The sequence below is a fragment of the Sporosarcina sp. JAI121 genome (assembly GCF_013408665.1).
In the GTDB taxonomy this organism is placed as follows: Bacteria; Bacillota; Bacilli; order Bacillales_A; family Planococcaceae; genus Sporosarcina.
The window spans coordinates 287,424-343,662 of record NZ_JACCCL010000002.1; the positions used below are offsets into that span (position 1 = coordinate 287,424).

64 protein-coding genes and 1 riboswitch (2 of these 65 only partly in view) are annotated in these 56,239 nt (G+C 43.7%); of the genes, 40 read left to right on the plus strand and 24 right to left on the minus strand.

The features are described from left to right. From HDC33_RS13020 to HDC33_RS13075, 12 genes are all read left to right on the plus strand, one after another. Positions 1-802, plus strand: partial view of an amidohydrolase gene (locus HDC33_RS13020; RefSeq protein ID WP_179393006.1) — the 3' portion only. The gene continues 794 nt to the left of window position 1, outside the view; 802 of the gene's 1,596 nt are visible here — the last part of the coding sequence; the start codon falls outside the window, past its left edge; the stop codon is at positions 800-802. Between the two features lie 236 nt (positions 803-1,038). After that, positions 1,039-1,644, plus strand: a complete 606-nt coding sequence (locus HDC33_RS13025; protein WP_179393007.1) for a class I SAM-dependent methyltransferase — start codon at positions 1,039-1,041, stop codon at positions 1,642-1,644. A 3-nt stretch (positions 1,645-1,647) separates the two neighbouring features. Continuing rightward, positions 1,648-1,839 (plus strand): YwbE family protein, encoded by a 192-nt coding sequence (locus HDC33_RS13030; protein WP_179393008.1) that lies wholly within the window; start codon positions 1,648-1,650, stop codon positions 1,837-1,839. 276 nt (positions 1,840-2,115) lie between these two features. Further along, positions 2,116-3,273: a PstS family phosphate ABC transporter substrate-binding protein gene (locus HDC33_RS13035; protein ID WP_370457477.1), complete on the plus strand. Its 1,158-nt coding sequence runs from the start codon at positions 2,116-2,118 to the stop codon at positions 3,271-3,273. Positions 3,274-3,286: 13 nt separating this feature from the next. Next, complete coding sequence (locus HDC33_RS13040) at positions 3,287-3,652, plus strand: nitronate monooxygenase (protein WP_179393009.1); 366 nt, start codon at positions 3,287-3,289, stop codon at positions 3,650-3,652. A 61-nt stretch (positions 3,653-3,713) separates the two neighbouring features. Further along, complete coding sequence (locus HDC33_RS13045) at positions 3,714-4,592, plus strand: DMT family transporter (RefSeq protein ID WP_179393010.1); 879 nt, start codon at positions 3,714-3,716, stop codon at positions 4,590-4,592. Between the two features lie 113 nt (positions 4,593-4,705). Beyond that, on the plus strand, positions 4,706-5,125 hold the full coding sequence (locus HDC33_RS13050; RefSeq protein ID WP_179393011.1) for a GyrI-like domain-containing protein: 420 nt from the start codon (positions 4,706-4,708) through the stop codon (positions 5,123-5,125). A 146-nt stretch (positions 5,126-5,271) separates the two neighbouring features. Continuing rightward, positions 5,272-6,078 carry a hypothetical protein gene (locus HDC33_RS13055; protein ID WP_179393012.1) on the plus strand — a complete coding sequence of 269 codons (807 nt, stop codon included), beginning with the start codon at positions 5,272-5,274 and terminating at the stop codon, positions 6,076-6,078. Between the two features lie 75 nt (positions 6,079-6,153). After that, positions 6,154-6,879, plus strand: a complete 726-nt coding sequence (locus HDC33_RS13060) for a MerR family transcriptional regulator (RefSeq protein WP_179393013.1) — start codon at positions 6,154-6,156, stop codon at positions 6,877-6,879. Positions 6,880-7,170: 291 nt separating this feature from the next. Continuing rightward, complete coding sequence (locus tag HDC33_RS13065) at positions 7,171-7,767, plus strand: hypothetical protein (protein WP_255457414.1); 597 nt, start codon at positions 7,171-7,173, stop codon at positions 7,765-7,767. Between the two features lie 186 nt (positions 7,768-7,953). After that, the gene (locus tag HDC33_RS13070; protein ID WP_179393014.1) at positions 7,954-9,150 is read left to right on the plus strand and encodes a class I SAM-dependent rRNA methyltransferase; all 1,197 of its coding nucleotides are present in this window, start codon (positions 7,954-7,956) and stop codon (positions 9,148-9,150) included. 118 nt (positions 9,151-9,268) lie between these two features. Beyond that, entirely contained in the window at positions 9,269-9,889 is a 621-nt protein-coding gene (locus HDC33_RS13075; RefSeq protein ID WP_179393150.1) for a LysE/ArgO family amino acid transporter, read from the plus strand. A gap of 44 nt (positions 9,890-9,933) precedes the next feature. Here the strand turns inward: HDC33_RS13075 and HDC33_RS13080 are convergent, their stop codons facing one another. The 4 genes from HDC33_RS13080 to HDC33_RS13095 form a co-directional block, all read right to left on the minus strand. Continuing rightward, positions 9,934-10,344 (minus strand): DUF3021 domain-containing protein, encoded by a 411-nt coding sequence (locus HDC33_RS13080; RefSeq protein WP_179393015.1) that lies wholly within the window; start codon positions 10,342-10,344, stop codon positions 9,934-9,936. Further along, positions 10,341-10,799: a LytTR family DNA-binding domain-containing protein gene (locus HDC33_RS13085; RefSeq protein WP_179393016.1), complete on the minus strand. Its 459-nt coding sequence runs from the start codon at positions 10,797-10,799 to the stop codon at positions 10,341-10,343. Before HDC33_RS13085 ends, HDC33_RS13080 begins: the two co-directional genes overlap by 4 nt. Before the next feature lie 63 nt (positions 10,800-10,862). Then, positions 10,863-11,606, minus strand: coding sequence for an ABC transporter permease (locus HDC33_RS13090; RefSeq protein WP_179393017.1), 744 nt, complete (start codon positions 11,604-11,606; stop codon positions 10,863-10,865). A gap of 12 nt (positions 11,607-11,618) precedes the next feature. Then, positions 11,619-12,338 (minus strand): ABC transporter ATP-binding protein, encoded by a 720-nt coding sequence (locus HDC33_RS13095; protein ID WP_179393018.1) that lies wholly within the window; start codon positions 12,336-12,338, stop codon positions 11,619-11,621. A gap of 267 nt (positions 12,339-12,605) precedes the next feature. Here HDC33_RS13095 and HDC33_RS16860 point away from each other — a divergent pair, with 267 nt between their 5' ends. From HDC33_RS16860 to HDC33_RS13125, 6 genes are all read left to right on the plus strand, one after another. Then, complete coding sequence (locus HDC33_RS16860) at positions 12,606-13,688, plus strand: GNAT family N-acetyltransferase (RefSeq protein ID WP_370457472.1); 1,083 nt, start codon at positions 12,606-12,608, stop codon at positions 13,686-13,688. Positions 13,689-13,696: 8 nt separating this feature from the next. Next, entirely contained in the window at positions 13,697-13,822 is a 126-nt protein-coding gene (locus tag HDC33_RS16400; RefSeq protein WP_218843273.1) for an SMI1/KNR4 family protein, read from the plus strand. Positions 13,823-14,235: 413 nt separating this feature from the next. Beyond that, positions 14,236-14,610 carry a hypothetical protein gene (locus tag HDC33_RS13110; protein WP_179393019.1) on the plus strand — a complete coding sequence of 125 codons (375 nt, stop codon included), beginning with the start codon at positions 14,236-14,238 and terminating at the stop codon, positions 14,608-14,610. A gap of 96 nt (positions 14,611-14,706) precedes the next feature. After that, complete coding sequence (locus HDC33_RS13115) at positions 14,707-15,225, plus strand: NUDIX hydrolase (RefSeq protein ID WP_179393020.1); 519 nt, start codon at positions 14,707-14,709, stop codon at positions 15,223-15,225. Next, positions 15,197-15,652 carry a GNAT family N-acetyltransferase gene (locus HDC33_RS13120; protein ID WP_179393021.1) on the plus strand — a complete coding sequence of 152 codons (456 nt, stop codon included), beginning with the start codon at positions 15,197-15,199 and terminating at the stop codon, positions 15,650-15,652. The genes HDC33_RS13115 and HDC33_RS13120 overlap by 29 nt, the downstream gene beginning before the upstream one ends. Before the next feature lie 141 nt (positions 15,653-15,793). Next, positions 15,794-16,174 (plus strand): hypothetical protein, encoded by a 381-nt coding sequence (locus HDC33_RS13125; protein WP_179393022.1) that lies wholly within the window; start codon positions 15,794-15,796, stop codon positions 16,172-16,174. Positions 16,175-16,271: 97 nt separating this feature from the next. Here the strand turns inward: HDC33_RS13125 and HDC33_RS13130 are convergent, their stop codons facing one another. The 6 genes from HDC33_RS13130 to HDC33_RS13155 all read right to left on the minus strand — a co-directional run bounded on the left by HDC33_RS13130 (position 16,272) and on the right by HDC33_RS13155 (position 20,890). Further along, on the minus strand, positions 16,272-17,288 hold the full coding sequence (locus tag HDC33_RS13130) for a ThiF family adenylyltransferase (protein WP_179393023.1): 1,017 nt from the start codon (positions 17,286-17,288) through the stop codon (positions 16,272-16,274). Continuing rightward, complete coding sequence (locus tag HDC33_RS13135; protein WP_179393152.1) at positions 17,285-18,058, minus strand: thiazole synthase; 774 nt, start codon at positions 18,056-18,058, stop codon at positions 17,285-17,287. The genes HDC33_RS13130 and HDC33_RS13135 overlap by 4 nt, the downstream gene beginning before the upstream one ends. Beyond that, positions 18,055-18,261 carry a sulfur carrier protein ThiS gene (gene thiS / locus HDC33_RS13140; RefSeq protein WP_179393024.1) on the minus strand — a complete coding sequence of 69 codons (207 nt, stop codon included), beginning with the start codon at positions 18,259-18,261 and terminating at the stop codon, positions 18,055-18,057. Before thiS ends, HDC33_RS13135 begins: the two co-directional genes overlap by 4 nt. Beyond that, positions 18,224-19,324, minus strand: coding sequence for a glycine oxidase ThiO (thiO, locus tag HDC33_RS13145; RefSeq protein ID WP_179393025.1), 1,101 nt, complete (start codon positions 19,322-19,324; stop codon positions 18,224-18,226). The genes thiS and thiO overlap by 38 nt, the downstream gene beginning before the upstream one ends. Continuing rightward, positions 19,308-19,910, minus strand: a complete 603-nt coding sequence (locus HDC33_RS13150) for a thiamine phosphate synthase (RefSeq protein WP_179393026.1) — start codon at positions 19,908-19,910, stop codon at positions 19,308-19,310. Before HDC33_RS13150 ends, thiO begins: the two co-directional genes overlap by 17 nt. 78 nt (positions 19,911-19,988) lie before the next feature. Next, positions 19,989-20,097, minus strand: a riboswitch (TPP riboswitch). A gap of 73 nt (positions 20,098-20,170) precedes the next feature. After that, a complete protein-coding gene (locus HDC33_RS13155; RefSeq protein WP_179393027.1) occupies positions 20,171-20,890 on the minus strand; it encodes a YebC/PmpR family DNA-binding transcriptional regulator in 720 nt (239 codons plus the stop codon). Between the two features lie 247 nt (positions 20,891-21,137). On the opposite strand from HDC33_RS13155, the gene HDC33_RS13160 reads away from it, so the two are divergent. Continuing rightward, on the plus strand, positions 21,138-21,821 hold the full coding sequence (locus tag HDC33_RS13160; RefSeq protein ID WP_179393028.1) for a phosphoribosylaminoimidazolesuccinocarboxamide synthase: 684 nt from the start codon (positions 21,138-21,140) through the stop codon (positions 21,819-21,821). Positions 21,822-21,930: 109 nt separating this feature from the next. Next, positions 21,931-22,488 (plus strand): superoxide dismutase family protein, encoded by a 558-nt coding sequence (locus HDC33_RS13165; RefSeq protein WP_255457415.1) that lies wholly within the window; start codon positions 21,931-21,933, stop codon positions 22,486-22,488. Positions 22,489-22,632: 144 nt separating this feature from the next. Here the strand turns inward: HDC33_RS13165 and HDC33_RS13170 are convergent, their stop codons facing one another. Together HDC33_RS13170 and HDC33_RS13175 are read right to left on the minus strand one after the other, a co-directional pair. Next, entirely contained in the window at positions 22,633-23,772 is a 1,140-nt protein-coding gene (locus HDC33_RS13170; protein WP_179393029.1) for a zinc-dependent alcohol dehydrogenase, read from the minus strand. 71 nt (positions 23,773-23,843) lie between these two features. After that, complete coding sequence (locus HDC33_RS13175) at positions 23,844-24,971, minus strand: CAP domain-containing protein (protein WP_179393030.1); 1,128 nt, start codon at positions 24,969-24,971, stop codon at positions 23,844-23,846. Positions 24,972-25,130: 159 nt separating this feature from the next. Between HDC33_RS13175 and HDC33_RS13180 the strand changes: the two genes are divergently transcribed. The 4 genes from HDC33_RS13180 to HDC33_RS13195 all read left to right on the plus strand — a co-directional run bounded on the left by HDC33_RS13180 (position 25,131) and on the right by HDC33_RS13195 (position 27,462). Beyond that, positions 25,131-26,000: a putative RNA methyltransferase gene (locus HDC33_RS13180; RefSeq protein ID WP_179393031.1), complete on the plus strand. Its 870-nt coding sequence runs from the start codon at positions 25,131-25,133 to the stop codon at positions 25,998-26,000. A gap of 131 nt (positions 26,001-26,131) precedes the next feature. Then, positions 26,132-26,788 carry a pentapeptide repeat-containing protein gene (locus tag HDC33_RS13185; RefSeq protein WP_179393032.1) on the plus strand — a complete coding sequence of 219 codons (657 nt, stop codon included), beginning with the start codon at positions 26,132-26,134 and terminating at the stop codon, positions 26,786-26,788. A gap of 42 nt (positions 26,789-26,830) precedes the next feature. Beyond that, positions 26,831-27,307: a hypothetical protein gene (locus HDC33_RS13190; RefSeq protein ID WP_179393033.1), complete on the plus strand. Its 477-nt coding sequence runs from the start codon at positions 26,831-26,833 to the stop codon at positions 27,305-27,307. Continuing rightward, entirely contained in the window at positions 27,304-27,462 is a 159-nt protein-coding gene (locus tag HDC33_RS13195) for a hypothetical protein (protein WP_179393034.1), read from the plus strand. Before HDC33_RS13190 ends, HDC33_RS13195 begins: the two co-directional genes overlap by 4 nt. 59 nt (positions 27,463-27,521) lie before the next feature. Here the strand turns inward: HDC33_RS13195 and HDC33_RS13200 are convergent, their stop codons facing one another. Beyond that, positions 27,522-29,654, minus strand: a complete 2,133-nt coding sequence (locus HDC33_RS13200; protein ID WP_179393035.1) for an MMPL family transporter — start codon at positions 29,652-29,654, stop codon at positions 27,522-27,524. A 63-nt stretch (positions 29,655-29,717) separates the two neighbouring features. On the opposite strand from HDC33_RS13200, the gene HDC33_RS13205 reads away from it, so the two are divergent. Then, positions 29,718-29,909, plus strand: a complete 192-nt coding sequence (locus HDC33_RS13205) for a hypothetical protein (RefSeq protein ID WP_179393036.1) — start codon at positions 29,718-29,720, stop codon at positions 29,907-29,909. Here the strand turns inward: HDC33_RS13205 and HDC33_RS13210 are convergent. The 3 genes from HDC33_RS13210 to HDC33_RS13220 all read right to left on the minus strand — a co-directional run bounded on the left by HDC33_RS13210 (position 29,887) and on the right by HDC33_RS13220 (position 31,877). Further along, positions 29,887-30,087 carry a cold-shock protein gene (locus HDC33_RS13210; protein WP_067205063.1) on the minus strand — a complete coding sequence of 67 codons (201 nt, stop codon included), beginning with the start codon at positions 30,085-30,087 and terminating at the stop codon, positions 29,887-29,889. The two genes, HDC33_RS13205 and HDC33_RS13210, sit on opposite strands and share 23 nt — an antisense overlap. 159 nt (positions 30,088-30,246) lie before the next feature. After that, positions 30,247-31,245 carry an inorganic phosphate transporter gene (locus HDC33_RS13215; protein WP_179393037.1) on the minus strand — a complete coding sequence of 333 codons (999 nt, stop codon included), beginning with the start codon at positions 31,243-31,245 and terminating at the stop codon, positions 30,247-30,249. An 11-nt stretch (positions 31,246-31,256) separates the two neighbouring features. Beyond that, entirely contained in the window at positions 31,257-31,877 is a 621-nt protein-coding gene (locus HDC33_RS13220) for a DUF47 domain-containing protein (RefSeq protein WP_179393038.1), read from the minus strand. Between the two features lie 335 nt (positions 31,878-32,212). Here HDC33_RS13220 and HDC33_RS13225 point away from each other — a divergent pair, with 335 nt between their 5' ends. Together HDC33_RS13225 and HDC33_RS13230 are read left to right on the plus strand one after the other, a co-directional pair. Continuing rightward, the gene (locus HDC33_RS13225) at positions 32,213-32,746 is read left to right on the plus strand and encodes an NfeD family membrane protein (RefSeq protein ID WP_179393039.1); all 534 of its coding nucleotides are present in this window, start codon (positions 32,213-32,215) and stop codon (positions 32,744-32,746) included. Positions 32,747-32,763: 17 nt separating this feature from the next. After that, entirely contained in the window at positions 32,764-34,326 is a 1,563-nt protein-coding gene (locus HDC33_RS13230) for a flotillin lipid rafts scaffold protein FloT (protein ID WP_179393040.1), read from the plus strand. A gap of 47 nt (positions 34,327-34,373) precedes the next feature. On the opposite strand, the gene HDC33_RS13235 is transcribed toward HDC33_RS13230, so the two are convergent. Further along, a complete protein-coding gene (locus HDC33_RS13235; RefSeq protein WP_179393041.1) occupies positions 34,374-34,691 on the minus strand; it encodes a hypothetical protein in 318 nt (105 codons plus the stop codon). Between the two features lie 110 nt (positions 34,692-34,801). Between HDC33_RS13235 and HDC33_RS13240 the strand changes: the two genes are divergently transcribed. The 4 genes from HDC33_RS13240 (at position 34,802) to HDC33_RS13255 (ending at position 38,929) form a co-directional block, all read left to right on the plus strand. Continuing rightward, positions 34,802-35,500, plus strand: a complete 699-nt coding sequence (locus tag HDC33_RS13240) for an ABC transporter ATP-binding protein (RefSeq protein WP_179393042.1) — start codon at positions 34,802-34,804, stop codon at positions 35,498-35,500. Next, the gene (locus HDC33_RS13245) at positions 35,490-36,776 is read left to right on the plus strand and encodes an ABC transporter permease (protein ID WP_179393043.1); all 1,287 of its coding nucleotides are present in this window, start codon (positions 35,490-35,492) and stop codon (positions 36,774-36,776) included. Before HDC33_RS13240 ends, HDC33_RS13245 begins: the two co-directional genes overlap by 11 nt. A gap of 173 nt (positions 36,777-36,949) precedes the next feature. Continuing rightward, positions 36,950-38,332, plus strand: a complete 1,383-nt coding sequence (fumC, locus tag HDC33_RS13250) for a class II fumarate hydratase (RefSeq protein ID WP_179393044.1) — start codon at positions 36,950-36,952, stop codon at positions 38,330-38,332. Between the two features lie 96 nt (positions 38,333-38,428). Continuing rightward, positions 38,429-38,929, plus strand: coding sequence for a PCYCGC motif-containing (lipo)protein (locus HDC33_RS13255; RefSeq protein WP_179393045.1), 501 nt, complete (start codon positions 38,429-38,431; stop codon positions 38,927-38,929). 171 nt (positions 38,930-39,100) lie between these two features. On the opposite strand, the gene HDC33_RS13260 is transcribed toward HDC33_RS13255, so the two are convergent. Both HDC33_RS13260 and HDC33_RS13265 read right to left on the minus strand, forming a co-directional pair. Further along, positions 39,101-39,904, minus strand: a complete 804-nt coding sequence (locus HDC33_RS13260; RefSeq protein ID WP_179393046.1) for an RsiV family protein — start codon at positions 39,902-39,904, stop codon at positions 39,101-39,103. Beyond that, positions 39,901-40,398, minus strand: coding sequence for an RNA polymerase sigma factor SigV (locus HDC33_RS13265; protein WP_179393047.1), 498 nt, complete (start codon positions 40,396-40,398; stop codon positions 39,901-39,903). Before HDC33_RS13265 ends, HDC33_RS13260 begins: the two co-directional genes overlap by 4 nt. 244 nt (positions 40,399-40,642) lie before the next feature. On the opposite strand from HDC33_RS13265, the gene HDC33_RS13270 reads away from it, so the two are divergent. Next, a complete protein-coding gene (locus HDC33_RS13270; RefSeq protein ID WP_179393048.1) occupies positions 40,643-41,302 on the plus strand; it encodes a Dph6-related ATP pyrophosphatase in 660 nt (219 codons plus the stop codon). A 79-nt stretch (positions 41,303-41,381) separates the two neighbouring features. Then, a complete protein-coding gene (locus HDC33_RS13275; RefSeq protein ID WP_179393049.1) occupies positions 41,382-41,930 on the plus strand; it encodes an HNH endonuclease domain-containing protein in 549 nt (182 codons plus the stop codon). 41 nt (positions 41,931-41,971) lie between these two features. Here the strand turns inward: HDC33_RS13275 and HDC33_RS13280 are convergent, their stop codons facing one another. The 3 genes from HDC33_RS13280 to nfsA form a co-directional block, all read right to left on the minus strand. Then, entirely contained in the window at positions 41,972-42,304 is a 333-nt protein-coding gene (locus HDC33_RS13280) for a nucleoside triphosphate pyrophosphohydrolase (RefSeq protein WP_179393050.1), read from the minus strand. A gap of 224 nt (positions 42,305-42,528) precedes the next feature. Then, positions 42,529-43,695, minus strand: a complete 1,167-nt coding sequence (locus HDC33_RS13285) for a class I SAM-dependent methyltransferase (protein WP_179393051.1) — start codon at positions 43,693-43,695, stop codon at positions 42,529-42,531. Positions 43,696-43,706: 11 nt separating this feature from the next. Then, the gene (nfsA, locus tag HDC33_RS13290) at positions 43,707-44,438 is read right to left on the minus strand and encodes an oxygen-insensitive NADPH nitroreductase (RefSeq protein WP_179393052.1); all 732 of its coding nucleotides are present in this window, start codon (positions 44,436-44,438) and stop codon (positions 43,707-43,709) included. Between the two features lie 89 nt (positions 44,439-44,527). Between nfsA and HDC33_RS13295 the strand changes: the two genes are divergently transcribed. Then, positions 44,528-46,087, plus strand: a complete 1,560-nt coding sequence (locus HDC33_RS13295; protein ID WP_179393053.1) for an FMN-binding glutamate synthase family protein — start codon at positions 44,528-44,530, stop codon at positions 46,085-46,087. 209 nt (positions 46,088-46,296) lie between these two features. Next, positions 46,297-47,931, plus strand: a complete 1,635-nt coding sequence (locus HDC33_RS13300) for an AMP-binding protein (RefSeq protein WP_179393054.1) — start codon at positions 46,297-46,299, stop codon at positions 47,929-47,931. Positions 47,932-47,977: 46 nt separating this feature from the next. On the opposite strand, the gene HDC33_RS13305 is transcribed toward HDC33_RS13300, so the two are convergent. Then, positions 47,978-48,445: a nucleoside deaminase gene (locus HDC33_RS13305; RefSeq protein ID WP_179393055.1), complete on the minus strand. Its 468-nt coding sequence runs from the start codon at positions 48,443-48,445 to the stop codon at positions 47,978-47,980. A 182-nt stretch (positions 48,446-48,627) separates the two neighbouring features. On the opposite strand from HDC33_RS13305, the gene putP reads away from it, so the two are divergent. From putP to hflX, 3 genes are all read left to right on the plus strand, one after another. Beyond that, the gene (putP, locus tag HDC33_RS13310) at positions 48,628-50,112 is read left to right on the plus strand and encodes a sodium/proline symporter PutP (RefSeq protein WP_179393056.1); all 1,485 of its coding nucleotides are present in this window, start codon (positions 48,628-48,630) and stop codon (positions 50,110-50,112) included. Positions 50,113-50,190: 78 nt separating this feature from the next. Beyond that, on the plus strand, positions 50,191-50,886 hold the full coding sequence (locus HDC33_RS13315) for a VOC family protein (RefSeq protein WP_218843275.1): 696 nt from the start codon (positions 50,191-50,193) through the stop codon (positions 50,884-50,886). Between the two features lie 118 nt (positions 50,887-51,004). Further along, a complete protein-coding gene (gene hflX / locus HDC33_RS13320; protein ID WP_179393057.1) occupies positions 51,005-52,276 on the plus strand; it encodes a GTPase HflX in 1,272 nt (423 codons plus the stop codon). Positions 52,277-52,375: 99 nt separating this feature from the next. On the opposite strand, the gene HDC33_RS13325 is transcribed toward hflX, so the two are convergent. Continuing rightward, positions 52,376-54,094: an ABC transporter ATP-binding protein gene (locus HDC33_RS13325; RefSeq protein ID WP_179393058.1), complete on the minus strand. Its 1,719-nt coding sequence runs from the start codon at positions 54,092-54,094 to the stop codon at positions 52,376-52,378. A gap of 222 nt (positions 54,095-54,316) precedes the next feature. Here HDC33_RS13325 and HDC33_RS13330 point away from each other — a divergent pair, with 222 nt between their 5' ends. Both HDC33_RS13330 and HDC33_RS13335 read left to right on the plus strand, forming a co-directional pair. Continuing rightward, positions 54,317-55,195: a DUF6612 family protein gene (locus HDC33_RS13330; RefSeq protein WP_179393059.1), complete on the plus strand. Its 879-nt coding sequence runs from the start codon at positions 54,317-54,319 to the stop codon at positions 55,193-55,195. Between the two features lie 535 nt (positions 55,196-55,730). Next, positions 55,731-56,239: the 5' portion of an ABC transporter permease gene (locus HDC33_RS13335; RefSeq protein WP_179393060.1), read on the plus strand. 442 nt of this gene lie beyond the right edge of the window; only the first 509 of its 951 coding nucleotides appear in the window; it begins with the start codon at positions 55,731-55,733; its stop codon lies beyond the right edge, outside the window.

Consider the following 56,239-nt stretch of genomic DNA (forward strand, 5'->3'; position numbering starts at 1 on the left):
ATACAATGAACCTTGGATTGAGCCCGGTGAGATGAAGTTCTTCATTGACGGGGCGCTTGGCGGCAAAACGGCTCTGTTGAGTAAACCGTATGCGGATACGCCGGAAACGTCAGGTATGGTCGTCGTTTCAGACGAGGAAATCGATGCGCTGGTGGCACTTGCACGAAAGCATCGGGAAGCGATTGCGGTCCATGTTATAGGGGATGCGGCCGTTGAAAAAGCGCTTGATGCAATTGAAAAGCATCCGGTACCTGAAGGGAAGCGTGACCGGCTTATCCATGTCAATGTATTGCGTGAAGATCTCGTCGAGCGGATGGCAAAGTTGCCGGTCATTCTTGATATACAGCCTGTGTTTGTATCATCCGATTTCCCATGGGTCATGGATCGTTTAGGCGAGAACCGCCTTGACTGGGCCTATGCGTGGAAAAAACTGCTTGACCAAGGTTTCATTTGCGGTGGCGGTTCGGATGCGCCGATCGAAGAAGTCGATCCATTGCTAGGCATCTATGCGGCAGCGACGCGTCGGAAGCCTGGTGAAACCCATAAAGGCTATTTGCCAGATGAAAAGCTGAGCCGCTTTGAAGCGGTCGGACTCTTTACGACGGGGAGTGCGGGCACAATCGGGAAAGCGGATGTCCGTGGCAAGCTAGCAGTTGGATTCGACGCGGATTTCACTGTGCTCGACAAGGATTTATTCCAAGTTGAAGATGAAGAGATACTGCATGCGAATGTTGTGATGACCGTCGTTAGTGGAGAAGTGATGTTTGAAGGGGGAATTTTATCAATCCCAGGAGTCTCCTAATTCATTAAGAGAGAAGGATTGGAGGTAGCTAGAAGTTGGAGCTGCAAGCGACCATAAATCGGTTCCAACCGATCATAACCGTCTATCGACCGGTCATATATGCATCCAGACCGACTATATCCAGCTTCAACAGACCATATCGTATCGATGACCGACCAAATACGTTGTTCTACCGATCATAACGCTTTTGAAAATATGGTAAGCTAGAAACAATATAGTAAAAGGGAGACTGACGGATGACTAACAGTTGGAATGACCGATTTTCAGTAAAAGAATATGTCTATGGCAAAGAACCGAATGGATTTCTTGTGGAGGCGGCACAAAAACTGCCGAAGGGGAAAGTGCTATGTATCGCAGAAGGCGAAGGGCGCAACTCGGTCTACCTGGCATCACTCGGCTTCGATGTGACGGCGTGGGATTATGCGCCTGCAGGACTGGAGAAGACAAAACAGTTGGCGGATGAAAAAGGTGTCGTTGTAAAAACGGAACTTCAAGACTTGGCGGATGTTATGTGGGTAGAAGAGCAATGGGATGCCATCGTCCACATCTTTGGCCATTTCCCGAATAACGTTATGGACCGCACTTTAGCAGGGATAAAAAAAGCGTTGAAACCAGGCGGCTATTATATAAGCGAATTGTATACGAAAGAACAGATCCACTACGGAACAGGCGGCCCGCGAAATGAAGAAATGCTTTGTGATCCCGTGAAAATGCTCGAACATTTCGACGGGTATTTCGTCAAACACTTCCATATAGGGGAAGTGAATCGAGTGGAAGGTCAGCTGCATACAGGCACCGCACACGTCGTACAAAGTTTGTTTCAAAAAAGAGAGGAAGAATAATTTATGAATGGACAAAATCGTGCAGATGTAACACCTGGATTAAAAGTGGCAGTCATCTTGAAAAAAGATCAGCGGGCGGGAGTGAAGACAGAAGGGGTCGTTAAAGACTTACTGACGAACTCAAGCTTCCATCCACACGGCATAAAGGTTCGCTTAGAGGATGGACAGGTCGGACGGGTTTGTGAAATTCTGTAATGTAAAGAAGTGAAACATGAAGAACAGTCATTACCATTTTGCCATAGCCTAACAAGGTTATGGTTTTTTTAGAGATTCAGTTGGTTGTGACCGCTGCTAAAACAATCATGTTAATTCAAACAATCGTGTTTGTTTGAATTAACATGATTGACTTGGTGACTGTCACCACCGTTTTATGTGAAGAGATATGTATGATTGGAGAAAACAGTAAAGGGCTCCTTTGAAGTGCGATATACTAACATGTTTCAATACCTAGGGGGAATTGGCTTGAAAATTGTGAAGATGATCACAATAATCCTGACGATTATTGTGATGGCGATTATATTGGCGTTGCCATTGGCTTTTATATCTGTATTATTCATAACGCCGAATATGTATTATATAGTACCGTTGTTTATTGCAATCTACGTGATACTGGTTGTTCTGATAATTTTCAAAACGCTAGGTTGGACGAAATACAAGAGCGGAAAAAAATCCTTTTATGGCGTCACGGCAATGATAATCGCCGTCGCGTTGTCTTTCACGGCTTCTGGTATGTATAAACAGAACTTGGACAGCTTGGAGGACACAGAAGTGGACCTGCACCAATATATGCCGTTTGCACCCGAAACGAAAACAGTGAAACTGGAAGAGCCAGTGACTTGGAAACTTGAATCCAATTTGCCTGTTATTGACGGGGCGACCGCACTTTATCCAATGTATGCCGGATTCGCACAGGCTGTCTATCCCGAGAAGGAATACAACTTATACAGCAGTAAAGTGATGTCAAATATGACAAACATAGCTTATGAAAACCTTATCAATGGACAAGTCGATATGATTTTTGTGGCGGGTCCTTCAGCCAAACAAATTGAGGCCGCGGAACAGGCAGGCAAAGAATTAAAGCTGACGCCAATCGGTAAAGAAGCATTCGTTTTCTTTGTAAACTCGAAAAACCCCGTAAAGAGTTTGACTATAAATGAAATCAAAGGGGTTTATTCCGGAGATATCACAAACTGGAAAGACGTCGGAGGAAAGAGGAACGCGATTCGTGCTTTCCAGCGTCCACAAGACAGCGGCAGTCAGACTGCACTTCAAAAGTTAATGGGTGACGAGCCAATCATGGATCCTCCTAAAGAAAACGTGATTGATCTTATGGGAGGCATTATTGGCCAAGTTTCAGCCTATACAAATTACAATAACGCTATAGGATTTACATTCAGGTATTATTCCACCGAAATGGTCAGGAACGAGAAAATCCGATTGCTTCAAGTAAACGGAGTTGAACCGACAGCAGAATCAATCCGATCGGGGGACTATCCGATTACGGCTGAGATATACGCAGTTACCGCTGGAAGTGAAAACCCACATATCGAGGAATTCATCGATTGGATTTTATCTGATCAAGGACAGGAAATCATTGAGAAGACGGGGTATGTTTCAATTGGGAAATGAGGAGGATTGTTAAATGAGTGAAAGGAAACTCACGGTATTGTTAGGAATTGAACATCCGATTATCCAAGCCCCCATGGCGGGAGTGACGACATCGGAGTTTGTAGAGGCATCGGCGGAGACGGGGATACATGGGTCAATCGGGGCAGGGTATTTGTCTGCAGAAGAGACACGGAAGTTCATTCGCAAAGTGAAAAGTCTTACTGAGAAGCCGTTTGCGGTGAATTTGTTTGTTCCGGAAAAGGTGAATCCGAGTGAGGAGCAGTTGCGGCGAGCGTATGAAGCGCTCAAACCGATTGGTAATGAACTCGGGATGTCTTCGTGGAATACACCGTTAAGTACGGGTGGAAAACTAAAAGGAATTATTGAAAGATTTGTTTAACAACGTAGTCCGTTAGTCAATACGGTTTGGTACACTAGATATAAAAACGGCGGTGGATCATATGAGGAAATATATCGGGGAAATTGGACTTATCATTACAGCAATCATTTGGGGCAGTGGGTTTGTAGCCAGTGCCGTAGCGTTGGAATACTACACGCCGTATCAAATTCTGGCAGGTCGTTTTTTAATCGGTGTACTCATTTTAGGGATTGTTTTTCATAAAAGGTTGAAGGCAATCAAGAAAAGCACACTAATAAAAGGCTCCATATTGGGGGTTTTCCTCTACATCGCATTTGCCCTTCAAACGGTAGGTCTGCAATACACGACACCATCAAAAAATGCGTTCTTAACCGCGGTCAATGTCGTTATCGTTCCTTTCATAGGATTCATGCTCTATAAAAAGAAAATTGATATCTTTGAACTAGGCGGGGCATTTATGGCGATGATAGGAGTAGCGGTACTATCACTTAAATTCTCTTCCGAGATCAATATAGGGGACTTACTAACGTTATGTTGCGCAGTTGGGTTTGCGTTCCATATCTTCTACACTTCTAAATTTGTAAAAGACGAGGACCCCGTTCAGCTAACCATTATTCAAATGACAGCAGCGGCAGTCATCGGATTTGTCGTTGTAGGTTTCAAAGGTGAAACAACCTTTTCCACGGAAGCGGAAGGTTTGCTCCCGCTTCTCTACCTGGCAGTTTTCTCGACGACAATTGCATTTCTTTTACAAACGGTGGCTCAAAAGTTCATCACGGAAACAAAGGCTGCAATTATTTTATCTACCGAATCGTTTTGGGGGATGGCGTTTTCAGTCGCGATTTTGAGTGAAGCGATGACAGACAGAATGGCCATCGGTGCAATTCTTATTCTGGGTGCAATTGTTCTATCCGAGACGAAGCTAAGTTTTTTGAAAAAGAAACCGATAACTTCGCGGTGACTTCGCGGTGACAGTCACTAAGTTAATCATGAAATTTCAAACAATCACGTTTGTTTGAACAAACATGTTTGTTTTTGTACCTGTCACCGTTCAAAAGAAAGAAGGAGATTTGCATGGAAACGCGTATTGTTGACGTTGAAAAGTTCAAAGTGAAAGGATATGCACTGAAAGGACCGCTTTCGGAAATACCGGGTAAATGGGATGTGCTGAATGCTGAAATTGCAAAGCAAGGTGTAGTGGCAGAAGAATCATTCGGACTTTGCCTGTCGATGAAGGATGGGGACATCCACTATATCGCTGGCATCAAATCACATCTTGCTGAAGGGTTTCCAGATACTGAAGAGGCTCTGGTCTCGGGCGGAAAGTTCATGGTTGGCAAGGTAGATGGTGGAGTTTCTGCGATACGAACTGCGTTTAACGCAATTATGAAAACAGACGGCATTCAACTGCGAAATAGTTTTAGCTTTGAACGTTATCTTCATCCTGAAGGTTCGAACGGGTATGATATTGAGGTTTGGTTGCCGATTGAGTAATAGAGGGGAAAGATAAGGAATTGTATATACAGAAGAGATTTCGGTGTATTCCGGGATCTCTTTTTTGTTTCGTAAAGTTTTGGAAAGCAGTTGACAATTGGTAACCTTACCCAGCACCATGAATAAAAGGGGCGGTGAGGTAAAAAGTGATAGAGATTTATAAGAAAACATGGATTTCCAGTTTTATCATCGGAATAGGGATTGCTGTTTTTTGCATTATGTATTATTTCATCGGTTATAAAAGTTTCAAGGAAAATGGGGATGTATTAGTCATAAACGGATTGATTGCATTGTTTTCAATCGGAGCAGGGTTTCGATACAAAAGTGTGCATAAGAAATTGGTCAATGAAACAGTGGATATTTCAGCGAGTACGTTAAATTTTGAGAATCTAAACGAATTGATTCTCAAACGGGTCCCTTCTCCCTTGCTTAAAATATATAACGTCGATTCAAACGGCAATTCGTTGTTTGTCATTGAACCGTCTAAAGGTAGGTTGTCGAGATGGCTCACGTTTTTTGAACTATTTGAGAAGGGGTTTATCATTCCGGTTCACTACGACATATCGGATATGACCGGCCAACAGCTAGCGACAATTACAATCCGAAACAATATAAAGCGCGATGAACTTATAGTAAAGAAACCGGATGGTACAGTAGTCGCCACTTACGTCCAGCAACTGTTGAAATCAAAGCTCAAAAATCGAGGAGTTTTGTATCATTCGGATGGTTCGGTGTGGCGGAATTTTGAAGCGAAATCAATCGCGGGCGACATCGATGTGAAAGATGAAGAAGGGCATATGACAGCGAGATACCGTTTTGGCATTTTTCCATATGCGATGAGACCAGTCTTTCAAAGCACGGCACATCATGAACATGTTCAGTTCGGGTCACATATAACCTCTGATGAAAAACTGGCATATACGATGATATTTTTCTTCTGGCTCAAAGGGTAAGCTGATTCATCTTTGGGTGTTGACTCTAACGTTACGTCATACTTTATAGTGAGTAGTGAAGGGAGGCCAGAAGCGATGAAAGTGAAAGAAGTCTCTCAGTTGACCGGTGTCAGTGTGCGCACACTTCATCATTATGATGACATCGGTTTGTTAACGCCAGATCGCACGACAGAAGCAGGGTATCGGCTTTACTCGGACGATAATTTGGCTACGTTGCAGCAAATTTTGTTCTTTCGCGAACTGGGTTTCTCTTTGAAAAAAATCAAGGAACTGCTTACAAGCCCTTCATTTGATCGAGAAGAAGCTTTTGAAATGCAGCGTAATATGCTCCTTGAGAGGCGACGGCAGCTTGACAGTATGATTGATACGATTGAGAAGACAATTCAACATGGAAAGGGGGAATTGGCAATGACGAATGAAGAGAAATTTAAAGGGTTCGACTTCAGCAAGAACCCATACGAACAAGAAGCAAGGGAACGTTGGGGCGATAAGGCGGTCAATGAATCGAATAAAAGAGCCGCACAATTCGGACCGGAATATGGAGAGGAAATGAATCGTATTTACTTCAATTTGGCGGATCTGCGCCATCTGTCAGCAGACTCAGACGAAGCGCAAGCGGCAATTGGAGAATGGTTTGAGTTCCTGAATAAAATAGGGAGTTATTCCTTGGAAGCATTTCAAGGACTTGGTGAAATGTATGTAGCTGATGAACGATTTACGAAGAATATTGATAAGTTTGGAGAGGGACTAGCGGAGTTTATGAAAGATGCGATGGCGGAATTTGCCGGCAAACAAAAATAATCTATATCTTAAGCGCAGTGAGAAGAAATTATTCTTGTTGCGCTTTTTTTATTAATAAAAATCGTTATTACTATATTCTATTTCCTTCGACTGCCGAATCATTTGAAAAAATGAAACTCCAACCTCGGTTGTATCGTATAATACATATACAGATTAAATTAATCCTCAGCTGTCAGGAATTCCCGTTACCCACTAGGTCCCGGGTCTTAGACAGTTTCCATCCGCAGCCGGTTTAGATTGCTTACCGGATTGTGCATAATGGATATAAGAGATCGGCAAGGGGTTGGGACAATGAAGAAAACCATCTATATCGTGTTGACGGACACGGGGACATTGCTGTCAAAAGCGATCGGGATGTATACGCGAAAAGAATTGAATCATACTTCAATTGCTTTTGATGCAGAACTGTTAGAGATGTACAGTTTTGGGCGAAAACAGCGGCATAATCCTTTTATAGGCGGGTTTGTGAAAGAAAGCGCTACGGAAGGGATATTCCGACAGGCTACATGTGCGGTTTATAGTTGTGATGTGACAGTTGAAGAGTACACACGCATGCTTGATAAAATCCGATTGATTGAACAGGAAAAAGAACTTTATAAATATAATTTTATCGGTTTATTTGGCGTGGCCGTGAATAAGGGAATCCAGCGTGAACATGCATTTTTTTGTTCACAATTTGTAGCGATGGTTGTAAATGAAGGCGGCTTACAGATGTTCAACATTTCACCTAGTTTAGTGCAGCCGCATCACTTTTCGCAACTGCCCAGCTTAGATCCTGTTTACGAGGGAGATTTGCAGACCTATTTGAATCAAGTGAGAGGTCAGCAAGAACGACCACCTATTCGTATGGGAATGTGGAAAAGCTTAGCGTTCCGATTGCTCGCCTAAATAGGCAATCCATTCATTAAGAGAGCATCTCTATTTATTTGGAGGAGCTCTTTTTAATATCCCGACAATACTTTAATAATTAGCAGACAAAAAAGATTATCAGTACGAGTTGCGATGCTTTACGTTTGTCGCAATTACTACTAAAACGTGCGATAATAAATAAAACGACGAAGTTAGGATGACACCATGACAAAAACAATTGATTTACAAGTAAATGCAAAAAATATTTCCGATTTCAAAAAGGGCTATCCGTTAATTTTAAAGGATGCGATTATTAATTCCAGCGTGTTGACAAAGGAAGGCACGATTGTTCGATTAGTGGATAAAGACCGTCGATTCGTTGCAAAAGGATATTACGGTTTGCAAAACAAAGGTCTTGGCTGGGTACTGACGAAAAAAGAGGAAGAAGAAATCGATTTCGATTTTTTCGAATCAAGAATCGCCGCGGCACTTGCGAGGCGTGAAGCTTTATTTGCAGATGCCTATACGACTGCTTTTCGCGTGTTCAATGGAGAAGGCGACGGCATCGGCGGCCTGACAATCGATTATTTCGACGGCTACTTTATGGTCAGCTGGTACAGTGAAGGGATTTATTCACTCAAGCATCATGTCTACAGTGTGTTTGATAAAATTATCGATTACAAAGGGATTTATGAGAAAAAGCGCTTTGACACGAAAGGCGGATACATCGAACAGGATGATTTCGTCAAAGGGGAGCAAGGCGATTTCCCGATTATCGTCAAAGAAAATGGCATGAATTTCGCGGTCAACTTGAATGATGGCGCAATGACGGGCATTTTCCTTGATCAGCGTGATATGCGCAAAGCGATTCGCGACAAGTATTCTGAGGGTAAAAACGTGTTGAATACATTCTCGTATACGGGTGCATTTTCTGTTGCGGCAGTTCTTGGCGGCGCGATGAAGACGACAAGTGTCGATTTGGCGAAGCGCAGCAATGCAAAAACGATTGAGCAGTTCAGTGTCAACGGCATCGACTATGAACAGCAGGACATTAAAGTGATGGACGTCTTCGATTATTTCCGTTACGCAAAACGGAATGATTTGAAATTCGACCTTATTATCCTGGACCCTCCTAGTTTCGCACGTACCAAAAAATACACGTTCAGTACGGCAAAAGATTATCCGGCATTGCTGATGGATGCAATTGCAGTTACCGAGAAAAATGGAATTATTGTTGCATCGACGAACAATGCGAGTTTCGGAATGAAGAAATTCAAAACGTTCATCGAGCAGGCATTCAATGAAGCAGGTTCCCGGTACAAAATACTTGAGGAATCAACATTACCAAAAGATTTCCGGACAAACCGTGATTACCCTGAATTCAACTATTTGAAAGTTGTTATTCTGCAGAAAACGAAATAAATTGAGAATAGAGGAGCCGTACCGAAGTTAAACAGGTGCGGCTTTTCCAGTGCGAAAAAAGAGGATAAAGCCTGTCAATCGAGAATAGATAATGGTAGAGATTGAATGGGGTGGGAATGTGACTGAGGCGATTTTACACGGAATCATTCTGGCATTCGGCTTGATTGTGCCGTTAGGCGTCCAAAATGTGTTCGTATTCAATCAGGGTGCGTTGCAGCCTACATTTATGAGGGCCATGCCGGTTGTCATAACTGCGGGTATTTGTGACACGCTGTTGATTGTTTCGGCGGTATCAGGCGTTTCACTTCTTGTCCTGACGTTTGCCTGGTTGGAAAATATTATTTTTAGTATTGGTATACTTTTTTTACTTTATATCGGTTTTGTTTTATGGAAAAGTGATGAGATGTCGACGAAGGTGGATGGAGAGCAATTTTCAACTAAGAAACAAATCATCTTTGCGGCTTCGGTTTCTTTGTTGAACCCCCATGCAATCCTTGACACAATTGGGGTTATCGGGTCAAGTTCACTGAATTACGCGGGGAATGTACGAATGGCATTCACACTGACGACGATCATCGTTTCGTGGCTTTGGTTTTTCGGTCTTGCAACTGCGGGTCGCTATATCGGGAAGCTAGATTCGACTGGCAAGCTGATTGCGCTGTTGAATAAAATCTCTGCTATAGTCGTCTGGGGAGTTGCTGTGTATATGGCAATTAGATTGGCAGGGAATATGATGTGAAAAGCCGTACGGGTCTTCAATCGGGTACGGCTTTTCGCGTTTATTCAAAGCTCCTGCAGTTCCGCATTCAACTTCTTCGCCTGCCCCCTGAAATAAAGATAGAAAGAAGTCCAAAATACAGAATAGAAAACAATGAATACTCCTAATGCGAGTAAAAAGCTTTTTACTGTAAACGGAACCCAACCGATTCCGAATGCAAGAATGAAATACAGAATCACCACTGTAACGAAATGCAGCGCGGTCTGTTGGGACAAGCGCAAATTTGCATTTTCAAAAAAGAGTGGCGTAACTGTGAAAAACCAGCCGCAAAAAATGGAACCAAGCGAGTTTTTCAAGAATAATTGTCCGTCCAGCATATCTTTATCGCTGAATAGCACAACTGAATTGGTCAGAATCACAGCAATGAATGCACCGAAGAAAACACCGATGACGCTTCTGTATAAAAATGTTTTCATTCGCTTTTCCTCCTATTCATTTTCAAGGATTCTTTAATGGTATTGACGTATGTCCGGGAAACATATTCCTTTGCCCCCGACTTGAAATACACACATAATGTTCCGTTAAAGGAAGCTTCAAAACGGCTCAATTCATGGAGATTGGCAATGACCGATTTGGAGAGCCGTACGAATTTATTCGAAGGAAGAATTTCTTCAAGTTCATATAGCTTCTCTTTTAATTTAAATGAACCAGCTGTTGTCACGGCGACAACGCCGTCTTTTTCAGTATGAAAGTAATGGATATCACTCGGCTTCAGAATGTGCTGCATATCGCCATCTCTACCGACGAGGAATTCCGTATCCTGACCTTTGATAAAATCAAGAATTTCTTGTACGGAATCGTCCAATTCCGGGCATTCAATCGTCACTTTAGTTTCTACGTAATCACGATCAATGTTCAATGATACTTTCATTGCGAGACACCCCTCTCGACAATAGTTTATCTGTTTACTCTCCCATTGTCTGCAAGTAGTCTGTCAAATTTGTCTTTTATTTGAAAAATGAAGAATGATTAAAGCGGCAATCACTAAACAAGAAATATAGCAGATGGAAATTAGCGCACCGCTGTCAACTATAAGCCGGTCATTCCAGACGGCAATGAATAAATTATTCATATGATAGAGCGGATTGAAATCGGCGATGATTTGTATGAATTTCGGCATCATACTGATTGGAAACGCAAATCCTCCTGTGAAGATGACCACTTGGAAAATGACGATGGAGAACACCAAAGCACTTTTTACCTCGTTAAAAAAAGAGTAAATGACAGAAGCGATTACGAGCAGAACGGCATTGAGTACGATGAAAAACCCGTAGGCCGTGATGAAATTCAATGCATGGAACTGTAAATCATACAAAAGCATGCCAATCGCATAAACAAACAGATATCCGAAACTTGTGATGATGACGGAGCGGATGATACTCGACAGTAAAAGCGTCGATTTAGAAACAGGTGAAAGCCTGATCCGCTTTTCGACACCCGTTGTCCGATGCGTCACTTGATCAAACCCGAAAGCAAAAAATACGGTGGTGAATGTAATAAGTAAAATATACGACGGTGTATACGTTTGTGCATAACTCAAGTTACCTGCGTATGTCTGATCTCCAAACAATTGCCCCATGAAAATATACGTAACCGGCGGCACGACAATCGTGAAAACCAAGTAGAACAATTCCCTTGAAAACATGAGTAAGTCGTACTTTAACTGTGTCGCTAACATATTTTCTCCCCCTTATATGGATACTTTCTCAAGATAAAATGCATTGACGGATGTATAGCCTGATGCCAAAATACCTTCCGTTGTATCAAATATTTCATTGAGGCCATTATCAATAAGCATCACTTTGTCGCAATACAATTCAATTTCATCCATATTATGTGTCGTTAAAATGACCGTTCCGCCTGTGCGCTCGTTGTAATCGGTAATATACGTCCATAGAATGTTGCGCATATGTGGATCTAGTCCCGTCGTTGGTTCATCCAAAATCAGGAGCTTAGGTTGCGATAAAAAGGCGATGGCCAAACTCACGATTTGTTTCCAACCGCCTGAAAGCTTATCGAAGTGTTTTTTCCGATGCGGTTGTAGCTTGAAATCAGCAATGATTGTTTCGATGTCAATGGGCGATTTGTAATACGCTTTAAATAATCGCAGCAGCTCTTGCACCTTCAGTGTCTGATAGAACTGCGTCGGCTGCAGGACGACGGAAATTTGTTTTCGAACTTGTTCCAGCCGGTTAGTCGAGAGCGCCTTTATATCTTCATCGAAAACGAACACTGTTCCGGCGTCGTATTGTTTAATTGTCATAAGAATTTCAAGAAACGTCGATTTACCTGCCCCGTTTTTTCCGATGACCCCGATTATTTCACCTTCTTGTGCTTGAAAATCCAATCCTTTTAAAACGACATTCGCTCCGTAAGCTTTTTTCAAATTGCTAACGTTGATGATAGTCATTGTAATCCCTCCGTCTGAAATTTCTTTGTAACCAAAGTGTATGTTGTAACGGCTCTGTTGTCTGCAGTATTCCGGTGACCGGCAACAATCTGAGGGTGACTTGCAGAAAAATACGGATGAGATGCATTCGTTTTTTCAATAAATTCAAAGGACATAGCTATTAGAAAAGAGAATAAGTAGGAAAGGGTATGACACGGACGAAATCATTACAGAAAACCATGCGATCACAATATATGAACCATTTTTGTCATATGAGGAGTGTTGAGTATGTTAGGACTGAACAAAGGTGAAGTCAGGTTAGTACCGCATGCGACTGACTGGGAAGAAGATTTCATTATGGAAAAAGAATTATTGAGCGAGGCCATTGGAATGCAAGTGGTGGATATTGAACATATGGGAAGTACCTCCATCAAAGGAATTGCCGCGAAGCCGATACTGGATATTCTTGTCGGCGTTCGATCGATGGATGATGTAGCGAAATTTGATAAAAAGAGATTGAAAGAAGCTGGTTATTACCATCTTGGCCGTGTGGAAATAGAAGGGAAGGTTGTCTTCGCCAAGTTTACAAACCTGGAGGAACTGACAAAAACGCATGTCCTTCATATTGTGGAATATGGCGGGGAATGGTGGCAAAAACATACGTTTTTCAGGGATTATTTGAATGAACATCCTGATGTAGCGAAACAATATGAAACGCTGAAGAAAGAGCTGGCGGTAACATATCCGGATAATGAGAGTTTATACGCCGAAGGGAAATTGAAGTTTGTCGATGAGGTGTTAAGTAGAAAAAAACCAAGGTCATTCATTATCAACGAAGGGGATTTGCAAGTCCGGGAATTGGAGAGAGTGGATAAGGTCCTTCTTTCGAAATGGCTTACTGACCCGGAAATCCTTTGGTATTACGAAGGGCGAGACAATCCGTTCAATATTGAGAAGGTGGAGCAGGAATTTTTTGACGACGAAGAAAATGTGGTGAGATGCCTGGTTGAGTTTAGCAAGATTCCAATCGGCTATGTCCAGTTTTACATAGTGGGGGAAGAGGAAAAACAAGTTTACGGTTATGACGATTCATCAGGGAACATTTATGGTATGGATCAGTTCATAGGTGAATCCGCTTATTGGGATATAGGCATCGGAACGCAGCTTGTGCGTGCGATGGTGACGTATTTAACTGAAGAAAAAAGAGCGGATCGAATTGTGATGGACCCGCAAACGTGGAATGAACGTGCAATTCATTGTTATGAAAAATGTGGTTTTGAAAAGGTGAAATACCTTCCGGCAAATGAGCTGCATGAAGGAGAGTATCGGGATAGTTGGTTGGTGGAATATCACCATAAAGACGAAGGGTGAGCACAACCATGAGCATATGGAGAAAGGATGAAGATGACTTTTATAGGCTAGGTTCAATCGATGCAACAGGAATCGAGAAAGCTGAAAAGGAACTAGGGGTCATCTTGCCAACTTCGTATAAAAATTGGTGTTGAAGTAAAACAGGGCTCTATTATTTTGATTGAGTGGGTTGAAATAAAGAATTCCATTGAATCCGCATTGGCGCTTGGGGATGCCCCCGCCCTAAGCCAGACAACTTCGTCGTCAGTCTTATGGCTCCGGCTACCCCAGTAAGGCGCCTTCGCTGACTTTTCTTGATACATTGAAGGTACCTATTTCATCGATACCGGGGAAATAGAGAAAAAGTAGTAACAAGGAAAGGCGACATTTCGTTCAGATTCAAAAGAATTGTCGCCTTTTTAAATCCAGATTTACGTACACGGTTTAAAGACGTAAGTTTTCCAGCGGCCTCTCCTAAGCTTGCCTAGCTGCTGCGCTTATTTTATATAGATATTCACAGCTTGAAATTAATTCCATTTGGAAATCCGTGTCATAGGGAGTTGTAGCATTGAAGGAAAAGGAATATAAAATCATTATAGTAATTCTACTGGCCATAATTATGCTAGTACCGGTTTACTTTCAAATAGCATATAAACCAAGAAATTCGATTGAACTTTACCGAGCCATTCAGTTTTCGGAAGATTATAGAGAGGCACAAAAATTGAGTTTAAAAGGTTATGAGAAGGACTTTTCCAAAGAGATATATGAGAAGATTGTCAATTCAAGCACAAGCCCCAATAGTGTTAACCAATTTACTGTGCTTCGGTATGACGGTGAGTCCTACATAATCGAAACAACCCCTGGTAGAACAAAACTTGAAATTTTGAGAGTTGTTAAATTGCCGGAGGAATTGAAAGACTATCTATCCGAACTGACTAGGTAATGATTGGCTAGATAAGTAAGTATTTGAAGAGGACGAATTGAAACTGGATTGCTGCGGGCTAGTTGAAGGGTATTCATTGGGGAAAGGAGACCGTATATGACCAGTACATACGTAGATTGGGGAGGTCATGAGCTTAAGCTGACGTGGGAAAGCGGTCTGATGCCAGAAAGGGATTTGATTACGAGTGTCCACGGTTTTTGTTTTAATGACGGAAAACTGTTGATGGTCGATTTGAATGACCGAGGCTGGGATTTTCCGGGAGGGCATATTGAAAATGGGGAAACTGCGGAAGTTTGCTTCAAGCGCGAGGCTATGGAAGAAGGGTATGTAACGGGAGATTGCGTGCCGCTCGGTTCAATTGAAATTAATCATCATAAGAATCCGTTATGGAATGAAGAGAGCATTTATCCCAAAATAGGCTATCAAGTTTTTTATAAAATGGACATAACGGAATTGCATCCTTTTGAAGCACATTTTGAATCGAATAGGCGCATCCTTATTCCATCCGAAGACGTCTCAAAATATTATAAAGGTTGGCATGAAATATACGAGGAGATACTTAATGAAGCCCGAAGAAGGTGTTTGGATGAAAATCAGGAAATTGCTACATTATGAAGCACCACCCTTAAACCTCCTGCTACTTGCTGATCCGTCGCAGGAACAAGTCGAGAAGTATATCGCCAATGGAGAATGCCGTGTTGCTGAAGTGGAAGGTGAAATTGTCGGCACCTATGTGCTCATTAGATTGAATGATAAAACGATGGAGATAATAAATGTTGCTGTAGATGTACGGATGCATGGTTGCGGGATTGGGAAGAAGCTAATTAGTCATGCAATCCAGACTGCAAAGGCGTTGGGCTGCAAGTCCCTTGAAGTTGGAACGGGAAATTCCAGCATTGATCAACTGGCGTTTTATCAAAAATGCGGGTTCCGTATGGATGGTATAATAAAAGACTTTTTCATCGACCACTACGGAGAAGATATTTTTGAAAATGACATTCAGTGCAGGGATATGGTTCGGTTTTCGATGGATATATCATGATCAATTAAAGTGGTGGAAGATTTATCACCGCTATGAACCACCCCGCCTACTTTGTCACAAATACGCCCCGTGACAAGGTACTACATTGCTAGTAATCTGAAAGAAACGGATTGTGGATTTTCTGCGAGGAGAGATGATGCTGTGAAACGGATACCCATACTTCTTTTCGTCGTTGGCATGATGGTCGGCTGTTCGAATGTGTATAGCGTGGAAGAAGGCTATCGAATGGCAGTCATTAATCCCGGTTTTCCGATTCCGGAAAATGCGAGCGAGATGAAACCGGAAGCGTGTACGACGGAAATCGCAAAATCGGCAAAATACAAGCTGAATGCTATTGGCGGAGAGCAGGGGGAACCCCCGGAGCATTATTTAGAGGAAATAAAAAAGTGGGGCTGGACAGAGCTTGAAGATGAGCAAAGAGGGAATATCCACTTCTATGAAAAAGAGGGCAAAGTCATGTCGCTCGTCTTTAAGAATAATATCTTCGACGTGTTTGAAATGAGCAACGAAGTGAAAATGTAATAGAATCAATGCGTTCACTGGTCACGGCTATAAGTCCTGCTACTATTCAATGGAAAACGAAAAAGCACCGCTAAGTACGATGCTTTTCATTTTACAATCAACCGAGCAAACCTGCAGCTATTTTCTTCGCAGTCACAATATCTTTCGTTCCGTGGACCAGCATGCGACCATCGCGGAACAGGACGATGCGATGTCCGTTGTATTCGCAGGCAACGAGATGCGGATTGTGAATTAATTTCGAGACGGTCCCTTGGATTGAGTCTGCAAAAGGTATAAGTTCAAACTTTCTGCTCCCTGGCCACGATAGCTGGACAGTATCGCGTCCACATAGCACTGCGGTTTTCATTGATTCACGGGCAGAAAGGAAGGGGTACACGGCATTCTCTGAGCAACTCGGACAGCCTGATTTTTTCATGCTCGCAACTCCTATTGAAGCGCGATCGCCGGTCCATAAGTCAGCAGATTCGAGCTTCGGTTCGAACGGTGTTCCCGTTACATACTTCAACATGTCTGCAACTTGTCGGGCGGCGGTTGTAACGACAATCGGGCTGATAACGCCGACCGTATCACACGTCAATGTCTGCGAAGGCAATGTTTCAAGCAAACAATGCAGACAAGGCTGATCTTCTTTTATCCCAATCGGGAACGTCAGTCCATAGCTGCCGACACAGGCGCCCATGAAAAAGGGGATTCCGAGTTTCAACGCTGCATCGTTTGCAAGCAGACGCGTTTCAATATTGTCCGTCGCATCCAAAACAACATCATGACCGTCCATCAAATCTAGGACGTTTTGGGTGGTGACATCAATGACAATTCCCGTTACGTTCACATCGCCATTAATCGCGGTCAAACGCTTCTCTGCGGCAACCGCTTTCGGCAATTGTTCAACGACATCCTGCTCGGTATACAGTTGTTGACGATGAAGATTCGTCCATTCGATGATGTCCCGGTCGACAATCGACAATCGCCCGACGCCTGCACGGACGAGCATCTCAGCCCCGGATGAGCCAAGTGCGCCCGCCCCTAAAACGAAGACACTTGTCGCGCGAATCCGTCTCTGCCCCTCTTCGCCAATCGGAGCGAACAACTCCTGGCGGGAATATCTTTCACTCAATTTGTTACAAGCCCTTCCATAGGACTGCTTGCAACTGCGTAATCACGCTCTGGCATACGCCCGGCTTCATAGCCAAGCCGGCCCGCTTCAATCGCCAGTTTCATTGCACATGCCATTTTGACAGGATCCCCAGCTTCCGAAACCGCCGTGTTCAATAAAACCCCATCCGCGCCAAGCTCCATAGCATACGCCGCATCTTTCGGCGAACCGATCCCTGCATCGATAATAACCGGTACATTGGATTGTTCAATGATGAATGATAAGTTGAGCGGGTTCAAAATCCCGCGACCCGAGCCAATCGGTGAAGCACCTGGCATAATTGCATGGACGCCCATTTCGCACAATCTACGGGCCAACACAACATCATCAGACGTGTACGGCAGGACGATGAAACCTTCATCTAACAGCATTTCAGTTGCGCGCAGCGTTTCAATAGGATCAGGTAGCAAAGACCGATCACAGCCGATAATTTCAACTTTTACCATGTCGCAAAGTCCTGACGCTTTCGCCAATTTCGCGATGCGCACGGCTTCTTCCGCTGTTTTTGCCCCCGCTGTATTTGGCAGCAATGTATAGTTCGATAGGTCGAGCTGCTCCAGGAAATTCGGTTGTGACGGTTCAAATATATTCATGCGCCTCACTGCGAACGTCAGAATTTCAGATTCTGACACACGCACCGTCTCTTTTTGTACATCAAATGACGGATACTTTCCTGTTCCCAAAAGCAGTCTGGAATTGAAGGTTTTATTTCCGATTGTCAGCATGATTATCCTCCTCCTACAAAGTGAATGATTTCGATTTGATCCCGGTCGTTGATAGGTTTGTCGTAGGCATCTTTCGCAAGAATATCCCTGTTCAGCTCCACGATGACGATGCGCTCCGCAAGTTCTAAATGACTCAGCAGTTCTTCTACATTTCCGACCTCCGCGGGCATCTCATACCGGTTGCCGTTTAGTTCGATTGTTCGCTTCATGAAAAATCCCCCTTTTCGGATTAAATGCATCAATCCGCAATGTGTTTATTTCATTTCCGATAATCAAATCACGAATCATGCAGGCAGTTGCAGGTGCCAATAAAATACCGTTCCTGAAATGACCTGCCGCAATATATATATTTTCCTTCCCAGGCACCCGTCCGATATATGGAAAATCATCAACTGTTTTCGGACGCAGGCCTGCCCATCTAGCTATAACAGGAAGCCGGGAAAGGCCGGGAATAAACCGTTCCGCAATGTCTTTCAATGCCAGATTCCCAGCATATGTCGTTTGCAAATCTGTAACGTCTTGTTCCATCGTCGCCCCGACGACGAGTGTTCCGTCAGGGCGCGCTATAATGTAACAGCCATTATGAAAAAGTGTATAAGGCAATTGCATGCCCATCGAAGCGAGCTGCATGCATTGTCCTTTCACTGCCGTCATTTGAAGTCCGGGGATGAGCTCTGCACTCGCTGCTCCGCCAGCAATGACAACATGTTTTGCCGTAATCACGGATGAACTATTGCGTATCCGATAGCCGTCATACAATTCTTCGATGTTACCTACTTCGAAATGTTCTGATATAGTCGCGCCCAACTTTTTAGCTGCATCACAAAATGCGAGACAGGTTTTTTCTGGATGAACATGTACATCATCTTCAAATAGATAAGCGCCGAAAGCGGGAGGTGCGATATGCGGAATCCGCTCACGTACTTGTCTGGCTGACAGATAGGCGGCATCATTCCAGCGGGAAAGGGAAATCCGATCCTCATCCGAATGGGCAAGTTGGATGATACCGCTTGTCGTATATCCGAAGTCGCCATTAAAGGTAGAGTGGAATTTCTTATACAGTGCTTGGCTATCACGCGCGAACGAATAAAACATATCATTCAAGTATTCAGAGTGCGCACCGAGCATGCCACCTGCAGCTTGAGTGGTGCCTTGCGCGATTTCATTCTGTTCAAGAAGCTGGACGGACAAGCCTTCTTTCGATAAATAATAAGCGATACTACAACCGATAATACCGCCGCCAATGATTGCTACATCAACGTTTTGTGACATAGCTTGCCTCCTTGTAGGCTTCCGCCGTAACTTCGGGCTTGTCGCTTCCAAAAATCGATGACATCACAGCAACGCCAGAAACTCCGCCTTCGTTCAATAGCGGAAAATGGTGCGGTTGTATACCGCCGATTGCATAGACTGGAATCGGAAGTGAAGCAGTCATCCGAAAAAGTTCGGCTGTTCCACGTGGCGGTAGACCTTCTTTTGACCCCGTTGTGAATAAATGACCATAGAGAAGCCAGTCAGCACCGGCTTCATGTGCAGCTTCCGCTTCGTCCAGTGAATGGACAGATTGGCCGAATGACAGGTCAGGAAAGTCGGTTTTGACGGTTGATAATGGCATATGTCCAGGTAGCTGCACTTTATTTATCCCAATACTCGAAGCGATATCAATCCGACTGTGTATGATGATTTTGGTGTCGTCGAATCCTTGCGTTAGCAATTGCCGAATCAATTCAATTACGTCCGAATCCGATTTTGACTTTTCACGTAAGATGACGGAGTCGATAAAGGATTCGATTTTCAACAGTTTTTTTATCAATTGGGTATTTTCCATCTGGTTGTTTGTCACGGCGATTACTTTCATCAATTTCCTCCTTATCCATAAAAAAGACCACTTTCCATGTATGGAAAGTGGTCTGTCGATGGCATTTGAATGCACTGAAAAGAAGACACGCCACTTCCCTACGCAGGTACAAACCTGTTCAGGTGATAAGGGTAGCGGAGTTGAACTCGTTTCTCAGTCCTTTAAAAGGATTCCCCTAATGGTCGAATATGTTATAAAGTTGTCAATCTACTAGTAGCATAGCATGTCAACGCAATGAATGAAAGGGCGAACAGCTGCAATCAATCATTTAAATGGACATTGTGATGCACTTGTTGAACATCTTCCAAATCATCTAATACATCTATCATTTTCTCAAATTGTGCTTGTGCTTCTGGTGAAAGGGTCAAGTCATTTTGTGCAAGCATCGTTATTTCAGCGACAGTAAATTCTGTAATGCCCGCACTTTTCAAAGCTTCCTGAACGGCATGAAATTGGTCGGGTTCAGCATAAATGATGATAGATTCCTCTTCCTCTAAAATATCACGCACTTCGACGTCAGCATCCATTAACAATTCCAGGACATCATCGGCAGACTTGCCTTCAATTCCGATAACGGCCGTCGCATCGAACATATAGGAAACGGATCCACTGACACCCATATTTCCGCCGTTTTTACCGAAAGCGGCACGCACTTCCGATGCGGTGCGGTTGACGTTGTTTGTCAGTGTATCGACAATAACCATCGAGCCATTCGGTCCAAAACCTTCATAGCGGAGTTCATCGAAATTTTCTTCTGAACCGCCTTTTGCCTTTTCAATCGCACGGTCAATTATGGCTTTCGGCACGCTGTATGTTTTCGCGCGTTCTACAACAAATTTCAGCGCTTGATTCAATTCTGGATCGGGCTCGCCTTGTTTCGCCACGACATAAATTTCACGGCCGAATTTCGCGTAAATACGACTCGTATCCGCATCCCTCGACGCTTTCTTTTCTTTAATATTATTCCATTTACGTCCCATGATGTTTCACTCTCTTTCGATTGTGCATAGATTTACTAAAATTAGTATACAACAAATATATGCGTATAGACGAGTACGAAATGCAAAAAAATGGCTAATAGGTTGTATAGTGAAGAATGTATTTTTGACCGTCGTTAAGTTTGTAAAATCTGTTGTCGAGTCTTTTGAAAAAATACCTGTTTCTTATTGTAAATATAACTTATACTAAAGATAGAACTACATTTTCTTATGGAAAGGAAACGTGGACATGGAACTTATCTATAAAGGAAAGACAAAAGACGTATACAAACTGGAGGGCAGCAATGTCCTGTTGAAATTTAAAGATGATGTAACCGGCGAAGACGGGGTTTTCGATCCGGGCGCTAACACAGTAGGGCTGACGATTAAAGGTGCAGGGCAATCTGGACTGCGCATGACGAAATTTTTCTTTGAGAAAATGGCTGATAAAGGAATTCCGACACATTATGTCGATGCTGATATCGATGAAGTAACGATGACAGTACGATCTGCGAACATGTTCGGTAAAGGACTTGAAGTCATTTGCAGATACCGTGCAGTCGGAAGCTTCTTGCGCAGATACGGTGCATATTGTGAAGAAGGTCAACCTTTGGACGCTTTCGTTGAAGTGACGCTTAAAGATGACGATCGCAAAGATCCGCCGATAACCAAAGACGCACTTTCGCAACTTGGTCTTTTGTCGACGGAGGAATACGTTATACTAGAAGCGTTAACGAAGGAAATTGCAGGCGTAGTCAAAGCGGAGCTTGCAGCGAAAGGTCTTGATCTGTACGACATCAAACTCGAATTCGGGCGCGACAGTGAAACAGGCAATATCATGTTGATCGACGAAATTTCCGGCGGCAACATGCGGGTCTACAAAGAGGGTACATATATCACGCCGATGGATCTTGAAAAACTGATCCTTGCATAAATTGAGAACGCTGTTGATTCCGGGAAATTGGGATTAACAGCGTTTTTTATACATAAAAATTCAAATGAAAGCCATCCTCCTTGAGAAGAGACAATAGGGAGGAATCACATTGAAGCAAAAAGTTGTATTATCCATTATGTTGTCCGCGCTTGTAATTGCAGGCGGGTGTGGAAATAGCGGCGTGAAAGTGCCGGTCAACGGGGAAAACGCCCAATCATTAACAACGCCAATTTTGAACACAGAAGGAAATAAGATTGGTGTTGTCAACTTAAGTGAAGGAATTGACGGGGTGACAATCAATATCCAGGCTGAAGGCTTGTCTCCTGGTAAACACGGTATTCACATTCACGAAACAGCAGTATGTACACCGCCTGATTTCAAATCGGCAGGAAGTCACTTCAATCCAGAGCGTAAAGAACACGGATTTGATAATCCGAAAGGTTTTCATATAGGCGATTTACCGAATCTTGAAGTCGATGCGGATGGTAAAATTACGGCCGAAGTGACAACTGCTTTTGTGACGTTAAAGCCGGGTGTTGCTAATTCGCTTCTTGACAGTGATGGCAGTTCGCTCGTCATCCATGATAAAGCGGATGATTACAAAACAGATCCAGCAGGTAACTCGGGTGACCGGATTGCTTGTGCAAGTATCGGCGGGAAGAAGTAAGTAGGGGTATTGAAGCGATTCAGTAGTGATGGCAGTATCCTTGGTAGATATGGCTGTTCACTGCCCCCAACGCGATAACTCTATTCAAGAGCAATAAAAAACCGGCGGATGCATCGTTCTGATGTTCATCCGCCAGTTTTTCATTCAAGGTTTTAATATGACTTTAATACACTCATCTTCATGATCATGAAACCGTTGATACGCGGTGGCGGCTTCTTCAAGCGGCACTACATGGGAAATGATTTCTGTCGGGTCGAATTCGCCTTTCGTGATTTTATCGAAAAGCATAGGCATGTAATGAATGACGGGCGCTTGTCCCATTTTCAGCGTAATGTTGCGTTCAAATAGATTGCCGAGGGGGAACATGTTGTAAAGGGAACCGTAAACGCCTGTCAGTTGGATGGTACCGAATTTGCGGACGGTATTTTGGGCGATGTCAATGGCGCTTAATGTTCCACCTTGCAGCTTCATTTTTTGTCCCGCTTTCTCGAACATATTCTTTTTACCGTCCATCCCGACACAATCAATGACAATATCCACTCCGCCGCTAGTCATCTCTTTAATGTGCCCACCTATTTCGTCAAAGTCCTCGAAATTCAGCGCTTCCACTTTATTCATTTTAACGGCGTGGTTCAGACGGTAAGGGACGTGGTCGATTGCCAGCACACGTTTAGCGCCTTTCATCCAGGCGAATTTCTGAACCATTAGACCGACCGGACCGCATCCGAGGACAGCGACCGTATCACCTTTTTTAACGCCCGCATTTTCTACGCTCCAATAAGCCGTCGGCAGGACGTCCGACATGAATAGAAGGGCTTCGTCGGGAAGTTCACAGGATTCAGGGATGACAAACGGCGTGAAGTTGCCGTAAGGAACACGTAAATACTCGGCTTGTCCGCCTGGGTAATTGCCGTAGCGCTCCGTGAATCCGAGATAACCGCCCGTATCCACGTGGGGATTCAGATTCGAATTATCGCACTGGCTTTCCATTTCATGTTCACAATAAAAACAATGCCCGCATGCCAAATTGAACGGGATAACGACGCGATCCCCTTTTTTTACTTTCGTCACATTAGGTCCGACTTCCTCGACAATACCCATCGGTTCATGGCCGATGACATAGTCTTTGTGCGTCGGCATGGCACCTAAATAGATATGCAAATCAGATCCGCAAATGGCTGTAGAGGTTACTTTTACTACAATGTCATCAGGTTTTTCAATTTTAGGGTCATCTACATTTTTCACTTTGATGTCTTTTGCACCTTGGAAAGTTACAGCTTTCATTAAAATTCCCCTCCTTTTGGTTATTAGTCTATCCAATTCCCTAGATATGACTCAATAATCCTAATAGGAGTTTATTTGAGTAAGAAATTTTCCGTATAATAAGGCTGCCATTTTTCATTGAATGAAACGCCCGTCCCGAGGTGGCTGTAACTGTCGAGCAGAATATTTTCACGATGTCCCGCAGAATTCATAAGCCCTTCATGTGCAAAGATACTGCTCGATTGGCCGTACGCCAAGTTTTCACCAGCGCCACGGAATGTAACGCCGTCATCAGCCATTCGATCGAATGGAGACTTTCCTAGTTTGTTTTCATGGCTGAAATAATCATTATCTGCCATATCGACGCTGTGCTTACGGGCTGTTTCAGCGACATTCGGCTCCCATTTGAGGATGGAAAATCCATGGCGGACACGCGCCGCATTCGTCAAGTCGAAAAGTTGCTGTTCGAACCCATTGCGCAATTTCACATCACCGCCAGCATAAATACCGTTTTTTTTGTTTTCCAGTGAAGCGGCTATTAGCTGGACAGCCGTTACTTCTTCATTTTGATGCAAATCATAAAAAACATATGTGTATGTGTCGCCTGATTTAAAGACGTCGAATCCTTCACTTTCCTGGAGGACGTAGATGTTCAGTCCTTTACGGATTTCTTTGATTGGTTCGCCCAATGATTCGCGGACGGCAGCCTTCTGCGAACCGTACTTGATACCGACGGTCGATGAAATTAGATCATCATTCGTATAAATGGCGTTCACCAACCGTTTTTCATCAAATGAAACCATAACGAAATTTTGGTAGCCATTATGATAGGTGAACCATTCAGTGCCGTATTCATTCATCGACTGACTTTTTGGTTGGCCCAGTTCGGCCCTCACTTTTTCTTCAGGGCTGCCGAGTTCGATATTATGAATGGAGAGGCGCGTTTTCACCGGTTTATCCAACACTGGTTTTTTAATGGCGACGGCGGTTTCTTCTACATGCTCCGTTTTAGATGTCAAGTAACCCAATGCCTTATCTATGGTTTCGCTAATGTAACGAATTGCTGTGTCCAGTGAGTCTTTAGTCAAAAGGGAGCCGATTTTTTCGTCGACGGGTTCAAGAAAAGAGATGTCAACATATTGTGAGACCGGTTCTTCCCAATAGGGTTTCGTAAAGTGAAGTACAATGATAAGTAGGATGAATAGGAATAATCGTTTCATTAAATCGCCTCCTGTCTACTATTGTAACCCCTCGGGGTTGGTTGAATACAGTGTGAAGCTGTCTTATTGATGTGATAAGTAATCGAATCCGCCTCATTTCCAGTAACCGTGAAAAAGAGCTATACTGGTAGTACAACAGATGATCGGAGTTTTCAATGTATGACTATATCCAAGAAAATGATCAATGCTCAAGTGATGGAAAGTAACTCGCATTTATTCAGGTGCCCGATCTGCTCATCCGGAATGATGATGGCGGACAAGTCACAGCTTGTTTGTGCGGATAATCATTCATTCGACTTATCAAAAAGCGGTTATATAAACTTGGCCCCGCAAGCCCATGTGACGAAGTATGATAAATCGCTGTTTGAAGCACGGAAAATAGTGATGAGCAGCGGTTTCTTCAATCCTGTCCTGGACTATATTACAACTAAAATCGCTACGCATACCGATAAGCTGGAGCAGGCTTTCATTCTCGATGCGGGTTGCGGCGAAGGTACGCACTTGTCTGCGATTCTTTCACAATTGCCGGGTAACAAGACTGGAGTCGGCATTGATCTTGCGAAAGAAGGGATTACAGCCGCCGCGAAAGTATATCCTGGTTCCATTTGGAGTGTGGCGGACCTTGCGAACTGTCCGTTTCAATCCAACCGATTCGACGTTATTTTAAATATTTTATCGCCGGCAAATTATGCGGAGTTTACAAGGCTTTTGAAACGTGATGGGCTATTCATCAAAGCAGTTCCGGAAAGTGGTTATTTGAAAGAACTAAGGGCTGTTTTTTATGAAGATGAAGGGCGGAAAGATGATACGGATCCGGTCGCGCGCTTCGCTGAACACTATGATGTTGTTTCAACGGAACGTATTACGTATGTATTCCCATTGGCGCCTGGGCTTCTTGCACCGCTTATCCGCATGACTCCACTTACTTGGGGTGCCAGTGAAGAAAAGATAGAAGAAGCGCTAGGAATGGATATACAAAATATTACAATTGATTTTACTGTCATTTTGGGTATGAAAAAGATTGAGTAAAGAAAGGAGCGAGAAAAATGTTTGGTGGAATTAGCAGTGTTCCAAGCTGGTTTTATGTTCTCGCAATTGCGGTCATCATTTTGATCATTATTTTTACGGAATGGAAGACACGCTAAAAAGGGGGAGATCCCATGACGACAAAAAAGAAGGTAAGCAAACGGCAGATACCGAAAATGTCTGTAGAACATAAGACAATGCGGGTCGAAGAGATATTGGACAATGAAGGATATATTGAAAAAGTTCGAATTGACGGCGGTTATTTGGCAGGTACGGAAGGGGAACGATTGACTTTCGACGACGTTATTTTCAAAGATGTGTCATTTTCGGGAAGTGATCTGCCGGGAGCGGAGTTTGTTGATGTCGTATTTGACACATGCGATTTTTCCAATGTCAATTTCCAAGGTGCCGTGTTCCACAGATGTGAACTCTTGAATTCGAAACTGACGGGCGCAGACTTTGCGAATGCCAAAGTCGGACATACGCTATTTAAGGAATGCGATGGACGTTATAGTAACTTCAGTTTTTCAGGGATGAAGCAAGTCGAGTTCGATGAATGTAATTTAACAGATGGCGATATTTATGAAAGTGCATTTACGAATGTACAATTTAAGATATGCAAGCTTGATAATATCAATTTCACCGAAACGGACTTGAACGGTGTTGATTTGTCGAATAGTACATATGACCGGATTGAAGTCACACTGACGAAAATAGCCGGCTGTATCGTGTCGAAAGATCAGGCGATCGGCTTCGCGCGTGTGCTCGGGTTATCCGTGAAAGAAGAATAATGGTATACTTAACGAAATCAGAGCGGAAAAGAGTGAACATAAATGCTGACATTTGAACAGAAACAAGAAATTATCGAATCGATTCCGGAACTTACACGTAAAGATGTATCCATGAAACGTGTTAACTATCACTATGAAGAAAGCTTGTATGAAAAGACGGTTGTTGTTCAACATCTTCACCCGAACGGAAACGGTTTTGTCTATGTAGCAGGAATACCCGGCTATGACGCGGATGAGCGCGGACTCGTCAACATTCGTGAAGCTACAGAAGAGGAACTGCGGAAAACGATTGCGGATTCCATCAAAGCATTATCAGAAGGAGCACCTGAACCGCAGGCCGTTGTACAAAAGTTTGTGAACAATGACGGCGAAGAACTTATACTCAGGGAAGAACAAGGCTTCTGGAATTTATATCATGGCTTGAATCTTGAAGAAAGTTTCGGCGATTATAACGAAGCGGACGTCTATTTGATTGAAGAAGAATTTACAAAAGTCGATGACGAGAGTGATGCCCAATGAAAGGCAAACACCTCGTCATCGGCCTCGTCCTATTCATCATCCTAGCCGTTACGGCCATTTATTTCACGATGAAGGCAACAATCAATCATATGGAAAATGGGATGGCACCGATTGTGACGATCGTTGAAATGATGGATGAAGTCGATTATCGTTGATCGAAAAAAGCGCACCAGGGAATTTGATTCCCAGTGCGCTTTTTTGTTTCCGCTTTTCCTTAATGCCAATTCCCTGGCTTATACGGTCCTTTTCTGAATGGCAGCCACCAGTTCCACTTGCCGAACAGTTTCATCAGACTTGGAACGAGGAGAAGGCGGATGATTGTTGCGTCAATGGCGACTGCAATCGCTATACCGACTCCGATCTGTTTCACCGGCATAACATCGGTAAAGGCAAATGCCCCTGTTAGGACAATCATGATCAATGCCGCAGATGTGATGATTTTGCTTGTCGTCGCAAGTCCTTCGACGGTTGAGTGGTCATTGTCCAGTGTTTTTGCATACTCTTCCTGCATCCGTGAGATGAGGAACACTTCATAATCCATGCTTAATCCAAAGACGAGGCTGAAGACGATGACAGGGATGACAAGGGCGATCGTGCCCGCTTCCAAACCAAAATGGCCATACTGGAAGATATAAACTAGAATACCGAATGTCGCAGACAATCCAACGATGTTCATAAGAATCGCTTTAATCGGTATTAAGATTGATTTGAAAGCAATCATCAGGATGAAGAACGTAGATACAACAATGACGAGCAGAACGTACAAAATCTTATCCAAAATTTCATCAAAGATCTCTTGATTGAACTTCGGCTGTCCACCGATAGACAAATTCCAATCCGTTTGTTTCTCTGCCCAATCGCGTGCCCAATCCTGTGCGGCATCAGAGCTTCCATTCGCCCCCAGCGTCACGGGAATCATCAGCTTATCATCTTTCACGAAAGTCTCAACAAGGGGGGAGAGCCTGGCGGCCATTTCAGGCTCCATCATCGCTTGTTCCCATTGTTCTATGGAATCGATATCACTAGCAGTGAAAATTGTCGTTACTCGATCTACAAGAGTATCGTTTGAAAGTTCATTTTCAAGTGCTTCCATGGACTGAAGGCCTTCTCTGTCTTCCCAGCCATCTGTACGCTCCGCAATGACATAGACGGACGCCTGTTTAGCCAGACCAAATTTTTCATCAATCAATTCAAAGGCCTGCCGCGTATCATACGACTTCGGCAATGAATCAATCGCAGGAATTGCCAAATCCATATTTTTCACAGGAATTATTGCGATACCAAGCAAAATCAACGCAACAATTGTAATTGTAACGGGGCGCTTAATAACACCGTATGCAAACTTGCGCCAACCGTTCGACTCACCCGATTTCTCTTTCAGTAACTGCCATTTGTCTATCCGATCGCCAAGTGCAATCAGTACGGAAGGCAGTAAAGTGACGGATGCAAGGACAGCCATCGCGACGACGATCATTCCGCCGATAGCGATATTTTGGAAAATATCAACGCGGATAAGCATCATTGCGCCAAGTCCGATGAACACACAAAAGGCGGAAAAGATCACTGATCTGCCTGCCGTTCGAATCGTAGTGGAGACAGCTTCATGCATCCCGCTCTTTTTCCGTTCTTCACGGTATCGGCTGATGAACAGCAAAGCGAAATCGATACTGAGCGCGAGTCCGAGCATCGGGATGATATTCAGGACGAAAATGGACAAATCCATTTTACCGCCGAGAATCGTCAATACGCCGAATGAAGATACGACCGTCACGATGCCGATAATCAGCGGCACGAATGAAGCGACTACTGTCCCGAATGCGAATAGAAGTACGATAATCGCAATCGGTAAGCCAATCGCCTCCGCTGTCATCAAATCACGTTGGCTCGCGGTATTGATATCTTTTGAAATGGCGGAAGCACCGGTAAGCGTAATTCCTTTTTCATCACCGACAGCATTGCGGATATCTGTAACAATGGCAGACATATCTTTTTCCTTATTATCAAAATGGAGGAGAGCATAGGAAACGCCATTTGTATACTGCGTGTCGTTGTTCAAAGGTGATACGATTTCTGAAGATACTTTTAATTTATCCACTTTATTGAGTGTCGACTTTATCGTATCATCCGGAACATCGTCAAAAACAAGGAACATGGTTTCCGCGGGCAAACCGAATTCATCCGAGACGATTTCCATAACATCAGCATGCTCGCCATCGATATGGAAGCCGTCGCCTTCGAGTAGTCCAGGCAATTTAATTGCGAAAAACACCAATACGATGAAAATGGCAATCCAGGCGAAGATGATATATTTATGTGCGCTCGTTACAAAGCGCGCGAATGTGCGCATCCAACCAGTCCCTTCACTATGTAGATTGAATCTATATCTCTATAATAACGGAAAATGGTGGGAATGTCTTTTAATGAAGAGGGTTTATTTGGAGAAAAGGGGACATTAATGGAAAAGCAGATAGCAAAGGCTCACACGCAATTAGTCCTGGCAAAAGCGCTGTATCATTCAAAAATAGACAAAGAAAAAAGCCAAACCCCAAAGGGCTTGGCTTTTGAATGGTTAATTCAAATTAGTTTTTGTTTACGTTTGTAGCTTGAAGACCGCGTTGGCCTTGCTCGATTTCAAACGTTACATCTTGGCCTTCTTCAAGAGACTTGAAGCCTTCTCCTTGAATAGCTGAGAAGTGTACGAATACGTCGTCGCCATCTTCACGTTCGATGAAGCCAAAACCTTTTTCTGCGTTAAACCATTTTACTTTACCTTGTTCCATGTTTGTTTCCTCCTCGTATGCTTTGTGCATACATTGTGTTACTATCCTTGCTCAAGTCTTGAAGCGGTCAAGATTTATTTCGAGACCATCATGCCGAACAAAAATAATTCTTCTTTATCATAACAGGCCCACCTGAACTTTGCAAGGGAAATGTTTGAATTAAAAAAACAAATCAAGAATTTGATAAGCAATCGCAGCGATTAATGCGGAAATCGGTAGCGTAATAACCCATGTGACAACGATCTTTTTTGCGACGCCCCAATTGACCCCTTTTACACGCTGGGCCGAGCCTACACCCATTATTGCGGATGAGATAACGTGTGTTGTACTGACGGGTAAATGGATTAGTGTCGCACCAAAAATGATTATTGCGGACGATAAATCAGCCGCAATTCCGTTCACCGGACGAATCTTCATTATTTTTCCACCAACGGTTTTTATGATTTTATAGCCGCCGATCGAAGTTCCGAGACCCATCGCAGTTGCCGCAGCAATCCGGACCCATAGCTGAATGTCATCCGACGATTGCATCTCCGCTGCAATAAGTGCCATTGTAATAATCCCCATCGCTTTTTGTGCATCATTTGTACCATGTGTGAATGATTGAAGAGCCGCAGTACCGATTTGCATGTAACGGATCCGTTTATTTGTCTTGAATAAATTTCTGTTTTTCAATCCGACTTTGAATAGCCACATCATAAGGAAGCCACCCGCAAGCGCGATGAACGGAGAAATTAGGAGCGCTTGCAGAATCTTTAAGAAGCCGCTGTAATTCAAAATACCGAAACCTGCTGCTGAAATGGCTGCTCCAGCAATCGACCCGATTAAAGCGTGGGATGAACTGGAAGGAATGCCGAAATACCAAGTAATCAGATTCCAAAAAATTGCGGACGTAAGAGCTGCCAAGATGACAAGTGAACCATTTTCAAGAACGAATGGATCGACAATGTCTTTTGAAATCGTTTTGGCGACGCCTGTAAATGCGAGCGCCCCGATGAAGTTCATCACAGCAGCCATCATAATGGCGGTTCGCGGTTTTAGCGCACGAGTCGAAACAGATGTAGCAATAGCGTTGGCTGTATCGTGGAAACCGTTGATGAAATCAAAAGCAAGTGCGAAAACGACAACTAGTATGGTAAGGAGAAGTACTGTATCCATTATGCTCCCCCTTATGCGTTGCGCATTATGATTGTTTCGATTGTGTTGGCAACGTCTTGGCAATAATCCGCGACATCTTCAAGCTGTTCGTAAATATCCTTTAACTGGATTATACGAATAGGATCTTTTTCAGTAATGAAAAGTTGTTTGACGGAAGTACGAAATACTTCATCACAAATCCGCTCGTACTCTTTAATAAGAACAGCATGATCGTGCATCGCTTCAAGTTTCTTCCTTGCAAGTAATTTCATCGCTTTAACAATTTCGTCTGCGCTTTTTACAATGTTTTCCATGAACTTCTGCACATACTCGTCAATTTCAGTCAGGGAGAACATTTCAAGATGTGCTGAAAAATGTTCAATACCGTCAAGAACATCATCCATTTTTATGGCCAAATTCATAATATCTTCTCGTTCAATGGGTGTCATGAATGATTTGTTAAGTTTTGTAATGAGGTCATGGATAAGCGTGTCGCCTTCCGTCTCATAATTTTTGAGCTTTATGCTCACTTCTTTCAAGTCGGCGACTGTGACCACTTTAAAGTCATTCGCATAGTGTACCGCTTCTTGCACATTTTCAGAAATCGTTAACAATGCTGTGAAAAAAGGGTCGGGTTTGCGTGAGCTGAACATTGATGTACCTCCATCCCGTCAAGGGGAATAATTTTTTAGTAAATCCATCATAGCAAAAAGAATTCGAGATACATACAAATTTCGACGAAATTCGCGCGGAATTTACACAAACTTTACAAAGCCTAATTCGGTATAAGAAAAAATGACATTTATCATGCCTGAGAAGCGATTGAATATACTCTACATAGTACCCTCACTTCATTAATATCAAAACAACAAAACGGTTTTATTGAAGAAATGAAAAAAGTGAAAAAATTTTTCGGTAAATTGAAACTTACGGGCTAGTCGACCGTATATATAAGTGAGACAGAAAAGGTGGAAGCGGAGGTGCTGAAATGGAACTGTTCGGGATACCGATTGTTCAAGTATATTTAACCGGGCTGATCATCGCCGGTCTTGCGACGTTATTGTATATCTTTTTTAGTGATATGGCGGAAGGGGTCGGTGATGCCAGTCCGTTCTTGGATCCTGCAGTCATACTCTCATTCATAACATTTGTAGCGGCTAGCGGTTATATATTGGAATTGGTTACAACATGGGGCAGTGGAATCATTTTGGTAGTTGCACTTGTTACTGCTTTTGTACTCGATCTTCTATTATACTTATTTGTTCTTCTCCCACTCCGGTCAGCGGAAGTGTCGCTCTCTTATACGGACGAATCGCTGATGGGGCGGGTCGGAAAAGTGATTGTGCCTGTTCCGGTCGACGGTTTCGGTGAAATTGTCATCGAATCGGTGAACGGAATGATTTCAAAAAGAGCGGCTGGATACGAGAACTTGGCAATTGAGTATGGAAAAGAAGTGTTGATCATCGAAGTGAAGGATGGGACATTCATCGTCAAAGAGTATGAGCCATTCCGCTTCAAATAAAAAAGGGGGAAACACAAATGGAAATTTGGATTGCGCTTGGTGTAGTTGCGTTTGTTTTACTGGCAGTTATTCTCGTCTACGTTACAAAATACCGCACAGTCGGACCGGATGAGGCACTAATCGTGACAGGAAGTTACCTGGGCACTAAAAATGTACATACAGACGACTCTGGTAACCGTATTAAAATCATCCGCGGCGGCGGGACATTTCTGTTGCCAGTGTTCCAACAGGCGGCACCGCTAAGCCTATTATCAAGTAAGCTCGAGGTGACGACACCGGAAGTATACACGGAGCAAGGTGTTCCGGTCATGGCCGATGGAACTGCGATTATTAAAATCGGCGGCTCAATATCAGAAATAGCAACAGCCGCTGAGCAATTTTTAGGAAAAACAAAAGCTGACCGTGAAAACGAAGCGAAAGAAGTTTTGGAAGGTCATCTGCGTTCGATTCTTGGGTCGATGACTGTGGAAGAAATTTATAAAAATCGCGACAAATTTTCACAAGAAGTACAGCGTGTTGCGTCACAGGACCTTGCGAAAATGGGACTCATCATCGTTTCATTTACAATAAAAGATGTACGTGATAAAAACGGCTACCTCGATTCCCTCGGAAAACCGCGTATCGCACAAGTGAAACGTGATGCAGATATCGCAATGGTTGAAGCAGAGAAGGAAACACGGATTAAAAATGCGGAAGCATCCAAAGAAGCACAAAAAGCGGAGATTGAACGTGCGACGGAAATTGCGGAAGCAGAAAAAGAAAATCTACTCAAAGTCGCGGATTACCGCCGTGAGCAGGACGTTGCGAAAGCACGTGCCGACCAAGCGTATGAGTTGCAAACGGCCCGTTCTAAACAGGAAGTTATGGAACAGGAAATGCAAATTCGAATCATTGAACGTCAAAAGCAAATTGAACTTGAAGAGAAAGAGATTCTGCGCCGCGAGAAACAATATGATTCCGAAGTGAAGAAAAAAGCCGACGCAGACCGCTATGCAGTCGAACAAAACGCGGAAGCTGAAAAATCAAAACAAATTACAGAAGCGGATGCTGAAAAATATCGCATTGAAGCACGAGCGTTTGCCGATGCAGAAAAAGTCCGTCTCGATGGGCAAGCTAAAGCCGATTCCCTGCGCGCGCAAGGGGAATCCGAAGCAGACATTATCCGTCTGAAAGGTCTCGCGGAAGCGGAAGCGAAACGAAAAATCGCTGAAGCATTCGAACAGTACGGGCAAGCCGCCATGCTGGATATGATTGTCCATATGATTCCGGAATATGCGAAACAAATTGCAAGCCCGCTTGCAAATATCGATAAGATCACAGTTGTCGATACGGGGAGTGGTGAAGGCGGCGGTGCCAATAAAGTAACGTCGTACGCAACTAACCTGATGGCGACATTGCAAGAATCGTTGAAAGCATCATCCGGCATCGACGTTAAGGAAATGCTTGAAAATTATACTGGCAAAGGCAATATCCGCCCGAGTATCGACCAACTGACAAACGAAGTGAAGGCGGCAAACACGAAGCAACCAATACAACAACGGATTGCAGAAAAACAAGCAGCTGCCGACAAAACTGAATAAATTCTTAGTAGAGAGTCCAAATGCAAATATGCGATTTGGACTCTTTTCTATGGTGAAAGGCTTTTTTCACACACAGTCGATGGTGACCGAGCAAATTCGCCGCCCGACCGCCCAAACCCGGTTCGACCGATCATAATAGCTTTCCAACCGACCATAACCCCGGTTCGACCGACCATAATAGCTTTCCAACCGACCGTAACCCCGGTTTGACCGATCATAATAGCTTTCCAACCGACCATAACCCCGGTTCGACCGATCATAATAGCTTTCCAACTGACCGTAACCCCGGTTCGACCGACCATAACCCCGGTTCGACCGATCATAATAGCCGCCCAACCGACCGTAACCCCCGTCCAACCGATCATATACCTCGCGTTGCCCCTGCCATCTTAAGAAATTCTTCATATCTATCCTCACAAACCCTTAAGAATCTACCCTTACAATGATAGAAGTAAAGAAATTTGGAGGCGATCGCATGATTAGTATAAGAAATTTAAATCATTCATTCAAAGTTGGTAAGAAAGGAAAAGAGAGGCAGGTACCCGTCCTAAAAGGGCTGACATTTGACATAGCGGACGGTGAAATCGTCTCGATTGTCGGAAAAAGTGGTTCAGGCAAATCGACGCTTCTTCATATAATGGCAGGATTTCTGACTCCGGAAAGCGGAGAAATCCATGTGCAGGGCGTTCAAACGTCTTCATTTAGCGAAGTTGAAAGTGCGAAGTTCCGACTGGATCATTTCGGTTTCGTCTTTCAAAACTTTCAGCTTATGCCTGGATTGACGGCATTTGAAAATGTTGAACTGCCACTGACATTGAAAGGCATCAGCAAAAGTGAGCGGCAGGAGAAAGTGAATGACCTGATGCAGAGCGTTGGATTGACTGATGTGCAAGATCATTATCCAAATGAATTATCCGGTGGTCAGCAGCAGCGCGTCAGTATCGCGCGTGCGCTTGTCACTGATCCGCCAATTATTTTTGCCGATGAACCGACAGGCAGTCTCGATTCGGAAACAGAGGCAGACGTTCTTTTGCTCATTCAATCGCTTAATAAAACACGGGGCATCACATTCGTCATCATCACACACGACGATGAAGTGGCTCAAACGGCGAACCGCGTATATAGAATGCACGACGGTGTATTAACGGAAGGCGGTGTGCAGCATGCAATTTAAAGACCAAATCAGTTTTGTACAGCAACATATAAAGAAAAACAAAATGCGCGTCTTTATGACCGTGCTTGCAGCAACGATGGGAACGGCATTTCTAATTGTCCTTGCATCCGTCGGATTCGGAATCCATGAAACAGTCCGCGAAGAAGTATTGTCGAATCGCTTAGTGACGGAAATTCAAGTCTACACAAATGAAATGGATGAAGAAAAGGCTGAAGAGCTAAAGAAACGTGATCATGTGAAAGCCGTCATATTCCGTCAGCATTTAGGGACGATGCAGCAGTCTTCCGTAGGTGAATTTACAGGTGATCATGAACTCATTGTGACGGATTTCGTAGAGGAAGGAAAAGTGAATTTTGAGCTTCAGGAAGGCCGTTTGCCGCAAAAGTCGAATGAGGTCGTTGTTGGAAGCCACTTTGCGGATAATTTGATTGATCAGCAAGATGTGGGTGAAGACGGTGAATTCACTACGTATAAAGGGAAATTGATTGGTGAGCAATTCATATACAAAATAGGTGATGACAAAGGGGATTTGATTGAGGACGAAATACCGCTTACAATCGTCGGCGTCGGAAAGAAACCTGCAAAGGATTGGGATCAAGATCGGAAAGTGTACGCTGATGCATCCATTATCCCGGAACTTGAAAAAATCTATTTTTCACATGTAGACAAGATAGACGAGGAGCATCCAGATGCACAGCAATTATTTTACGGCAATGTTAACGTCTATGCGGACAAGTTGGAGAACGTCAAGGCAGTATCCGCCGCATTGAAAGACGATGGGTACAGCGTCTATTCCATATCGGAAGAATTGGAGCAGCTCGACGTATTTTTCCTGGCTTTGAAAGCGGGACTCGTGTTCGTCGGGACAATTGCGATCTTAATTGCATCCATCGGCATTTTCAACACGATGACGATGGCCGTGACAGAACGGACCCGTGAAATTGGTGTTATGAAAGCAATCGGGGCAGATCCGAAATTAATCCAACGATTGTTCTTGATGGAAAGTGCGTGGATTGGCATACTTGGGACGGTACTAGCTGTCGTCATTTCATATGGAGTGAGCATTGTGTCGAATTATGTATTACCGATAATCGTTACAGCGGCGCTCGGTGAAGAAGACTTGGGTGGCATGAACGTCACGTTCTCAATCATTCCATGGCAACTTGTCGTCATCGCTTCCACAATCAGTATTGGAGTTGCTATGATTTCAGGATGGCGTCCGGCACGTAAAGCAACAAAAATCGATGTCATTAATGCGTTGAGACAGGAACTGTAAATGAAGGTTGAGAAAAGGTCCGGGAAACCGGGCTTTTCCATTTCTTCGGTTGAAATGAGTTGCCGGAAAACTTGAATGCCAGGCAAAAAGCATTCATCCAAGTCTGGGCGGATGAAATAAAGGTGCCAATCATGAGATAATAGAAATATCTATAAACGAAAGAGGGATGGATGATGAATTATCGTATTGAACATGACACATTCGGTGAAATTAAAGTACCGGCGGACAAGCTATGGGGGGCGCAAACGCAGCGCAGTAAACAAAACTTTAAAATCGGCGGGGAAAGAATGCCGATTGGTGTCGTCTATGCATTTGCACATTTAAAAAAGTCGGCAGCCATCGCAAGCCATGCACATGGTGCTATTTCAGAAGCGAAAATGAAGGCGATTTCTGCCGCGGCGGATGAAGTGATATCCGGAAAATTGGACGACCATTTCCCGCTTGTCGTTTGGCAAACAGGTAGCGGTACACAGTCGAATATGAACATGAATGAAGTGCTTGCGCATCGAGGCAATCAATTTCTTGAAGAGTGGGGCGAGGAAGAACGCCTTCATCCGAACGACGATGTGAACAAATCACAAAGTTCGAATGACACATTCCCGACCGCGTTGCATGTTGCAGGTGTCATTGCTGTGCAACAGCAACTCGTACCGGCAATTAACGTATTAAAAGAAACACTTGGCAAGAAATCAGAGGAATTCATGGATATCATTAAAATTGGTCGCACGCATTTACAAGACGCGACGCCTTTAACGCTGGGCCAAGAAATTAGCGGATGGCACCGCATGTTGGAGAAAACGGAAAAAATGATTACAGACAGTGTCGAGTCAATGAAAGAACTTGCAATCGGCGGAACGGCTGTTGGAACAGGCCTCAACGCACCTGCTGGATTCGGTGACCGTGTGGCCGCTGAAATTAGCTCAGCGGTTGGAATTGAGTTCACATCTGCCAAAAATAAATTCCATTCATTGACGAGCTATGATGAAGTCGTCTACGTCCATGGCGCCATCAAAGCGCTTGCGGCAGATCTTATGAAAATTGCCAACGACGTGCGCTGGTTGGCGAGCGGACCGCGTTCAGGAATCGGAGAAATAACGATTCCTGAAAATGAACCCGGCAGTTCCATCATGCCAGGAAAAGTGAACCCGACGCAAAGTGAAGCATTGACGATGGTCGTTGCACAAGTTATGGGGAACGATGCAACAATCGGCTTTGCGGCAAGCCAAGGGAACTTTGAATTGAACGTTTTTAAACCGGTTATCATCTTCAACTTCCTTCAATCCGTGACATTGTTGAGTGATGCGATGATCAGTTTCAACAATAATTGTGCAGTTGGAATTGAACCGAATCGTGAAGAGATTGATCGTAAAGTTCAAAACTCACTTATGCTCGTAACGGCACTTAATCCTTATATCGGTTACGAAAATGCAGCGAAAATCGCGAAAACTGCACATGCAGAAGGAACAACGCTAAAAGAGGCGGCGCTCAAGTCAGGCTTGCTGACAGAAGAACAATTTGATGAGTACGTCGACCCGTCGAAAATGATCGGGAAATAACCCACTTTTTTAATTGTCCACAAAGCTGTAACCCATAAAAGAAACGGTTTCCGTTATGATGAAAGGACAACTAAGAGCCTTAGGAGATGGTAATAAGTGAGAAATAAATTGACATTCATTCTGCTTACAGCGATTCTTGTCCTTTCAGCATGCGGAGAGAAAGCGCAGACAAGTGAAAAAGAACACGGCATGGCACATGGAGAACAGAACCATGCGCCGAACGGTGACTTGCAGGAAGTAACGGCTTCTGCCGCTGTATTACCGTCGTTTCTGGATGGCAAATCGGAAGACATGCGTCTTGTCTATCAAATGGCAGGTACTGCAACGGACGTTATTAAGTGGATGCCCTGTTATTGCGGTTGCGGCGAAAGCGCGGGTCATGGCAGCAACTTGAATTGCTTCATCGACGAAATCCGTGAAGACGGCTCTGTCGTCTGGGATGACCACGGCACACGCTGCCAAGTCTGCCTTGACATCGCCGTGCAATCCGTAATGATGAAGCAGGAAGGGAAATCGCTGAAAGAAATCCGTGAATTCGTTGATGAAACTTACAAAGAAGGCTACGCGGAACCGACAGATACGCCAATGCCGGCATAATAAAACCCCAAAAAGCAGACACGCGAATGTGTCTGCTTTTTTATTTTATGGGGAGTGTCTAACCCATCTCCCAAAGTGTCCAACCAACCGGTTAAAGTGTTCAACGGATCCCCCGAAGTCTACAACAAAAAATCCCGTACATAGAACACCACATATACGGAATAACACAAACTACTTTATATGCAGATTACTCACAAGATAATCGGCAATCACCTCAGTTGGAATCTCAAAGGTCACGACACCCATATAACCGGGTGCAATGTCATACTCATCGAATGACAGGACCAGTTTATGATCCGCTGTGATGTAAAAGTTCTGCTCTGGATCAATGGATTGGAAAGCGGAATCCGGAAACTCATCATTCAGGAAAAATACCTTTCCAGCGTCTTGTTCTATCTGGCGTTCCATTTCGCCAAGTAAATACGTGTTGATCGCTTCGATATATTGTTCATTTTTGAAAAGCGCAGGCAACGATAAAAGCAAGCCATTCACTTTGTCGATCGTATCGTAACGGATTAATTCATAGCCGGAATTGAGACTGAAATTTCCCCCGCCTGCTGCCCGAAGTTTAGCCATCTCTTTTTCGAACTCTGTAAATTTCGCCTGTGATTCTGCGATGTATTTATCATTCAATGTAGTCTGAAGCCCTTTATCCGCCAATCCTTCAATAGCTGGTGAAGCAACATTCGCTTGGAAGTATTCACCATCGACATTCAACTGTTGCACGGTGAATACTTCAATGATGGGACCCAATACGGGTACATTCGCCATCGCTTGTGCAAGTGAAGGGCTTAGATTGATGCTACCAACAAACAAAACAGCGGCAGCGGCAACACCAATCGACCATTGTTTCAACAAGGGACGTTTATTACGCTCAGTTTTTGCTTGGCGGATTGTTGATTTTACAACATCCTCTAACCCTGATGGGATTTCAATTTTATGATGGTCTTCTTTTAACTTACTTAGTCTTTTCATAATCTGAAGTCCTCCCCAATTTCAATTCGTAATTTTTTCAAAGCCGCATACAATCGCGTCTTTACTGTATTCACATTCTCGCCCGTGATTTCAGCGATCTCATCAATCTTTAAGTCTTCGAAAAACCGTAGAATGATGACGCTCTTATACTTTGGAGGTAATTGGTCAATAGCATCTTGCAAATCCATATCAATCATGTCGTCTTCCAACGAAGGCAGATGGATGTTAAGAATTTCGTCATCCATCACTGTTATCCGTTGATTTTTACGGATGAAATCAATAGCGGTATTGACGATAATTCGGTAAAACCACGTTTTCATATAAGTGAACTCTTCTAGTCGATTAATTGATTTTAACGCTTTTAAAATAGCGTCTTGCACAATATCAAGTGCATTTTCTTTATTTCTCACATAGCTATATGCAAGACGATAATGGGCTTCTCGGTTTTCCACTATAAAATTTTCTACAAGTTCGAACTTCGTATTTTTTGTCATGACAAAAAGGTCACCTTCTCCAATTTCTGACGCATCGCGAGCACGTCTCACTAATTTGACAGAACTCATACGTAAAAAGTTTTATGTGTTTTATTCATTGAAATAGTAAATCAAGAGAAACTTCTTCGAATCATTGGTAAAATAAAAATAACGTGAATATACAATGGGAAATAGCGGGAGGTCGGAAAAGGGTAGTATTGACGCTAAAAATAGGAATAATTTTATAGACAGGGGAGTGGACAAGATGAAAGGTATACCATTTGTGGCGTCTTGGAGCGGAGGGAAAGATTCCGCGATGGCTTATTACCGCGCCATAAAAGCGGGTGGCATTCCGGAACGGTTGTGGACAATGTTTGAAGAGGATGAAGAAAGGTCAAAATCACACGCACTACCTTTTGAAGTCATAGAAGCTCAGGCGGAGAGACTTGGTGTACCTTTAATGATTCGAGGAGCCAACTGGAAAGGGTATGAAAAGCAATTTTTAGACGCTATGACGGAATGTGTTGAAGCAGGCATCAACCACGGTGTTTTCGGGGATATCGATCTCGAGGACCATTTGGAGTGGGTTCGAAACACATGTGCAAAAGTTGGCATGGAAGCGGTGCACCCGCTTTGGATGGAGCCGCGACGCAAAATTCTGGAAGAACTTATCGTGGCGAGGTTCGAGGCATACATTGTTGTCGTCAACACGAAAATGATGCCGGCACGCTACATAGGTAGTAAATACACATTAGAATTGATGGATGAACTCGAAGCGCAGGGCATCGATTCATGCGGCGAGTCCGGGGAATTCCATACTGTAGTCTTAGACGGACCGATCTTCAAGGAGCGGGTTCCCGTAGTCTTTTCGGGACAGCATGAAAGGGATGGTTATGTGTTTTTGGATGTTGAGTTGGATAAATAGAAATGAGTGGTTATAACGTAGAGGCATTCGCCTAAGGGGATGGATGCAGGATATGAATTGCGAGAGGGAACTGTAGCGTATGGCAAGGTTTCAGATGATCAATTATGGAGTGTTATCAATAAAACATTTTCAGGTCAATCCAAAAAAACGACAAGAAGTGCTCTTCAGGGTCAATAATTATGAATTAACAAAGCTTATTCAATCGAGAAATCAGACTCACTCCACTGAAGTGATTATTGAGCATATCGAAAATATGACAAAAAGAGAATCCCTTTTTGTTTATAAAGAAATTTTATTGAAACATACTGAAGCTCATTGTTTTTATACGATTGTTCCTAAAAATTTGAAAAATGGAAATGTTTCAGTGGATCATTTTATTCCCTGGAGTTTTATCCATAGCGATAATTTAGGGAACTTTGTTTTAACCACAAATTCGCTAAATAGTAAGAAGAATAGTAAGTTGCCCTCTACTGACTATTTGAAGAAGCTTTTCTATCGAAACACAACGCTAAATAAAGTATCCGACCAACATGTACGAGAAGAATTTGCGATGTATAAAGAGAGCACTGTTAATAAACTGTATAACTATGCTGAGATTAATGATTTTCAAACAGGATGGCATCCATAAAGAGTGCTGTTTACATCATTCTAATTAGGTAATTAGCAACCTTACAAAGCGTCATCCTGAACATCTATCAGAAAAATCTGCTCGTCAAACCCGCCGCGCTTCTCTGCTTTTTCGATTCTCACTTTTTCCAGATCCTCAAATGATGCGCCGTAATGTGCCAAGGAAGCATGAATGAGTTCGAGCAGATCTGCAAGTTCTTCGATAGCGTCGTCTGGCGTTTCAGTCCCTTCGTATTCCGCAAGTTCCTCATGCATTTTCTTATTGATTTCAATTATATATTCGTCTTCGGTCAATAAGCGTGTATTGTATGTCTTCCCCGATAGTTCAATGATTTCAGGAATCCTGTCGCGCACGAGTTTATTGTATGTTGGCATTCGATCATCTCCTTTGTTTTTGGAAGTAATGCTTTTCTGAATAATACCATGGATTTTTTATAAGGACATCTATCGTGAATTAGAAGAAATTGTGATGATTTCGGCTAAGGGACTCTGATTTCAATATGTACTCACACTTTATTATTTTGTATGAACCAAAGCATAAAAAAACCGCTCTTCAGCATATGATTGCTGAAGAGTGGTTTGTACAATCGCGGTTTCATTCAAAAAGGTAATATGCTTTTTAGCTCTTTTTCAAGAAATGGGTCGGCATTCAAGAGATTTTTAAATTCAATGTAACGTTTTACTTCATCGGCAGTGTATTTGCGGCCGGTTTGATAAGCCCGTATCAAGATGTTTTTCGGTGTATGCTCCATATCGATGAACTCCAGTAGCTGGGCCTCGTAGCCGACAAGTGACAACAGCTCTGCACGTATGGAGTCGGTGGCGAGCGCGGCGAATCGTTCTTTGATGAGTCCGTGTTGAAGCATAACATCAAGCGCGGTGGAATTGACTTGCGAGAACAATTCATGCTGGCAGCAAGGGACGCTTAAAATAACTTTCGCTCCCCATTTCACCGCACGGGCAAGCGCCATATCCGTCGCAACGTCGCATGCATGGAGTGTAACGACCATATCCACAGACGTTTCATCGTTATAGTCATTAATATCTCCTACGAGAAATTCAAGATTGTCGTAACCGAGATCCTCCGCAATCGTACTGCATTCCTCAATTACTTCTTTCTTCAAATCAAGGCCTGTTACTTTGATGTCCAATCCTTTTTCGATACGTAAGTAATGATAGAGCGCGAACGTTAAATAGGATTTACCGGAACCGAAATCAAGAATCCGTACAGTACGATCTTTCGGTAAATGGGCAAGGGAATCATCAATGAATTCGACGAACCGATTAATCTGCCTGAATTTATCGTGCTTCTGCTTTTTTACTTTGCCGTCGGGGGTCTGGACACCCAGTCGGATGAGAAACGGATAGGGCGTGTTTTCATCGAGTAGGTAGTTCTTTTTCCGGTTATGCGAAAGATCAACCACTTTTCCAGACGCCACTTTCTCCGATTTCCACATCACTTTGAACTTTTTCGTCAATTGGACTTGGATTTTTTCATCCGAGAATTCGGCATGCACTTGTCTGAAGCGCTCTAGCAGTTGTTGCAAATGGGACCGCAGCGCATCTGTTGTAATATTTTCGTGATTCAACACTCGTTCGTATTGGTATTCGAATTGGATATGCAGTTGCCCTTTTATTTCCACGGGTTTTACTTTTACCCGTTTTAAGTCATCTGTTTTCGCGCGGGACTGACTGATTGTGCCTCCGATGAATGAACCATCCGTCATCCGGCGGGTCAGTTCATCCACTAATTCCTCAAATTGCATCATCATCGCTCCTAGTTAAACTCAAATCCCTGTTTCTTCATAAAGTCTTTCATATAGCTGCGTCTCGGGGTTTCCAAAAAGTCTGCCATGGAATCGGACCAGGCGGCATCTTTCCGGTTCGAGCCGCGGCTTAAATAGTAGTCGTTCATTGTTTCGTCATATGAAGGGATAATTTCATTGTATTTATCGACATTATAGCCATTTTCATGGATGATCGCTTCCACTGGCAAACGCGGTTTCACTTCATTCGCTTCATCCGGAACGCCAATTGTCATCGCGAACATCGGAGCAACACCTTTAGGAAGAGATAACAATTCACTTATTTCTTCCGGTGCATTACGGACGCCGCCGATATAACAGATCCCATATCCTTTTGACTCAGCCGCAATGGCTACATTTTGAGCGAACAGGGCAACGTCGATGGAGCCGACAAGAACGTTCTCGGCAGAAGAAAAATCTATGTTCTTTCCGACTAGGTTCGCTGCTTTTTTCAATCTGCAATAGTCCGCGCAAAAAACTAGAACAGCGCCCGCCGTTAAAATCTGTCGTGGATTTTTACTGAGTTCGGCAAGTTCTTTCCTTTTATCAACGTCTGTGACGTAAATGACGGAGTATGCTTGTACAAAATGGGAGCTGGCGGCATGCTGGCCAACTTGAATGAGCTCATATACTTCGTTTTTAGGTATTGCTACGTCTTTGTATTTACGCACAGATGCATGTGCAGTCAATAGTTTGATAACCACGGAATCCCTCCAGCATTTGTTTGATGAATTAAGATTAACAGACTTATATAGTGGTAAACTACCTATAAAGCTTAGAAAGGGGTGGAGCAATGAATTGGATAGAAAGTATTTCACTTACAACAACTTTGCTAGTCCTCTTCCTAGTCATCATACCAATTACGATTGCCATTTTTCTGTACTTTTATGACAAGAGGCAAAAACAGCATGCCATTCTTAGGAATTTCCCGATATTAGGGAGGATGCGTTATGTGCTGGAGAAGACCGGACCTGAACTTCGTCAATACCTGTTCGATGATGATAATGACGGAGAACCGTTCAATCGTGAAGAATACTTGCGAATGGTTATGCCTGGAAAGTACTTGAACAGTGTCATCGGTTTCGGCTCGAAAAGAGATTTTGAAGATGCCGGTTATTATATCCGAAATGCGATGTTCACGAAACAGAACGAAGAAATGCGCGTTGACAATGAAAACCTTGTGGACACGATGCGCTATATCGTAGATGAGGATAATCTCTTCTCACGTAAAGAACACCGTGAAGAAATTCCGGCGCTGCCGTGGTTATTGCCTGAAGAAGATGCAATCGTCATCGGACCGAACTGCGAGCATCCGTTCCTTGTGCGTAGCATGCTAGGCCAATCGGGGATGAGCTACGGGGCCCTTGGAGAAAATGCCATCACTGCCTTGTCGAAAGGGATCGGCATGGCAAAAGGCGCTTGGATGAACACCGGCGAAGGAGGATTGTCCCAATATCACTTGGCCGGAGAGGCGGATATCATTGCACAAATCGGTTCCGGTCTATTTGGTTTCAGGACGGAGGATGGGGAATTCAGTTTTGAAAGGCTCCGTGAAAAAGCGGATATTCCGCAAGTGAAAGCATTTGAAATAAAACTTGCACAAGGAGCTAAAATGCGTGGCGGACATGTTGAAGGCTCTAAAGTGACGGAAGAAATTGCGGCAATCCGTAATGTAGTTCCATATGTTTCTATCAACAGTCCAAACCGTTTTAATCAGTTCAACGATTATCCGACTCTTTTTGAATTTATCGAACAAATCCGTCAGCATTCCGGCAAACCGGTCGGCATTAAAGTTGTCATCGGCGGCAAAGAGGATGCGGAAGAACTTGCATCATTCATGCACGAAACAGGCAAGGGACCGGACTTCATCTCTCTTGATGGTGGAGAAGGCGGCTCCGGTGCTACGTATCAAGATCTTGCAGACAGTGTTGGATTACCGCTTCGTTCGGCAATCATTCTATTGGATGATGCGCTTCAAAAATACGAAGTGCGTGACCGGGTTAAAATCATTGCATCGGGGAAAATCACAACACCGGACCGGGCGGCAATCATGTTGGCGATGGGTGCGGATCTAGTCCAGATTGCGCGCGGTTTCATGATTTCGGTCGGCTGTATCATGGCACATCGTTGTCATACGAATGATTGTCCAGCAGGCGTAGCGACGACCGATAAACACTTGCAACAAGGGCTTGTCGTTGAGGAGAAAAAATACCGTGTCACAAATTATATATTAACGATGCGGGAAGGGCTTTTCCGCATCGCTGCGGCAGCAGGTCTTGACTCGCCGACCAAACTTGAAAGACATCATGTTGTGTACAAAGATCAACGGGGACGCGTCTTCCCTGTGGAATGAAATGAAGTATGCCGTTTTGCCTGGTAAGGTGGAACGGCATTTTTGCGTAAAGTTCACGACGGTTAAGTGAGGTACGCTTCCTGAGAACTTTACAGTGAAGTCAATAAAGCGCCTAGGAAAAACAACTTTTACCCGAAATTAATTTTCCAACCTTCCGAATTATATGATAACATATTGATATATGATTGTTTCAGAAAAGGGGAATGGAAATGACATTATTATGTAAAACAGTGGGAGAGATTGTAAGAGAGCAGGCACAACTTCATCCTGCGCAGGAAGCGTACGTCTATCCGGAGCATGGGATTCGGAAAACATATAAGGAGTTTGACGAGGAAACGGACAAGCTTGCGAAAGCGTTTATCGGCATGGGCATCGAAAAAGGGGAAAACGTTGCCATTTGGTCCGACAACAAACGGGAGTGGTTGCTTAGCCAGTATGCAACAGGGAAGATGGGGGCAGTCCTCGTTACGGTCAATACGAATTATCAGGCTTCAGAACTGGAATATTTATTGAAACAATCAGATGCAACAACGCTTATTTTGGATGAAAGCTTTAAGGGAACCAGTTATATAGACATCATCCGTAAAGTTTGTCCTGGACTCGAGACGAGTGAAAAAGGTTCGATCACTAGTGAAAAACTTCCTCATTTCAAAAGAATCATCTTAATGACGGAACGTGAAGTGGAAGGGATGTACAAATGGTCAGAGTTCATGGCGTATGCAGATCAAGTAACGGATGATCAACTTGAAGAACAATTTCAATCGCTTGATCCCGATGATGTCATTAATATTCAATATACATCCGGCACGACCGGCTTCCCAAAAGGCGTCATGCTGACACATAACAACGTCGTCAATAACGGCAAGCAAATTGGGGATGCCATGAAATTGACAGAGCAGGATCGGGTCTGTATTCCTGTTCCCTTCTTCCACTGTTTCGGCTGTGTATTAGGCACACTTGCGGCAGTTACGCACGGTTCTGCGATGATTTTACTTGAGCAGTTTGATCCATTGCGTGTACTTCAGGCGGTGCAAGACGAAAAATGTACAGCTCTTCATGGAGTGCCTACGATGTTCATTGCGGAGTTGAACCATCCGGAATTCAAGAACTTTGATACATCTACGCTTCGCACTGGTATAATGGCTGGCTCTGTATGTCCGATTGAAGTTATGAAACGCGTTATTGAAGATATGGGAGCCAGTGAAATTACGATTTGTTATGGGCAGACAGAGGCATCACCGGTCATCACGCAAACGAAGACGGATGATCCAATCGAAAAACGTGTATCGACAGTCGGCAAGCCACATCCGAACGTTGAAGTGAAAATTATCGACCCTGTAACAGGCGAAGAAATGCCTATCGGCATACCGGGGGAACTTTGCACGCGTGGCTATAACGTAATGAAAGGGTATTACAACAATGCGGAAGCGACACGTGAAGCAATCGATGAGGAAGGTTGGCTCCATACGGGTGACATAGCTGTTATGGATTCAGACGGCTACCTCGATATAACGGGGCGCATCAAAGACATGGTCATCCGCGGCGGGGAAAACATTTACCCGAAAGAGGTCGAAGAGTTCCTGTATACACATCCGGAAATTGCGGATGTACAAGTCGTGGGCGTGCCGGATGCGAAGTATGGTGAAGAACTTATGGCATGGATTATACCGAAAAAAGGCGTGCAGTTAGATGAAGAATCAGTGCGCGAATTTTGCAAAGGAAATATTTCTCACCACAAGATTCCAAAGTATATTGAGTTCACGGATGAATTTCCGATGACCGCCTCAGGAAAAATACAGAAGTTCAAACTGCGTGAAATGTCTGCGGAAAAGTCATATCAATAACAACAAGCGTATTCCCCGATATCCCGGGGAATACGCTTGTTGTTTCTTAGCCATTGTTGACATGATTCCATTCGTGAAAAGGAGAAAGTGAATCGTCTGTCCTCATATGAATGAAAGGTATGAGCCGTTTTTCGGGTGCCTCATTCTGGTCTGCGAAAAAACCGTCTAAAGGATTTGTGAAAGCTGCGCCATTCAAAGCGTCAATCTTGCTACATGCATAGTAGATAGTTCCGACAGTTGCCCAGTAGGCAGCACCCAAACACATTGGGCACGGTTCTCCGCTTGCGTAAAGCGTGCAATCCGATAAGTCAACTGAAGCAAGAGCGGAGCAGGCTTCCCGAATCGCCAATAGTTCGGCGTGGGCTGAAGGGTCATTGTGAAGGTGAACTCTGTTTGTTCCTCTCCCTATTATTTCACCGTTTTTTACGATAATTGCTGCAAACGGTCCTCCACCTTCTTTAACATTTTGAATTGCCATATCAATAGTCATTGTCAGCCATTTTGCATGTGTCATTTAATTAAACCTCCTGTCGAAATAATGTTATTTCCCGGGAAATTTAGGATGTATAAGATAATATCGTCGTTTCCCGTCTAACTATTATATAATATTTACCATCAATGTTTTTTAAAAAACTGATTTCCATTTATCAGAAAGGTGATATGATAGAATTCATAAAAGAAAAAGGAGGATTCATCATGTCTAATGACACATATCAGTTAATTGCAATTATTATATACATGGCGGCGATGGTTTTCATTGGATGGTATGCATTCAAACGCACTTCCAACCTCACTGATTATATGCTGGGAGGACGAGCACTTGGGCCGGCTGTAACCGCTCTCAGTGCCGGAGCTGCAGATATGTCGGGCTGGCTGCTAATGGGGTTGCCGGGCGCAATCTATCTCCACGGACTGGTTGAAGCATGGATTGCTGTAGGATTGACAGTGGGTGCTTATTTGAACTGGGTGTTTGTTGCACCGCGTCTTCGCGTTTATACGCAAGTATCAAGTGACTCCATCACGATTCCCAGCTACTTGGAGAGTCGGCTGAAAGACAAATCTCGTCTTTTACGGATTGCTTCAGGTGTAATCATTCTTATATTCTTCACATTTTATGTGTCTTCAGGAATGGTTGCGGGTGGTAAGTTCTTCCTTAGCTCGTTCGGACTGAACTATCATGCAGGACTGCTGATTGTTTCTGCTGTCGTTATCTTCTATACATTGTTTGGAGGATTCTTGGCGGTTAGTTATACGGACGTTGTTCAAGGTATCGTCATGTTCTTTGCTCTCCTCCTTGTGCCAATTTTCGGTATCTTCATCACAGGAGGGTTCGCAGAAACAACGGAAAGTATTCGTGCTGTCGATCCACAATTGCTGAACTTCGTGTCAGGTGCAACATTCTTGGGTGTATTGTCAGCGGTTGCATGGGGGCTTGGTTATTTCGGTCAACCCCACATTATCGTCCGATTCATGGCTCTCAGCTCTCATAAAGAAGCGAAAAAAGCACGTCGTATCGGAATCGGCTGGATGTTCCTGAGTCTTTTCGGAGCGGTTGCTACAGCCCTCGTCGGGATTGCTTATTATCAGCAGAACACAAATGCAACACTGGTGGATGAAGAAACGGTGTTCATTGTCCTAGGGCAAATCATCTTCCATCCATTCGTCGCGGGAATCATGCTAGCAGCAGTTCTCTCAGCTGTTATGAGTACAATTTCTTCGCAACTGATTGTTTCATCTTCCGCCCTCGTCGAAGACTTGTACAAAACGTTCATGAAGAAAGACGCAACGGATAAGCATTATGTATTTTTGGGTAGAATGGCTGTTCTTGCCGTTTCGTTAATTGCCATGGTACTAGCTTGGCCGAACAATGAATCCATTTTGAGTATCGTATCGTTTGCATGGGCTGGATTTGGTGCTTCATTCGGTCCAATTATCCTTCTATCTCTTTACTGGCGCAAGCTGACAACAAAAGGCGCGTTATGGGGAATGATTGCTGGTGCAATTACAGTCATGGTCTGGGGTAATGTCGATGCCTTATCGGGTACACTTTATGAAATCGTCCCTGGTTTCCTACTCTGTCTGATTGTTGCCGTTATCGTCAGTAATATCACTTATAAACCAAATGCCGAGATTGATAAAGAATTCTCAGCAGCACTTGAAATCCTTAACGAAGATAAGTAAGTTGAAAGCCTGCAGTGTATAGACTGCAGGCTTTTCTTCTATATATTTATCACTACTATTGAAAGAAGGGATATCATAATGAAACTTGATCATGTCGTTTATTTTACGGAAAAAGAACCAGCGGAAATGGTGGAGGAGCAGCAAGTAATCGGACGTCACGCCGTAGTTGGCGGTCGCCATGAGAAATGGGGAACGCACAATGCGTTGCTTTATGCAAAAAACGCTTACGTTGAATGGTTGTCTGTGGAGAAAATGAGTATTGCCCAACAAGTGGAGCATCCGCTCACCAAGCTGTTACTTCACGATCTGGCAGAGGGCGAAGGCTGGGGCACTCTATGTTTATCTGTCGAAGGGATTGAACAATTTAAAAAGGAAGTTGAAAATAAAGGGTTCCAAACGTCAGGTGTGATGGATGCACAACGGAGAACAGCAGATGGGAAGATACGGAAGTGGAAAATGCTGTTCGTCGATCAACCCGTATCAAACGAATTGCCTTATCCGTTTTTCATCGAGTGGGAAGAATCGGAAGGAATACGTTTTGCGAATCTCCGTAATGATGGAACGCTTACCCCGCACAATGAACAGTTGGAAATAACAGAGTGTGTATTCAGTGTCAAAGATCCATTGCGAGAAACGGCTGAGTGGGCGATTTTACTGTCGCAGAAAGTTGGCAATACTAATGATATCGCCCTGCCTAATGTAGTGCTGAGATTTGTTGCACATGCTGGCGATAAGGATAGGTTGACAGATGTTGTCATTGGACAAACTGATTGACAGGTCTGATTGATCCAATAGACCGCTGAATCCGTCGCATAGCCCGTCCGCTGCCCTAAAGTTACGGCTCATATGATAGACTGGATACACTTATGGATTATCTGGAGGGAGTAGTTGTATGGAGGTTTTAGTTGAACGGGCAGTAATCGTGGGGGTCCATGAACAAATGGATCAGCACTTTGAATATGCAATGGAAGAACTGAGTAACCTCGCAAAGGCGATTGATGTTGAAGTCGTCGGAGAAGTGACACAAAACATGGAGAAACGCAATCCATCCACCTATGTTGGAAAAGGAAAAATGGAAGAGATTAAGAACTTCTACGATGAATTGGATGCCAATTTGGTCATCTTCAACGATGAACTTTCGCCCTCTCAACTCCGTAATCTAGAACGGGAACTGGATTGCAAAGTAATTGACAGGACGATGCTCATCCTTGATATTTTTGTAAGGCGCGCAAGAACGAGCGAGTCGCGTATGCAAGTTGAGCTTGCGCAATTGCAATACATGCTTCCCAGGTTGGTCGGCTTACGTGCTTCTCTTGGCAGACAGGGCGGTGGAACAGGCGGCGGTCTCCAGAACAAGGGTGCTGGTGAAACGAAACTTGAACTCGATCGCCGGAAAATCGAGGACCAGATTGCAAAACTGCGCCGCGATCTTGACCATGTAAAAGATCAGCGTGAAACGCAACGTAAGCAACGGAAGAAAAGCGGTACGCCTGTCGTCTCGATAGTCGGTTATACGAACGCGGGCAAATCGACGCTCATGAACAAGTTGTTGGCGAAGATGGATATGGAGAATGCAAAGCAAGTGTACGAAAAGGATATGTTGTTCGCAACACTCGATACATCCATACGAAAGGTGAAGCTTGAGGATAATAAGGAATTCATCTTGACTGACACTGTCGGCTTTGTTTCGAAACTTCCTCACCATCTTGTAAAAGCGTTCCGCTCGACATTAGAAGAAGCGCGCGATGCAGATCTCCTTCTCCATGTAGTAGACGTATCGAATCCCGAACACGGCTACATGATGGAAGTGACGAATGACACACTGCAAACTGTCGGTGTTGAAAATGTGGCGACACTTAACATTTATAATAAGTCAGATATGGCGGACATTTCATATCCTGCAGTGAGTGACGATAGCATCTGGATTTCTGCAAAAGCAGGAAAAGGGCTGGATGAGCTCATTGAATTAATCAAAAAAAGAGTTTTCGAACAATACATCACTTGCAAGCTGCTTATTCCATTTGACCGTGGTGATATCGTCTCTTATTTGAATAACAAGGCGAATGTCAAGAATGTGGAGTATGAAGAAGAGGGAACATTAATGACTGTGGAAATGGATGTAGCAGAGCGATCCAAAATTGAAGAATTCATTATTAGCCATTAAAAAAACAGCACCGCCTGACTAGGGATGTCAGGCGGTGCTGTTTCTTCTATATAAGAGAAAGGGGGTGGGATAATTCTAGTATGCCCGCATATTCAAAGGTTAAACCTCTTGGAACTGATTATTATGCAGACGGGCAAAAATTCCGCCTTTCCTCACAAGTTCATCGTATTTGCCATCTTCTTCGATACCGTTATCTGTAACAACGATAACCCGATCGGCATCACGGATTGTTGCTAATCGGTGAGCGATTACCAATGTCGTCCGATTTTCAGAGAGTTCGGCGAGCGACTGCTGGATAATGCGCTCGGTCTCGGTATCGAGAGCAGATGTCGCTTCATCCAAGATAAGAATCGGCGGATTTTTCAAGAACATGCGGGCGATAGCGAGACGCTGTTTCTGACCGCCCGATAGTTTTAAGCCGCGTTCACCAATTTGTGTATCATAGCCATAAGGCAGTGCAGCGATGAAATCTTCAAGATGCGCTTTGTTCGCAGCTTTGATGATTTCTTCATCCGTAGCATCCAATTTGCCATAGCCGATATTTTCTTTAATGGTCCCTGTGAATAAAAAGACATCTTGCTGAACGATTCCGATTTGCGAACGCAAGGAATGCTGCGTCATATTGCGTATATCGATGCCATCGATGGAAATAGCGCCTTCTGTGACATCGTAAAAACGCGGAATAAGTGAGCAAATCGTCGTTTTACCGGCGCCAGATGGCCCGACAAATGCGACTGTTTGTCCTGCTCGGATATTCAAATCGATGCCATCCAATACAGTTTTGTTGTCGTCGTAGTGGAAATGGACACCATCGAAGGCGATATCACCATTCAAATGTCCTATGGCCAGCGCATCCGGGTGATCTTTAATTTCTGGTTCCTGTTCAATTAAATCGCGAAACCTGCGGAATCCTGCCATCCCTTTTGGATATAGTTCTAATAGGGCGCTGATTTTATCGACAGGTTTAATGAGGACATTGACGAACAGTACAAAGCTGACGAGCTCACCGTAAGACAATTTGTCGTTGAAAGTGAACCACGCTCCAACTACAAGTACGATAAGCGTGACCAGGCGGGTCATCATGTACATGCTCGAATGGGTCCAGGCCATGACTTTATAGGCAACGAGCTTGGCTGTACGGAAATTGTCGTTGTCGACACGGAAACGGGCAATTTCGAAGTCTTCGTTCGTGAATGATTTGACAACACGGGACCCTGACACGGAATCTTCCACTCGTGCGTTGACGTCCGCGATTTTACCGTACATGTTTTGCCATGCGGCATTCATTTTAATATTACAGAATGTCACAAGGATAATCAGAAACGGCACCATGATAATTGCGATAAGTGCAAGTTCCGGATTGATGGTGTACATGATGGCAAAAGCGCCGATGAGCGTCATGATTGCGATGAAAATGTCTTCCGGTCCGTGGTGGGCAAGTTCCCCGATATCGAATAGATCATTTGTGATCCTGCTCATGATGTGACCTGTCTTGGTGTTATCGAAAAATCGGAAAGACTGTTTTTGTACATGGTTGAACAGCTGCTGCCGCATATCGGTTTCAATATTGATGCCGAGTTTATGGCCAAGATAGCTGACTACATATTGAAGGAGTGTACTTAGTAGATAAATGAGCAACAGTATACTGCTTACTACGATAATCTGCCCCCAGTTTCCCTTGGGCAGCAAGTCGTCAATGAACCACTTGACTGCGACCGGGAAAGCAAGATCGAGCAATGCTACGAAAATGGCACTCGAAAAGTCGATGACGAAAAGCCGCCTATGCGGTTTATAATACGAAAAAAACTTTTTTAACATATTATTTTATCCCCTTTAGCTTGATAATTGCTAGTATAGCTGAAATGAAGGCAGAAAACGAAATATAATTTCCGAATCCGAAATAACGGACCCTATAGTTAAATGGATTCAACTGAAAGTATAAGTATTAGTAATCAATTAATAAGAACGATGGAACCCTTTGAAAGCTAAGCCGTATGAGTAAGTGTAGAAAATATTAACAATTGAGAGGAAGCGAACAACATGAAAAACTGGATAAAGGGGTTAGCGGCAGGTGTTCTTGTTCTCGGACTGGGTGCATGCGGTAATACCGCAGAGCCGAAAACGGATTCCGAGACGGGAAAGAAGGAGGAGGTTGCGAATGAAAGTAAACTGACAGCACAAGAAGTATATGAAAAAGCAATGGCGGTTTCCAATGAACAAAAAAGTATGCATGCAAAAATGGAAATCGATCAGCTTATTAAAATGCCGAGTCAAGAATTTGAAATGGACAGCAAGATAAAAATGGAAATGGATATGGTCATGGAACCACTTTCAATGTATCAGAAGATGAATATAGACATGGGTGAACAGGGTAAGACGATAATGGAAATGTATATGACGGACGCGGGCTTCTTCATGAGCAACCCTGAGTCTGAAGACTGGATTAAATTCCCGGAAGACATGTACGAAGAAATGGTTGGTCAAATGGCCGGCGGCGCGGATCCGACACTTGACATGAATATGTTTAAAGAGTTTATAGACGACTTCAAGTTTGAACAGACGGACGATGAATATATCCTGACACTTTCCGCGTCGGGCGATAAATTCACTGAGCTGTTCAAGAAAGTCGCAACTGAAAATATGCCTGCAGGTCTAGAAATGGATGATGCGCAAGCGGAAGTGTTGGAAAATATGGAAGTGGAATCACTCGATTATGAAATCTTCATCGACAAAAAGTCGTTCTACACGACTGCGTTCAATATGAAGATGGGTATGACGATGAAGATTGAAGGCGAAGAAATGCATATCAACCAGAAAGTACACGCGGACATCAGCAAGATTAACGAAATTGACAATATAGAAGTCCCGCAAGAAATACTTGACAACGCCGTCGATATTAACGAATCGATGGGACAGTGAAATAACGGAAGCCGGTTTTCTAGTAAAGCCATTAAAAAATCACGTTTTTAATTACGTCAGTAAATCAAAATTTTAAAAGGCGACATTTCGTTCGATTTGGAACGAAATGTCGCCTTTCCTATTCATTAATTTTGTTGCGATACGTCATAAAATCCTGATTCATTTGGGCTTGACCGCAAATATAGCCATCGCACCTTAGTAGTACCCGTCTGTTTACTGTATAACCTGTAACGATGAATTAGTCTTGCTTATGGCGGGAGGCATCCCCAAGCGCCGAATCGTATATGATGGGGGATCTTTATTATGTCTATAGTGTTGTTTTTTTATTACCAATCATAACTCAAGACGGCCGATAATCTGAATAAGCAGGTGACCAAGGGTATTCTCTACTGCTCACTATTCTCATTGATAATGATTTTCAGTAAATCGTTGACAGTCGTTTCTAGCGTGCTATAATTGAATTTGCAGCTAATTGATAATTGTTTTCATTAACGTTTTCTCAATTAGTTGTAAATAATCGATATCGGGGATACCCATGAAGATACGTTACTTGATCGTCGCAGTTATCATACTTTCATTCCTGTCATTATTTGTAGGAGTGAGCCATATTACGCCAATGGGTCTGCTAGATTTCAAATCGGAAGAAACTGAAATTTTCTTGATCAGCCGTTTGCCACGCCTTGTCGCCATTCTCCTTGCAGGAGCCGGGATGAGCATCGCGGGACTTATTATGCAACAGCTGAGCCGAAACAAATTCGTTTCACCGACGACAGCAGGAACTTTGGATGCAACACGGCTTGGGATTCTGGTCTCGATGCTGTTTTTCACGAACGCATCCACGATTGAAAAGATGGTTGTCGCATTTGTATTCGCGCTTGCCGGCACGCTGCTGTTTATGCAAATCCTTGACCGCATCAAATTCAAGGATGCGATTTTCATTCCACTCGTCGGGCTGATGTTCGGTAATATATTGTCTTCTATTACGACGTTTTTCGCTTACAAAGCGAACATCATCCAAAATATGTCGGCATGGTTACAAGGTGA

Coding starts and splice junctions, on each gene's coding strand:
- HDC33_RS16400 (WP_218843273.1), top strand. CDS start 13,697: ATGAGCATATGGAGAAAGGATGAAGATGACTTTTATAGGCTAGGTTCA.
- HDC33_RS13295 (WP_179393053.1), top strand. CDS start 44,528: ATGAATTGGATAGAAAGTATTTCACTTACAACAACTTTGCTAGTCCTC.
- HDC33_RS13050 (WP_179393011.1), top strand. CDS start 4,706: ATGGAAACGCGTATTGTTGACGTTGAAAAGTTCAAAGTGAAAGGATAT.
- HDC33_RS13045 (WP_179393010.1), top strand. CDS start 3,714: ATGAGGAAATATATCGGGGAAATTGGACTTATCATTACAGCAATCATT.
- hflX (WP_179393057.1), top strand. CDS start 51,005: ATGGAGGTTTTAGTTGAACGGGCAGTAATCGTGGGGGTCCATGAACAA.
- HDC33_RS13150 (WP_179393026.1), bottom strand. CDS start 19,910: ATGAAAGTAATCGCCGTGACAAACAACCAGATGGAAAATACCCAATTG.
- HDC33_RS13305 (WP_179393055.1), bottom strand. CDS start 48,445: ATGACACATGCAAAATGGCTGACAATGACTATTGATATGGCAATTCAA.
- HDC33_RS13325 (WP_179393058.1), bottom strand. CDS start 54,094: ATGTTAAAAAAGTTTTTTTCGTATTATAAACCGCATAGGCGGCTTTTC.
- fumC (WP_179393044.1), top strand. CDS start 36,950: ATGAATTATCGTATTGAACATGACACATTCGGTGAAATTAAAGTACCG.
- HDC33_RS13270 (WP_179393048.1), top strand. CDS start 40,643: ATGAAAGGTATACCATTTGTGGCGTCTTGGAGCGGAGGGAAAGATTCC.
- HDC33_RS13185 (WP_179393032.1), top strand. CDS start 26,132: ATGACGACAAAAAAGAAGGTAAGCAAACGGCAGATACCGAAAATGTCT.
- HDC33_RS13170 (WP_179393029.1), bottom strand. CDS start 23,772: ATGAAAGCTGTAACTTTCCAAGGTGCAAAAGACATCAAAGTGAAAAAT.
- HDC33_RS13260 (WP_179393046.1), bottom strand. CDS start 39,904: ATGAAAAGACTAAGTAAGTTAAAAGAAGACCATCATAAAATTGAAATC.
- HDC33_RS13215 (WP_179393037.1), bottom strand. CDS start 31,245: ATGGATACAGTACTTCTCCTTACCATACTAGTTGTCGTTTTCGCACTT.
- HDC33_RS13210 (WP_067205063.1), bottom strand. CDS start 30,087: ATGGAACAAGGTAAAGTAAAATGGTTTAACGCAGAAAAAGGTTTTGGC.
- HDC33_RS13120 (WP_179393021.1), top strand. CDS start 15,197: ATGAAAATCAGGAAATTGCTACATTATGAAGCACCACCCTTAAACCTC.
- HDC33_RS13240 (WP_179393042.1), top strand. CDS start 34,802: ATGATTAGTATAAGAAATTTAAATCATTCATTCAAAGTTGGTAAGAAA.
- HDC33_RS13115 (WP_179393020.1), top strand. CDS start 14,707: ATGACCAGTACATACGTAGATTGGGGAGGTCATGAGCTTAAGCTGACG.
- HDC33_RS13205 (WP_179393036.1), top strand. CDS start 29,718: ATGTCTTTTAATGAAGAGGGTTTATTTGGAGAAAAGGGGACATTAATG.
- HDC33_RS16860 (WP_370457472.1), top strand. CDS start 12,606: ATGTTAGGACTGAACAAAGGTGAAGTCAGGTTAGTACCGCATGCGACT.
- thiS (WP_179393024.1), bottom strand. CDS start 18,261: ATGAAGCGAACAATCGAACTAAACGGCAACCGGTATGAGATGCCCGCG.
- HDC33_RS13180 (WP_179393031.1), top strand. CDS start 25,131: ATGACTATATCCAAGAAAATGATCAATGCTCAAGTGATGGAAAGTAAC.
- HDC33_RS13275 (WP_179393049.1), top strand. CDS start 41,382: ATGGCAAGGTTTCAGATGATCAATTATGGAGTGTTATCAATAAAACAT.
- HDC33_RS13160 (WP_179393028.1), top strand. CDS start 21,138: ATGGAACTTATCTATAAAGGAAAGACAAAAGACGTATACAAACTGGAG.
- HDC33_RS13280 (WP_179393050.1), bottom strand. CDS start 42,304: ATGCCAACATACAATAAACTCGTGCGCGACAGGATTCCTGAAATCATT.
- HDC33_RS13285 (WP_179393051.1), bottom strand. CDS start 43,695: ATGCAATTTGAGGAATTAGTGGATGAACTGACCCGCCGGATGACGGAT.
- HDC33_RS13245 (WP_179393043.1), top strand. CDS start 35,490: ATGCAATTTAAAGACCAAATCAGTTTTGTACAGCAACATATAAAGAAA.
- HDC33_RS13030 (WP_179393008.1), top strand. CDS start 1,648: ATGAATGGACAAAATCGTGCAGATGTAACACCTGGATTAAAAGTGGCA.
- HDC33_RS13265 (WP_179393047.1), bottom strand. CDS start 40,398: ATGACAAAAAATACGAAGTTCGAACTTGTAGAAAATTTTATAGTGGAA.
- HDC33_RS13175 (WP_179393030.1), bottom strand. CDS start 24,971: ATGAAACGATTATTCCTATTCATCCTACTTATCATTGTACTTCACTTT.
- HDC33_RS13070 (WP_179393014.1), top strand. CDS start 7,954: ATGACAAAAACAATTGATTTACAAGTAAATGCAAAAAATATTTCCGAT.
- HDC33_RS13200 (WP_179393035.1), bottom strand. CDS start 29,654: ATGCGCACATTCGCGCGCTTTGTAACGAGCGCACATAAATATATCATC.
- thiO (WP_179393025.1), bottom strand. CDS start 19,324: ATGTCACAAAACGTTGATGTAGCAATCATTGGCGGCGGTATTATCGGT.
- HDC33_RS13080 (WP_179393015.1), bottom strand. CDS start 10,344: ATGAAAACATTTTTATACAGAAGCGTCATCGGTGTTTTCTTCGGTGCA.
- HDC33_RS13330 (WP_179393059.1), top strand. CDS start 54,317: ATGAAAAACTGGATAAAGGGGTTAGCGGCAGGTGTTCTTGTTCTCGGA.
- HDC33_RS13315 (WP_218843275.1), top strand. CDS start 50,191: ATGAAACTTGATCATGTCGTTTATTTTACGGAAAAAGAACCAGCGGAA.
- HDC33_RS13235 (WP_179393041.1), bottom strand. CDS start 34,691: ATGATCGGTTGGACGGGGGTTACGGTCGGTTGGGCGGCTATTATGATC.
- HDC33_RS13025 (WP_179393007.1), top strand. CDS start 1,039: ATGACTAACAGTTGGAATGACCGATTTTCAGTAAAAGAATATGTCTAT.
- HDC33_RS13190 (WP_179393033.1), top strand. CDS start 26,831: ATGCTGACATTTGAACAGAAACAAGAAATTATCGAATCGATTCCGGAA.
- HDC33_RS13040 (WP_179393009.1), top strand. CDS start 3,287: ATGAGTGAAAGGAAACTCACGGTATTGTTAGGAATTGAACATCCGATT.
- HDC33_RS13060 (WP_179393013.1), top strand. CDS start 6,154: ATGAAAGTGAAAGAAGTCTCTCAGTTGACCGGTGTCAGTGTGCGCACA.
- HDC33_RS13155 (WP_179393027.1), bottom strand. CDS start 20,890: ATGGGACGTAAATGGAATAATATTAAAGAAAAGAAAGCGTCGAGGGAT.
- HDC33_RS13065 (WP_255457414.1), top strand. CDS start 7,171: ATGAAGAAAACCATCTATATCGTGTTGACGGACACGGGGACATTGCTG.
- HDC33_RS13230 (WP_179393040.1), top strand. CDS start 32,764: ATGGAAATTTGGATTGCGCTTGGTGTAGTTGCGTTTGTTTTACTGGCA.
- HDC33_RS13090 (WP_179393017.1), bottom strand. CDS start 11,606: ATGTTAGCGACACAGTTAAAGTACGACTTACTCATGTTTTCAAGGGAA.
- HDC33_RS13220 (WP_179393038.1), bottom strand. CDS start 31,877: ATGTTCAGCTCACGCAAACCCGACCCTTTTTTCACAGCATTGTTAACG.
- HDC33_RS13225 (WP_179393039.1), top strand. CDS start 32,213: ATGGAACTGTTCGGGATACCGATTGTTCAAGTATATTTAACCGGGCTG.
- HDC33_RS13195 (WP_179393034.1), top strand. CDS start 27,304: ATGAAAGGCAAACACCTCGTCATCGGCCTCGTCCTATTCATCATCCTA.
- putP (WP_179393056.1), top strand. CDS start 48,628: ATGTCTAATGACACATATCAGTTAATTGCAATTATTATATACATGGCG.
- HDC33_RS13300 (WP_179393054.1), top strand. CDS start 46,297: ATGACATTATTATGTAAAACAGTGGGAGAGATTGTAAGAGAGCAGGCA.
- HDC33_RS13095 (WP_179393018.1), bottom strand. CDS start 12,338: ATGACTATCATCAACGTTAGCAATTTGAAAAAAGCTTACGGAGCGAAT.
- HDC33_RS13085 (WP_179393016.1), bottom strand. CDS start 10,799: ATGAAAGTATCATTGAACATTGATCGTGATTACGTAGAAACTAAAGTG.